Origin of the sequence: Crystallibacter permensis, from assembly GCF_025960875.1 — a bacterium.
Taxonomy (GTDB): domain Bacteria; phylum Actinomycetota; class Actinomycetes; order Actinomycetales; family Micrococcaceae; genus Crystallibacter; species Crystallibacter permensis.
Map to the genome: position 1 here is coordinate 227830 of NZ_JAODLR010000003.1, position 57671 is coordinate 285500.

A 57671-nucleotide genomic window follows, 5' to 3' on the forward strand; every position below is an offset into this window, starting at 1 on the left:
TGCGGCTATGGGAAGCATCCGGATCAAACGCATCTACGAAGAACCCGATCCAGCGGACGGATACCGGGTGCTGGTGGACCGGCTGTGGCCGCGGGGCATCAAGAAAGAAGACGCACACATCGACCTATGGCTCAAAGACGTCGGTCCCTCCGACGGGCTCCGCAAAGAGTTCGGCCACGATCCGGAGAAATTCGATGACTTTGCCCAGGCCTACCGCAAGGAGTTGCGGCAGTCCGACGCTGTCCAGGACCTGATCGATGCCGCCGGCGAACATGACCCGATGACATTGCTCTTCGGCGCCAAGGACGAAGAGCACAACCAGGCGGTCGTGTTACAAGAGTACTTAAACGCGCGATTGAGCACCTGACTGCTTACGCTGGTCCTGTGAGCAAACGTGCAGTGGTAACCGGGGCAAGTTCAGGCATCGGCGAGGCATCAGTGAGGGCGCTGCGCGCCAGTGGCTGGGACGTGATCGCGGTTGCGCGGAGAGCAGAGCGGCTCGAAGACCTGGCCGCCGAAACCGGGGCCACCGCTTATGCCGCCGACATTACCGATGCTGCCTCCGTGGGCCGTCTGGTCGAGGATGTGCTGGCAACCGGCGGCATCGATGCGCTGGTCAATATCGCCGGCGGCGCCTTCGGCACGGAATCGATGCTTGAGGGCAAGCTGGCCGACTGGGAACGCATGTACAACGTCAACGTCCTCGGCACGCTACGCATGATCCAGGGATTCCTCCCGGCACTGCGTGAAAACGGCGAAGGTTCCGTGCTGCTACTGACGTCGACGGCGGGACTGGCGGCTTACGAAGGCGGCGGCGGATACGTGGCGGCCAAGTTCGCGGAGCACTCGATGGCGAACACCCTGCGGCTCGAAGAGGCAGAACACAACGTCCGAGTGATCGAGATCGCCCCGGGTCTGGTCCGCACCGAGGAGTTCTCGCTCAACCGGCTCGGCGGTGACCGGACCGCGGCCGACAAGATCTACCAGGGCGTGGACAAGCCCCTGGTTGCTGCAGATGTGGCCGACGTCGTCGCCTATTCGCTGAACCTGCCGCATCACATCAACTTGGACCAGGTGGTCATCCGGCCGGTCGCTCAAGCAGCGGCACACAAGCTGATCCGGCGCTGAAACCGGCACCCGGCCGCCGATGTTTCGACATTGGAGCCCGCAGCCATCTAAACTGGAAGGCAACAGCTTGGACCCGGCCATCACCGGTGAGCTTCCGGAAGAAAAGTGCCTGCCAACCGGCGCGGCACCCAGTAGAACCGGACGGGTAAGCCCGTCACAGCAGTGAATGAGGGGCTGCCCCTTCAGGTTCCCGTGAGGAGCCCGGGGAGGTCAGCAAGTGAGGTGGTACCGCGGGTTCCGCTCCCGGCCGCCGGGCTAGTTGAGACAACTGGCACGGCTGCTTGGTTCAGAGCACGTCCTCGCAGGAAGTGTCCACGCTTGCTAGCTGTCCAGGATGACGAATATGCCCCAGATTTATCCCAAGGCCACCACCGCCGGCGCAGCCGCCGCCCAGAGCTCCCCGAAGTTCCCGGAGATCGAGGAACTGGTGCTCAAGTACTGGAAAGAAGACGGCACCTTCCAGGCCTCCATCGACCAGCGCGACGCCGGCGAGAACGGCGCCAACGAGTTCGTCTTCTACGACGGCCCGCCCTTTGCCAACGGCCTGCCGCACTACGGCCACCTGCTGACCGGCTACGTCAAGGACATTGTCGGCCGGTACCAGACCCAGCGCGGCAAGCGGGTTGAACGCCGGTTCGGCTGGGACACCCACGGCCTGCCCGCCGAACTGGAAGCGATGAAGCAGCTCGGCATGACCGACAAGCAGCAGATCGAAACCATGGGCATCGACAAGTTCAACGATGCCTGCCGCACCTCGGTGATGAAGTATGCCAGCGAATGGCAGGCCTACGTGACCCGCCAGGCCCGCTGGGTGGACTTCGAGAACGACTACAAGACGCTCAACGTCGAGTACATGGAGTCGGTGATCTGGGCGTTCAAGCAGCTGCACGAGAAGGGCCTGACCTATAGCGGCTATCGCGTGCTGCCTTACTGCTGGAAGGACGAGACGCCGCTGTCCAACCATGAGCTGCGTATGGACGACGACGTCTACAAGAACCGCCAGGACCAGACGGTCACCGTGACCTTCCCAATCGTCGCGGGTGAAAGCGCGCTCAGCCGCGAGCTGGCCGGCGTCAACGCCCTGGCCTGGACCACCACGCCCTGGACCCTGCCCACCAACCAGGCCCTCGCCGTCGGGCCTGAGATCATCTACGCTGTGGTCCCCGTTGGTCCCAACGGCAGCACCGCCGAGGGGGAGAAGTTCCTCATCGCGCAGGACCTGCTGGCCAGCTACGCGAAGGACCTGGGGTACGACGACGGCGCTGCCGCGGCCGACGCCGTCTCCGCCACCTACACCGGCGCCCAGTTGGATGGCTTGCAGTACGAGCCGCTCTGGGACTACTACACGGACGCCGAGAAATGGGGCACCGGGACGTCCTGGCGCTTCGTCGTGGCGGACTATGTGACCACCACCGACGGTACCGGTCTGGTGCACCAGGCTCCGGCCTACGGTGAAGACGACCAGAGGGTCTGCGAAGCTCACGGCATCCCCGTCATTGTTTCCGTGGACGAGGGCGCCAAATTCCTGCCCTACTTCAGCGAGGGGCCGCTCTCGGAGATCGCCGGACTGCAGGTCTTCGAGGCCAACAAGCCGATCACCCGTGTCCTCAAGGCCCAAGGCCGGCTGGTCCGCCAGGCCAGCTTCGAACACAGCTACCCGCACTGCTGGCGCTGCCGGAACCCGCTGATCTACCGCGCCATCTCCTCCTGGTACGTCGAGGTCACCAAGATCAAGGACCGGATGGTCGAGCTGAACCAGCAGATCAACTGGATCCCGGACAACGTCAAGGACGGACAGTTCGGCAAGTGGCTGGAAAACGCCCGCGACTGGTCCATCAGCCGCAACCGGTACTGGGGCAGCCCCATTCCGGTCTGGGAATCGGACAACCCGGACTACCCGCGCCAGGACGTCTACGGTTCACTGGCCGAGATCGAAGCCGACTTCGGCCGGCTGCCGCTGAACGAGGCGGGCGAGCCGGACCTGCACCGGCCCTTCATCGACGAACTCACCCGGCCCAACCCGGACGACCCCACCGGCCAGTCCACCATGCGGCGCGTGGAAGATGTGCTGGACGTCTGGTTCGATTCGGGCTCGATGCCGTACGCGCAGGTCCACTACCCGCACGAAAACCAGGACTGGTTTGAGCACCACAACCCGGGCGACTTCATTGTCGAGTACATCGGCCAGACCCGCGGCTGGTTCTACACCCTGCACATCCTGGCTACCGCGCTCTTCGACCGGCCGGCGTTCCGCAACGTGATCAGCCATGGCATTGTGCTTGGTTCGGACGGGCAGAAGATGTCCAAGAGCCTGCACAACTACCCGGACGTCTCCGAGGTGCTGGACCGCGACGGTTCCGACGCCATGCGCTGGTTCCTGATGTCCTCGCCGATCCTGCGCGGCGGCAACCTCATCGTCACCGAACAGGGTATCCGCGACGGCGTCCGCCAGGTCATCCTGCCGTTGTGGAACGTGTGGCACTTCTTCAAGCTCTACACCAACACCGCGGAAAACGGTGCCGGCTACGAGGCGAAGTCCGTTGCCGGCGACACTGCCCGGATCGAGTCCCTGGACTCGCTGGACCAGTACATCCTGGCCCACACCGGGGACCTGGTGCGCTCCATCACGGAGAGCCTGGACAGCTACGACGTCTCCGGAGCCTGCGACGCACTGCGCGAGTATCTGGACACGCTGACCAACTGGTACGTGCGCCGCAGCCGCCAGCGGTTCTTCGACGAGGACCAGGACGCGTTCGACGTGCTCTTCACCTGCCTCGAAGCGGTGTGCCGTTCCGCGGCGTCGCTGCTTCCCCTGGTGACCGAGGAAATCTGGCGCGGCCTCACCGGAGGCCGTTCGGTGCACCTGGCGGAATGGCCCGACGCCGGCATGTTCCCCGCCAAGGAGGATCTGGTCACCCGGATGGAGAGCACCCGGATCATCTGCTCCGCGGGTTCCAGCCTACGCAAGGCAGCGAACCTGCGGGTGCGGCTGCCGCTGTCCGAACTGACCGTCGTCGCTGCCGGTGCCGAAGAGCTGGCCGGCGGATACGAGGACATCATCAAGGACGAGCTGAACATCAAGTCCGTCCGCCTGATCGACGCCGGTACCGCTTCCCCCGAGGAGTTCGGCATCGAGCAGAAGCTTGTGGTCAATGCCCGGGCCGCAGGCCCGCGGCTGGGCAAAGATGTCCAGACCGCCATCAAGGCGTCCAAATCCGGAGATTGGTCCGTGGACGACGCCGGTACGGTCACCGCGGGTGGGCTGGAACTCCAGCCGCAGGAATACACGCTGGAAACGGTCGTGACGGACAGCGCCGGCGGAGGTTCTGCCTCCGTCGCGGTGCTGCCCGGCGGCGGTTTCGTGGTGCTGAACACGGAAGTGACCCCGGATCTGGAAGCCGAGGGTGTGGCGCGCGACTTTGTCCGTACCATCCAGCAAGCCCGCAAGGACGCCGATCTGGTGGTCAGCGACAGGATCCGCACCACAGTCAGCGCGGAGCAGCCGGTGCTGGATGCCTTGGGCACGCATGAGTCGTTGGTTTCCGAAGAAACACTGACCGTCGAGCTGGTGCTGGTGCCCTCGGACAACGGCCAGGAAGTCACTGTCGAGAAGGTCGAGGGAAAATCATGAGCGACGAATTCGGCGTAGAGAGTGTCTACGCAGAACTGCTCAGCCGTGCTCCGGAAAACAAGATGGAGCCACGGATGGAGCCCCTTTACCGGGCCATGGAGATCCTGGGGGAGCCGAACAAGGCGTTCGCCAGCATCCATCTGACCGGTACGAACGGCAAGACGTCCACGGCCCGCATTATTGAAGCTGGACTGCGCGCCCATGGTCTGCGGACCGGGCGCTACACCAGCCCGCATCTGACCAAGGTGACCGAGCGGATCAGCATCGACGGTGAGCCTGTCAGGGACGAGACCTTCGTGCGCATTTGGGATGAAATCCGTCCCTACCTCGAAATCGTCGATACCGAACTGGCCGCTGCCAGCGAGCCGCGGCTGACGTATTTCGAGTGCGTCACCATTCTGGCCATCGCCGTTTTTGCGGACGAACCGGTCGAGGTGGCGGTCATCGAAGTGGGACTTGGCGGCATCACGGATGCTACCAATGTGATCGACGGCCAGGTTTCCGTCATCACGCCGATTTCGCTGGACCACACGGACCTGCTGGGGGAGACCACCGAAGAGATCGCGTTGGAGAAAGCCGGGATCATCAAGCCAGGCAGTTTCCTGATCAGCGCGGCCCAGCCGGCCGATGCGGCCCAGGTGCTGCTGGAGAAAGCCCAGGACGTGGGCGTGCCGTTCCGGTTCGAAGGAGTCGAATTCGGCGTCGAGTCCCGGCTCATGGCCGTCGGCGGACAGCAGCTGACCATCGCCGGTCTGGCGGGACGCTACGAAGACCTGCTGCTGCCGCTGCACGGGGCGCACCAGGCGCAGAATGCCGCGGTTGCCGTGGCCGCCCTTGAGGCGTTCCTGGGCGGCGGCGTGAAGGAACTGAACATCGAACTGCTGCGCGAGGGGTTCAGCCAGGTCACCTCGCCGGGCCGCCTCGAAGTGGTCCGGACCGCGCCCACCGTGATAGTCGACGCGGCCCACAACCCGGACGGCATGCGCGCCACAGCGGCCGCAGTAAAGGAGGCCTTCAACCTCTCGCGGCTGGTGCCGATCGTCGGTGTGCTGCGGGAAAAGGATGCCATCGGGCTGCTCGAGCAGTTGAAGGAACACTTGGGCGATCTGGTGGACGAGATCTGCGTGACCGTGTCCAACTCGCCGCGCGCCATCCCGGCGGAGCAGTTGGCGGAAGATGCGATGGCCGCAGGCTTTGCCGAGGGTTCCATCCACGTGGCCCAGAAGCTGGATGACGCGATTGAGTGGGCGGTGGAACGGGCCGAATCACAGAACGACCTCGCCGGCGGAGTCCTGATCACAGGGTCCATCACCTTGGTCGCCGACGCACGCATACTGCTGGGGAAATAACACATGGCAAAACTGACAAAAGCACAACGTGAATGGCGTCCGGACATGCCGAAGAAGCGACGTTCCATCAAGGTCATGTTCGCCTCGACCGTGCTCCTGCTGGAGGCCTTCGTCGTGTTCTTCGGAACACTCGTGGCTTTCGGACTGCACAAGGACCGCTTCCCGCAGCCGGTGATTCTCAGCGTCGGTATTGCGCTGGCGCTGGTGCTGGTTCTTTGCTGCGCGCTGCTCCGCAAGCCGGCAGGAATCGCCCTGGGCTGGATCCTGCAGCTGCTGATCATCGCTACCGGGTTCGTCGAGCCGATGATGTTTGTCGTCGGCGTGCTGTTCGCGCTGACGTGGTGGTACGGGATCAGGACGGGCATCCGGCTGGACCGGGAGAATGCCCAGCGCGACGCCGAACAGGCCGAATGGGAACGGACCCACCCGCAGGACGGGCCAACGCCGGGCCCGGAGGCAGCAGGAAACTAGCCCCGGCCCGTTCGCATAGGATTGAACGGGCTCTCGAGCCAGAATTGAAGCGATTTGAGGAGAAGAAAACGTGAGCGTTGAACGCACTCTTGTACTGGTCAAGCCGGACGGTGTGACCCGCGGGCTGACCGGGACCATCCTGGCCCGGGTGGAAGCCAAGGGATACAAGCTCGTCGAGCTGAAACTGGTCAACGCAACCCGTGAACTGCTGGAACAGCACTACGCCGAGCACGTCGGCAAGCCGTTCTACGAGCCGCTGGTGGAGTTCATGCTCAGCGGGCCGGTTGCGGCAGCCGTCTTCGAAGGACAGCGCGTGATCGAGGGTTTCCGCTCGTTGGCCGGGTCCACGGAACCGACGGCGGCGGCGCCGGGGACCATCCGCGGCGACCTCGGCCGCGACTGGGGCCTGAAGGTCCAGCAGAACCTCGTCCACGGTTCGGATTCGACGGAGTCCGCGGAGCGCGAGATCGGCATCTGGTTCAGCTGAACCTCCCGCAGCCGGTCGGCTGCAAACGGCAAAGGCCGCGTACATCCTTCCGGATGTGCGCGGCCTTTGCCATAGGGGATCACCGGCAGTTCACTGCCGCCGGCCTCAGCCGCCGAGGAAGACGTTCATAAAGCGGATGAAAACGCTCGCCGCCGTGGCTACCCAGAGGATGATCGTCAAGGTCCATGCCCAGTCGCTGGCGAAGGCGACCACACCAGCCGGTGCCTTGATCACCCCGTGGCCCAGGTTGCGAACGGTGACCATGACGAACATCGGGATCATCATGGCCCAGACCACGATGCAGTAGATGCACAGGATGAAGATATCGAACAGCGCCTGGCTCCACAGCCAGACCACGAAGATGAAACCCAGCGTCACTCCGGCCTGCAGGCCGATCCAGTACCAGCGGCGGAGCCGGGCACCGGCGAGCATCGCTATCGCCGTCGTAATCGGAACGGCAAAGGCCACGATCCCGATCAGCGGATTCGGGAAGCCGAAAATCGCCGCCTGCCAGGTTTTGAAGACTTCGCCGCAGGAGACCCACGGATTGACGTCGCAGCTCGTGATGTGGCTCGGGTCTTCGTAGACGGCCAGCCGCTCCAGAACCAGGATGGCCGAGGCGATCCAACCGACGACGCCGGTGGCGAGCAGGAGCCAAGCGAAGGGTTTGTGCCGCGAATGTACTGCCACGGCGCTGTCAGGACGATGTCCGGCCGGGACGGTTTCTGCGCCGGTTTCGGCATGGGCCGCGTGGTGGTTCACCGGACTCCTCTTCCATTGGGGTATGTCTGGGACGATTCTAACCGCTGCAGAAGTGGCAAATGATAACGAAAACCGGGCCCATATGAGAGAATGGCTCTTGGCTGGTAATGGAACCACATGCCACTACCGGTCCAGCGACAGGCTTCCAGGTTTGTCGGCGATGCTTCCGGTGTCGGAGCCCATCATCCGGATGGGCCCTGCGGAATCCGCCAGATGACCCTACCGATGAAGAGAATATATGCGGTAGTAGGAAAAGCGCCGCTGGTCCCTGAGTGTACCGCGCCCCACAGTTGGCGCGAGCTCGGGAGATACGATAAGGACTTCCGGTGACGGGTGGCCACGTGGCCCGAAGGATAACCGGCTACTTTCCTTGGCGGTGCCGGAATGTGGCCGGTGCCTCCAGGGGCTGGAGTGCAGTAATAAATGGATAATGAACAGGTAAACCCGGCAACATCCGATCAGTCGGATACTTCCGGAGCAGCGGGCACAGACAGCGCCGCCTCAATCGCAACACCAGAAACCGAAACTGCGGCCAAGGCGCCGGTCAAGCGGGCCACCCGCGCCCGACGCAAGCCCGCGGTGGAAACAGCGGAGGTCCCGCCGACAGCCGGGACGGAGAACACCGCGGAAACCGCCGGTGCGGCTACGGACGCCACAGCGGAGCCGTCGGAAGCAGCCGCTGGCCAGGGCGCCGGGGAAGAAGCCGCACCGGCGAAGACCCGTGTGCGCCGGACCCGCAAGACGGCATCGGCCCCGGTCGACGAAGATTCAGCAGCGGGCGTCACGGTGCCGCCCATGCCGACAGAGCCTCCCGCCATGGCCGCCGCCGATGCAGAGCCGGCAGCAGAGCCGGCTGAGGGCGCGGCTGAGGCCAAGACACCGCGCAAGCGCAGGAAGGCTCAGCCCCGGACCGAAACGCCGGAGGTTGCCGCGGACAGTGCAGCAAGCACGCCCTCGCAGGAAACTGCTGGGGACACGGCACCGGATACCACTGCCGGCGAGGCAGATTCCTCCGAAACTGCCGAGCCCGCCACGCGTACCCGCACCCGTGCCCGCCGGACGGCGGCTCCGAAGGCCGCGCAGGAGAGCCCCGCCGCAGCCGACCTGGATGCGTCCGCCCCAGATACGTCCGCCCCAGCTCCGTCCACGGAGCCGGTTGCCGCGCAGGCGCCGGAGAACGCACCGGCGGCAGAGGAACAGCCCGAAGAGGACAACGAGCCGGCAGTGCTGAGTCCCTTCGCCGTCCCCGAATCGCCCGTACAGGTCCTCTTCCACGCACCGGATCTGACCGCTGTCCGCCCGGTCCGTCCGGCCGCCGCAGAGGAAGAGGCGGACGAGGATGAAGAAAGCGGCCCCCGCCGCAGCCGCCGGAACCGCCGCAGCAAGGGCCGGAACCGCACGGACGCAGTCGAAACCGGCACCGAGACCGAGGCAGAGGCCCAGGGCGAAGATACCGAAGAAGGGCCGGCGGAGTCCGGCGACGGCGTAACTGCCCGCCGCCGTCGTCGTCGGCGCCGCGGCGACCAGGATCTCGAACTCACCGGCGGGCAGGACGACGATCCGCCCAACACGGTGACCCGCGTACGCGCTCCCCGTCCGGTCAGCGAGACCCCGCCGAGCGACAAAGTCTCCTCGGTGAAGGGCTCCACCCGCCTCGAGGCCAAGAAGCAGCGCCGGCGTGAATCGCGCGAAACCGGCCGGCGGCGCCAGGTGATTACCGAGGCAGAGTTCCTGGCCCGGCGTGAATCCGTGGACCGCCAGATGATTGTCCGCCAGCGCGATGACAGGATCCAGATCGGTGTCCTCGAAGACGGCGTGCTGGCCGAGCATTTCGTGTCCAAGACACAGCAGGACTCCCTGATCGGCAACGTTTATGTCGGCAAGGTTCAGAACGTGCTGCCCAGCATGGAAGCGGCGTTCGTTGACATCGGGCGCGGCCGCAATGCCGTGCTGTACGCCGGTGAAGTCAACTGGGAAGCCGCCCATCTGGAGGGCCAGCCCCGCCGGATCGAGAACGCGCTGAAGTCCGGCGACTCGGTGCTCGTCCAGGTCACCAAGGATCCGGTGGGCCACAAGGGCGCACGCCTGACCAGCCAGATCTCGCTGCCCGGACGCTTCCTGGTCTACGTGCCCGGCGGTTCCATGACCGGCATCTCCCGGAAGCTGCCCGACGTGGAGCGCAACCGGCTCAAGAAGATCCTGAAGGAACACGTTCCGGACGGCGCCGGCGTTATTGTCCGCACCGCGGCCGAAGGCGCCAGCGAAGAAGAGTTGATGAACGATATCAACCGGCTTCGTGCGCAGTGGGAAGGGATCGAACGCAAGTCGACCTCCAACAAGACGCTACCGCCGGAACTGCTCTACGCAGAGCCTGACCTGACCATCAAGGTGGTCCGCGACGTCTTCAACGAGGACTTCTCCAAGCTCATAGTGTCCGGTGAAGAGGCCTGGGACACCATCGAAGCCTATGTGACCTACGTGGCACCTGACCTCGTGGACCGGCTGGAGAAGTGGACCGGCGCAGAAGACATCTTCGCGGCGAACCGGATCGACGAACAGATCCACAAGGCCCTGGAACGCAAGGTCTTCCTGCCCTCCGGCGGCTCACTGGTGATTGATCGCACCGAAGCCATGACCGTAGTAGACGTCAATACCGGCAAGTTCACCGGTTCCGGCGGCAACCTCGAAGAGACCGTCACCAAGAACAACCTGGAAGCGGCCGAAGAAGTTGTCCGGCAGCTGCGCCTGCGCGACATCGGCGGCATCATCGTCATCGACTTCATCGACATGGTGCTCGAGGCCAACCGCGATCTGGTGCTGCGCCGCCTGGTGGAGTGCCTGGGCCGGGACCGTACCAAGCACCAGGTAGCCGAAGTTACGTCCCTGGGCCTGGTCCAGATGACCCGCAAGCGGATGGGGACCGGGCTGCTGGAGGTCTTCGGCGAGAACTGCGAGCATTGCGGCGGCCGCGGCGTGGTCACCCATGACGAACCGCTGGAGCACCGCCGTGCCGCGGTGGCCGCCGAGCACCATCAGCACCTTGTCCGCGCCGAAAAGCCGGGGCGGCCGGAGAAGCCGTCCCGCAGCGAAAAGCGCCGGAGCAAGAGCCAGAACAATCAGGGCACTGCGCCCTTGGCGCCGGAAGCTGTTGCGGAACCGGAGCATGAGGACGACGCCGAGCGGCAGGCCAAGGCGCAGGCGACCCGTGCCGCACTGGCGTCTATCGCTGCGGCAACCCACGCAGCCCATGAGGCGGAGGAACACGAGGCTGCGCTCAAGGCAGAACCGGCTGCGCGGAAGGCAGAACCGGCCGCCGCCCCCGAGGCGCCGGTCTTGACCATCAACGGCGAAAAGGTTGTGCTGCCCCGTGCCGAGCACAGCCCGGTGGCCGCCAGCGAGGAGCCGGCCCTGACTCTGGCGAGCCTGACGGATGCCTTCAACAAGGTAAGTCCGGAGATCGTCACAAAACCGGAGCCGGAACCGGAGGCAAAGCCCGAGGCGAAACCTGAGGCGACGGCGCCGCCGGCGCGCCGCGGCCGCCGTCGTCGTGCCGCAAGCAGTCCCCAGGGAGCCGCGAATCAGGCACCCATTGAGCAGCGGGACGGCATGGAGCAGTCCGCGAAGGCTGCCCCGGCGGTTCAGCCGTCCGGAGCGGGCGGCGCCAGTGCGTCGGTGGGCCGTGATGAAGCGGCGGCCAAGCCTGAGGCCGAGAAGAAGACTCCGGTGCAGCCGGTCATTCTGGGAGTCGGCGTTCCTGCGTCGGAACTCTAATCCAGCACTGAGTATTGCTGCCAAGTATCAGGGGCGGTCCTTTCATGTCGAAAGGACCGCCCCTGATGCATTAGGCTGGCAGCAGTGACACGGGGTGCCGGCGACTAGCCGGCTGAGATTTTAGACCCGTTGAACCTGAACCAGTTAGGACTGGCGGAGGGATGTCGCTGCAGTCTTCGGGCCACTGGCTGGCCAGCTGTGGAATTCTGCCGTGCACGTTCCGCCCTGAGCAGCAACGGAGCAGCCATGACCATTCGAACTACCCCCAGGGTTTTAAGCATTGCGGGGACCGATCCGACCGGGGGCGCCGGGATCCAGGCAGACCTGAAGAGCATCGCGGCGAACGGCGGCTACGGTATGGCCGCGGTGACTGCACTGGTGGCCCAGAACACTCAGGGTGTCCGTTCGGTCCACACACCGCCGCCGTCCTTCCTCGCCGAGCAGCTTGCGGCGGTCAGCGACGACGTCTGCATCGACGCGGTGAAGATCGGCATGCTCGGTGACAGCGAGGTGATTGGAACGGTAGGCCGCTGGCTCGCTGAGGTGAGCCCCGCCGTCGTTGTTCTGGACCCGGTGATGGTGGCCACCAGCGGCGACCGCCTGCTGGCCACAGACGCAGAGGAAGCGCTGCGCCGGTTGCTCGACCAGGCTCACCTCGTGACGCCGAACCTGCCGGAACTGGCGGTGCTGCTCGGTGCCGAGCCCGCGGCTGACTGGCAGGAGGCGCTGGCGCAGGGGAGGGAGCTCTCCCGCCGGCATGGCGTCATGGTCCTGGTCAAGGGCGGACACCTGACCGCGGAGGACTGCCCCGATGCGCTGGTAGATGTGAACGGCCGGCTGGCGGGCGAGGTGGTTGAATTCCGCTCCGGGCGGGTGCGGACGAAAAACACGCACGGGACCGGCTGCTCGCTCTCGGCAGCGATGGCGACGGTGCAGGCCCGGACGGGGGACTGGACTGAGTCGCTCAAAGAGGTCAAGGAGTGGCTGTTCGGCGCGCTGGTGCGCGCGGACGAGCTGGAGGTCGGGAAGGGCAGCGGGCCGATCCACCATTTCCACCAGTACACGCCGCGTCCGGCGGACCGGTTCAGCACGGAAGCCTGGGAACGCACCGCCGGCATCCGGGCGGAAATCATGGAGCTGGAATTTGTGCGGTCGCTCGCGGCCGGGACTCTCGCTGAATCGCAATTCGGTTATTACCTGGCCCAGGACGCGCTTTACCTCAATGGCTACTCGCGCGCCCTGGCACGGGCCAGCGCGCTGGCGCCCACCGAGCAGGAACAGCTGTTCTGGGCCAAGGGCGCACACGACTGCCTTGAAGTCGAGGCGCAGCTGCACCGCGAATGGCTCGCCGGGCGCGACATCGCGCCGGACCAAGGACCGGTCACCAAGGCCTACGTGGACCATCTGCTGGCCGTCAGCGCTGCGGGGAGCTATGCCGAGCTGGTGGCCGCCGTGGTGCCGTGCTACTGGCTCTATGCGCATGTCGGCAGCGAACTGTACGGCCGGTACAAGTCCTCCGGAGCCTCCGACCACCCGTACGGCGCGTGGATCGAGACCTATGCGGACGACGATTTCGCAGAGGCCACCCGGCAGGCCGTGGCAATCATGGACTCGGCTGCCCGGCAGATCCCGGAGCGGGAACGCGCACGCATGATGGCCGCCTTCGAGCATTCGGCCCACTGCGAGCTCCGCTTTTTCGATGCGCCGAGGCTTCATGCGTGAGCCGCGGCCGGTGTGGCCGAGCTAACAGTGCGGTTCCGCGGCACGCCGCCGGGGCGTCATTTGCAGGAAATAGCGGAAATAGCGTAATCTTGATCTTCGGTGCGAACGCCTTCGAAGGGTAAATCCCGTAGGCGTCACTGCACAGTGCTGGCAGGCATCCTTTTTACCGCCTGTATTCAAAGCGCATAACTGTATTAAACGTCGAGAGAAGTGAGTTCCCAAGTGGTGTACGCGATTGTCCGCGCAGGCGGCCGCCAAGAAAAGGTTTCCGTCGGAGACCTCGTAACCCTTGACCGCGTCCCCGGTGGAGCCGGTAGCACCTTCGAGCTGCCCGCGCTGCTCCTGGTCGATGGCGACAAGGTTACCTCCGCAGTTGATGAGCTGGCCAAGGTCAAGGTCACTGCAGAGATCATTGAGAATCTTCGCGGGCCGAAGATTGTCATCCAGAAGTTCAAGAACAAGACCGGCTACAAGAAGCGCCAGGGTCACCGTTCAGAACTGACCAAGGTCAAGGTCACCTCCATCGCGTAATTGCGGTCGGCAGGCTTCCAGCAGTTTCCATAGACAAAAAAGGTAGGCATAGCAAATGGCACATAAGAAAGGTGCGAGCTCTACTCGCAACGGTCGCGATTCCAACGCTCAGTTCTTGGGCGTAAAGCGCTTCGGCGGCCAGGTTGTTTCCGCTGGCGAGATCATCGTCCGCCAGCGCGGCACCCACTTCCACCCGGGCGCCAACGTCGGCCGTGGCGGCGACGACACCCTGTTCGCCCTCGAGGCCGGTGCGGTTGAGTTTGGTACTCGCCGCGGACGCCGCGTTGTGAACATCGTTGCTGCAGCAGCTGCCGAGTAATTTTCGGCAGCAATTCAGCTTTCCAGTGAGGCGGGCCGCGGGTCCGCCTCACTGGTGTTTAACCAGACTAGAATCACTGATGGGCACATCCGGTGTGAACCGGGATCACCTGAAGTAAAAGGAGATAAACGTGGCAACTTTCGTTGACCGGGTTGTATTGCATGTATCCGGTGGAACCGGGGGCCACGGCTGTGTTTCCGTCAAGCGTGAAAAGTTCAAGCCGCTGGGCGGCCCGGACGGCGGTAACGGTGGCAACGGCGGCGACGTCATCCTGCGGGTCGACTCGCAGACCACCACCCTGCTGTCCTACCACCACGCACCGCACCGGCACGCCAGCAACGGCGACTTTGGCAAGGGCGATCTGCGCCATGGCAGCAACGGCGAAACGCTGATCCTGCCTGTCCCGGACGGCACCGTGGTCAAGACCAAGGACGGCGAAGTGCTGGCCGACCTTATTGGCGAAGGTGCCGAGTATGTGGCGGCGGCCGGTGGCCAGGGCGGGCTGGGCAACGCCTCGCTGTCCTCGCAGAAGCGCAAGGCGCCCGGCTTCGCACTGCTCGGTGTACCGGGCGACGAGCGCGACATCGTGCTGGAGCTGAAGACCGTGGCGGATATCGCGCTGGTGGGTTTCCCCTCGGCCGGTAAGTCGAGCCTGATTGCGGCCTTGAGTGCTGCCCGGCCGAAGATCGCCGACTATCCGTTCACCACACTGGTGCCGAACCTGGGTGTAGTCCAGGCCGGCGACGTGCGGTTCACCGTCGCCGATGTGCCCGGGCTGATCCCCGGTGCCAGCGAAGGCAAGGGGCTGGGCCACGAATTCCTGCGCCACGTGGAGCGGTGCGCCGCCCTGGTGCATGTGCTCGACTGCGCCAGCCTGGAAGCCGACCGCGACCCGATCTCCGATCTGGAGACCATCGAGGCGGAACTGGCTGCCTACGCCGTCGACCTCAGCTACGCCGGTGCCGACGGCGCCGTCGTGCCCTTGAACGAGCGGCCCCGGTTGGTGGCGCTGAACAAGGTGGATGTACCCGACGGCAAGGATATGGCGGAGTTCGTCCGGCCCGAACTCGAGAAGCGCGGCTACAAAGTCTTCGAGATCTCTGCGGTCAGCCACGAGGGACTGCGCCAACTGAGCTTTGCCATGGCGGACATCGTCGTGGCGGCACGGCAGGAGGCGGCAGCCGCACCGGCACCGGTCAAGGTTGTCCTGCGGCCCAGGGCCGTCAACGAAGCCGGATTCGTCATCCGCAAGGAAGAGAAAAACCTCGAGCCGCTGTACCGGGTGCTCGGCGAGAAGCCGGAGCGCTGGGTTAAGCAGACCGACTTCAACAACGACGAGGCCGTGGGCTACCTCTCGGACCGGCTGGCCAAACTGGGTGTCGAGGACAAACTCTTCAAGGCCGGAGCCGTGCCGGGATCCACCGTGGTCATCGGCGAAGACGACGCCGTTGTCTTCGACTGGGAGCCGACCATGATGGGCGGTGCCGAGCTGCTGGCCGGCGCACCGCGCGGAACCGATATCCGGCTCGACGACTTCAGCGGCCGTCCCACGCGCAGCCAGAAGCGCCAGGAACAGCAGGACCGCAAGGACGCCAGGGCCGCGGCACGCGCGGAGCTGGAAGCCGAGCGCAAGGCAGGCATCTGGACCGAATCCGTCAATTACAAGCACCACGCCGGAAGCGGGGCATCGGAAGAAGACGATGAAAGCTAGCGCTCAACCGGCGGACCGTACACTGCTGCGGACCGCCGGCAGGGTAGTAGTCAAGGTCGGCTCATCGTCGCTGACCTCCGTGGCCGGGGGCATCGCCGAAGATGCGTTGCTGTCCCTGGTGGACGTGCTGGCCGCGCGCCGCAACACCGGCACGGAGCTGATCCTGGTTTCCTCAGGTGCCATCGCGGCCGGACTGGCCCCGCTGGGGCTGGGACGCCGTCCCCGCGACCTGGCCACCCAGCAGGCGGCTGCGAGCGTAGGCCAAGGGCTCTTGATGGCCCGCTATACCCAAGCCTTCGGCGCCCACGGTGTTGCCGTCAGCCAGGTGCTGCTGACCGCCGAAGACCTGATGCGCCGCCAGCACTATGCGAACGCCTACCGCGCGTTGAACCGGTTGCTGCACCTCGGCGTCGTTCCTGTGGTTAATGAGAACGACACCGTGGCCACGCATGAAATCCGGTTCGGCGACAATGACCGGTTGGCCGCACTGGTGGCCCACCTGGTCAAGGCCGATGCGCTGGTCCTGCTTTCCGACGTCGATGCCCTCTATGACGGGCCGCCGAAGGCCGGGGCCAAGCGCATCGCCCACGTTGCCGGGCCCGCCGATCTGGACGGGATCAGCATCGGCCGCACGGGCAAGGCCGGTGTGGGCACCGGGGGAATGGTGACCAAAGTCGAGGCCGCCGCCATGGCTGCGGAGTCCGGCATTCCCGCGCTTGTCACCGCAACGGCCAATGCGGCCGCGGCCTTAGCCGGCGAGGATGTGGGCACCTGGTTCAGCACCAACGGCACGCGCCGCCCGGTGCGGCTGCTCTGGCTGGCGCACCTGGCTACCATCCAGGGCCGCCTGACAATCGACGACGGCGCCGTGCAGGCTGTGCGCGAACGTCACCGCTCGCTGCTGCCGGCCGGGATCACGTCGGTCAAGGGCACCTTCGAGCCGGGAGACCCGGTGGAAATCGCCGACTCTGCCGGCCGCATCGTTGCCCGCGGGCTCGTCAACTTCTCCTCCTACGAGCTGCCCCGGATGCTGGGGCGCTCCACCAGAGAGCTGGGGGCGAGCCTGGGGCGCCAGTACGAGCGCGAGGTCATCCACGTGGACGACCTCGTGGTGCTGTAGGGACGGCAGACTACGTAACGCGAAAACGGTCAGGAACTATAACGGCTAAAATCGGACTATGACCCAGACAGCTGCCTCCCAGACCCCGGCCGTTACCGAGCAGTCCGCTGCAGAGCAGCCGGATGTCACTGCTGCCGTCCATAGTATTGCCGAACGCTCCCGCACCGCTTCACGGCGGATGGCCCGCGCCAACCGCGCCTGGAAGGACCGGGCGCTGGTGGAGATCGCCGAGCAGCTGGTCGCCAAGCGCGACGTTGTGCTGCATGCGAACCGGCTGGATGTGGAGAAAGGCCGGGAGAACGGGACCAGCAAGGCGATGCTGGACCGCCTGAAGCTGGATCCTGCCCGCATAGACTCCCTTGCGGCGGCACTGCACAGCCTGGCCGGCCTGCCCGATCCCGTCGGTACCGTGATGCGTGGGCAGACGCTGCCGAATGGACTGCGGCTGCGGCAGGTCCATGTACCCATGGGCGTGATTGCCGCCATTTACGAGGCGCGTCCCAATGTCACCGTGGACATCGCCGGTCTGGCACTCAAGAGCGGCAACGCCGCAATCCTGCGCGGCGGTAGTGCGGCCGCCGAGACGAACGTGGCCTTGCTGGGGATCATCCGGGATTCGCTGGACAGGGTGGGCCTGCCCTCGGACGCGGTGCTGAGCGTCGATGAATACGGCCGCGAGGGTGCGAACGCGCTGATGCAGGCCCGCGGCAAGGTGGATGTACTCATTCCGCGCGGCGGCCGCGACCTGATCCAGACCGTGCTGAACACGGCCAAGGTGCCCGTGATCGAAACCGGCGAAGGCAACGTGCACATCTACGTGGATGAATCCGCAGACACCCAAATGGCCGTGGAGATCCTGCTTAATGCCAAGACCCAGCGGCCATCCGTATGCAATACCGTAGAGACCTTGCTCCTGCACTCGGGTGCTGGCGCGGGGGCGGACGTGCTCCGCTCGCTCGCCGGGGCCGGCGTCCGGCTCCATGTCGATGACCGCGTAGCCGCGATCGTGCCGGCCGGAATCCAAGTCGAGCGGGCAACGGATGAAGACTGGGGCCGTGAATACATGGATCTGGACCTCGCCGTCGCCATGGTTGACTCGATGGACGACGCGCTCGATCACATCCGCAGGTGGACCACCGGACACACCGAGGCCATCATCACCAATGATCTTGGTAACGCCGACCGTTTCGTTGCAGAGATTGATTCCGCTGCGGTTATCGTCAACGCCTCCACCCGGTTTACCGACGGCGGCGAGCTGGGCTTGGGCGCCGAGGTCGGCATCTCCACCCAGAAGATGCATGCCCGTGGTCCCATGGGCCTGCGGGAATTGACCACCACAAAGTGGATTGTGCAGGGCGAAGGCCAGGTCCGGGACTAAACACCGGGCGGCTACCCGCCCCGCCCCGCCCCGCCGCTCCGACGCGTGCCGGTGGGTGTTCCGCCGCGCGAACGCGTACCATTAGACAGAACTGAACTTCCGCCTGCCCAGGCGGTCCACCATTCCCAAGGGAGAAAATATGCTGACTCAGGTATTCGGCGCCGCGCTGGTGGCCAGCGAGGCCCACGTTGAACTTCCGGTGTCGCCGGTCGTCATCGGCGGCGGAATCTTCGTGGTCTTCCTGATCATGATGTTCTCCACCATCGCCTTTACCAGTGTCGGCCACCGCCACTCCGCCGTCGAGGAACATGCGGATCCGCACCGCCAGCACCCGAACAAGCACGATCACGGCCAAGCCCAGCACTAAAGTGCCTATGGCTTTCCCCTCAACCGGAACAGCGGCTACGCTGCCTGGCAGCACAGCCTCCGGCCGCAAATTCCGGCTGGGGGTCATGGGCGGCACGTTCGATCCGATCCACCACGGACACTTGGTCGCGGCCAGTGAGGTGGCCGCGGTTTTCGATCTGGACGAAGTAGTCTTTGTCCCCACGGGCCATCCTTGGCAAAAATCGTCCCGGACTGTTTCACCCGCGGAGCATCGTTACCTGATGACAGTGATTGCCACCGCTTCGAACCCGCGGTTCACGGTGAGCAGGGTGGACATCGACCGTCCAGGATTGACGTACACGATCGATACGCTGCGTGATCTGCGGGCCGCCCGGCCGGAAGCTGAGCTGTACTTCATCACCGGTGCGGACGCGCTGGCCCAGATCATGTCGTGGAAGGACATCGACGAACTGTGGTCACTGGCGCACTTCGTCGGAGTCACGCGTCCGGGCCACGTGCTGCACGATCTGGGGCGTAAGGACGTCAGCCTCCTCGAGGTCCCGGCCATGGCCATCTCCTCGACCGACTGCCGGGACCGGGTGGCCGAAGACCAACCCGTCTGGTACCTCGTTCCGGACGGCGTAGTACAGTACATTGCCAAATACGGTCTCTACCGGGCACTGGAACCGGCGGATCGGTTCCCCGCAACAAACTAGCCGTACATACCTCCACATTCTGGGTGAAAAATTATCAATGAGTAAGGAATCGCAGACGCCGCGCAGCCGGAGAGAAGCCCGGCTGCAGCGCGGACCCGGCGGGAACCCGGACGCCGGTGGTACGCCACCAGGAGCTGCGGGCGCTATGACGACGCCGTCGGGCACGTCCGAAGGTACCGAGCGGTCTTCCCAAGCGCGCGCCCGGGATCGTGAAGCGCACCGGGCCTACCGTGCCCTGACGGAGGCGATACCCGTTGTTCCTGCCGCGCAGGCACAACCCACCCGGCGCCAACTGAGGCGGCAGCAACTGGCGCGGGAACAAGGCCCGCAGACCGAGGGGTCGCCCCGTCCGCCGGTAGCCGCCCCCATGAACCGGCCCGTCAAGCCGGTATCCGCAGTAGCGGGGGAGGCGCCGGCAAAGGATCGTCCCCTTCAAGCACCGCAGACCGATGCGCAGTACCGTCCCAACCGGCCTCCCATCGAGGGCGGCCGCCGGGAGCGCCGCCGCCGTAGCACCGCCCCAGCGACTGGGGTAGCCGAATCCCCAACAACTGATGAGGCTGCTCTGCCGGACGCCGCCGCTGAAGCCGTCGACGCTGGAAAGATGACCGTCGAGCAGGCTCTGGTGGCCAAGGAACTGCTGATGGGCCAGGCCAAGAACCTGGCCGCGATGATGGAGGCGCGCAAGGACCAGGACCCCCGGACGGTTGATCTGGAAATCCTCGCCCAGCAGAAGGCCTTGGCCGAGCGTGCGGCGGTGCTGAACCGCCGGGCCGCGGACAAGCAACGGTTGAGCCAGGAGAACCAGCAGCGGCGGCAGACTGCGGGACCGGGAGACATCGCATCGGCCCCGATGGAATTCGTGCGTCTGCCGGGCAGTGATAAACACGTACTGCGTCCGTCCCCGACGTCCAATGTGCCGCTGGTGAGCAATGCGCCGGAACGGGCCGTGGAAGCAGGGGCAACCGTCCCCGTACGGCCTGCTGCAGCCGCCCAGCCGCTGGCCCCAAAGGGGTCGCAGGTGCCGCAACGGAAGGCTGCGCCGGCGGAAAAGCCGACGCCGGTTGACAACTCTGCGCCGACAGACAGGCTTGCCTCGGTAGAAAAGGCCGTGCGCAACACGAGCCCTGCATCGGAGGTCTCCGCCAAGTCGAGGCCCGCGCCGGCAGCGCCGGGACCAAAGCCGGCAACGCGCGTTCCCAGGCCCGTGACTCCGGGGACGAGGCCGTCCATCTCATCAGCGCCGGCCAGGTCCAGGCTCCTGGCCCAGGCCGAAGCCGTCGCCGATGGTCGCGGCAGGAAAGTGGAACCCCTCAGCGCCAGGAGCGCTCATGGACTGGACCCGCTGGACGCACGGACCGCTGGCCAGGCCAACAGTGCCAGAGTTGCTGTCATCGCCGCTCTGGTGCTCGGCGGAGCAGCCTTTATTACCGGACTGATTATGATGATCGTCGGTCTCAGCAATTAGTTCCACAACTACCTCACCAAAAAGGAGCCCTATGGCAGCCTCAGAAGATTCGATTTCCATTGCGCGGATGGCTGCCAAGGCTGCCTCCGACAAGATCGGCCAGGACATCATCGCCCTCGACGTCAGCGAGCGTCTGGCGATCACGGACGTTTTTGTGATTGCTTCGGCTACTAACGAACGTCAGGTCAACGCGATCGTCGACGGCATCGAAGAAGAGCTGCACAAGCGTGATCTGAAACCGGTCCGTCGCGAAGGCCGGTCCGAAGGACGCTGGGTGCTGCTCGACTACGCCTCGGTTGTCATCCACGTCCAGCACGAGGAAGACAGGGTCTTCTACGCCTTGGAGCGCCTGTGGAAGGACTGCCCGCCGATTGACCTGCAGCTCGACGAGGCGCCGGCAACAGCGTCCGACGGCGAGTGATTGAGTAACGCTCGAAGCTTCAGGTTTTGAGCTGAATCCCCGGATACCTTTATTGGTGTGCCGGGGATTTTGCATTTGCACGCCCGTGCGGTGGGACATGCCGCCCCGACTGCGGCCCGGCGAATAACAGTGATGTGATTTAGATCAAACTCTCACGTTGTCGCTGCGGTTCCGTGCTCGATGAGAGCCGTAAGCCGCGGAACGACGCGGTTTTTGCGGGAAATGGGTCTGAAGCGGACTCGATTTGGAATCTGATGGATCCTCTGCATAGAATATTCAAGTTGCTGCGGCACGGGGAGGGAACGAACCGGGCAGGGTAACACGGTAGAAACCGGAAACGGGGCTGTGGCGCAGCTGGTAGCGCACCTGCATGGCATGCAGGGGGTCAGGGGTTCGAGTCCCCTCAGCTCCACCGATGAAAAGAGCCGCTCAGACTGAGCGGCTCTTTTCTTTTCCCCGCATTTTTTCTTCGCGCGTATCGGGCCCTGCCTACGCGCTTCATAATCCGTCCGGGATGACGCTTCGCCCGTCACATACGCCCCGGGCGCCGTCAAGAACGGAAACGTGCCGTCACCATAGGCCGTTTGCTTGTCCGCACTCCTGCCCGTGCGTAGAGTTCTGGGCAAGTTACTTCCGTAACAGGTCAGCGACCCTCTCGATGAGGGTGTGGGTGCCCCGGGTGTGGGTCTGACATTTGGCACAGGAGTCTCCGTTGCGTGCGGCCGCATGCAACGCAGGCAGGCTCCTGAGCTCCTTTCCGAACTATCACGTGTGCTGCCTTGCCAGCGGCGGTTCTTCCGCCCTGGATTCTCCGCAGCCGCGTGTGACCTCACCGTAAGGATACAAATGTCACCGCCAACCCCGACGGTTCCGCATTTTGATGCGGAAATCACCAACCATCCAGCCCTGTCCTATGAGCTCTTTCCGCCCAGGAATGCGCAGGCAAACGAAGCGCTCTGGCGGACCATCCGCGAACTGGAAGGCACTGCCCCGGACTATGTTTCGGTCACCTACGGTGCCGGAGGCTCCAATCAGGGGACGGCCCTGGAGCTGCTCGAACGCCTTCAGAACGAAACCCGGCTGCGGCCGCTGGCCCACCTGACCTGTGTCGGGAGCAGCGGGCTGGAGCTGGCCCGGACCATCGAGGCAATTCTCGGCAGGGGAGTCAGAGGGATCCTGGCGCTGCGCGGCGATGCCCCTGCCGGCAGCTCGGGCCGCCCCTCGGGAGAACTGCGGTACGCGCAGCAGCTGGTCGAACTGATCCGGCGGATTGAACGCCGACGGACCGCCCACCTGGCGGCCGGGAAAGTGGCCATCGGTGTAGCTGCCTACTCCAGCCGCCATCCCGAATCGCCCAGCTTCGAGCACGACGTCGAAGTGCTGCTGGCCAAGCAGGCCTCGGGCGCGGACTTCGCGATCACGCAGATCTTCTTTGACGCCAACGATTATTCGTCGCTGCTGCGCCGTGCACGGCAGGCTGGAGTCCGCATCCCGATCATTCCCGGGATCATGCCGCTGACCAGCGTGCGCCGGCTCGACAGGCTTGCCCAGCTGGCCGGCATCGACGTGGATTTTGCCGTCCGCGACCGGCTGGCCAGCGCCGGTGATGACTCTACGCGTCAGCGCATCGGGATCCAGGCCACCGTCGACCTTGCCAACGCCGCTTTGGACGCCGGGGCTCCCGGACTGCACGTCTATACCTTCAACGAGCATGTGTCCGCCCTGCAGCTGCTGGAGAAACTGCAGCTGCCCCGACCGGCTGCCCCGGTTCGCCACAAGGTGCTGGCCCGGGCGTAAAAACTCACCCACGACGTCGCCCTAAGGGCCACCGCCGGAACTCATCTTCTGCGCTACACCAGAATTAAGGACTTATCCCATGACTGACAATACTTTCCCCGCTGCCACCATCCTTGGCTACCCTCGAATCGGCCCCCGCCGGGAGCTGAAGAAAGCCCTGGAGAACTTCTGGTCCGGCGCCAGCACTGCCGCCGAGCTGGAGCAAACCTGCCAAGACCTGCGCCACCGCAGCTACGCGCACTTGGCCGAACTCGGTCTGGACGCCCACGCGTCGGCGGTCCCGGCGTCGTTCTCCTACTACGACCAGGTCCTGGACACCGCCGTGACGCTGGGCGCGGTGCCGGTCCGCTTCGCCGACCTGTTCGACGGCGAGGGCAAGCTGGGACTCGACGCCTACTTCACGCTCGCCCGCGGCGACGCCGACCGCGCTCCGTTGGAGATGACCAAATGGTTCGACACCAACTACCACTACCTGGTCCCCGAACTGGGCCCGGAGACGGTATTCCGGATCGCCAATGAATGGATCGTGGAGAACTTCACGGCGGCACGTCAGGCAGGTTTCACCACCAGGCCGGTGCTCGTGGGTCCGGTCAGCTTCCTGCTCCTGAGCAAAGCGGCAGACGACGCCGGCGCGGGCTTCGAGCCGCTGTCGCGTCTGGCCGACGTGCTGCCGGTCTACGCCGAGGTCCTTCGCGCCCTGGCGGCGGCCGGGGTCGAGTGGGTCCAGCTCGAGGAGCCGGCGCTAGTGGCCGACCAGGACTTGTCCGAAGGGGAACTGGCGGAGGCGGTTCGGTTGGCCTACACCGCGCTGGCCACGGAACTTCAGGTGCCGCAGCGGCCGCGCCTGCTGGTGACATCGTCCTACGGCTCGCTGGACGGGCTGCTGCCCGCGCTGGCAGCCTCCGGCGTCGATGCCCTCCACCTGGACCTCGTCAACGGCGCCGTCCCCGCCGCGGCGGAGCTGGAGGCCCTGGGGAGCACTGTGCTGGTCGCAGGCCTGGTGGACGGAGAGAACATCTGGAAGGCAGATTTGGCCGCCGCAGCAGACAAGCTGGGACGTTTGGAGCAGTCCGTCTCCCGGCTTGCCGTTGCGACGTCGACCTCGCTCTTTCATGTTCCGCATGATGCAGAGCAGGAGCAGCAACTGGACCCGGTCCTGCGCAGCTGGCTCGCCTTCGCCGACCAGAAGGTGGGCGAGGTCCGCACCCTGGCCCGTGCGATAGGCAAGCCGGAAGCGATTGCCGCAGAAGTGGCCGCCGCTGCTGCCGTCCTGGAAACCCGCCGACAGTCTCCGGGCGTACAGCAAAGCGCAGTGCGCGCCCGGACCGGGGGACTAGCCCCGGCCGACTTCACCCGCGGTGACTTCGAGAGCCGGCAGATCGCGCAGCAGGACGTACTCCGGCTGCCCGCGCTGCCCACGACCACCATCGGCTCCTTCCCGCAGACCCGCGACATCCGGCTGGCCCGTGCCCGCGCGCTCAAAGGCGAACTGGGGGCCGGTGCCTACGAGCAGCTCATGAAGGACGAGATCAAGCGCGTCATCGAACTCCAGGAGGAACTGGGTCTCGATGTGCTGGTGCACGGAGAACCCGAGCGCAACGACATGGTGCAGTATTTTGCCGAGAACCTGGACGGCTTCGACGTCACGGTGCACGGCTGGGTCCAGTCCTACGGTAGCCGCTGCACCCGCCCCTCCATTCTCTGGGGCGACGTCAGCCGGCCGGCACCGATCACGGTTCCGTGGACACGCTATGCGCAGTCGCTGACGCAGAAGCCGGTGAAGGGAATGCTGACCGGACCGGTGACCATCCTGGCCTGGTCCTTTGTCCGGGACGACCAGCCGCTGCAGGAGACCGCCAACCAGGTGGCACTGGCATTGCGGGACGAAATTTCGGACCTGCAGGAAGCCGGCACCAAGATCATCCAGGTCGATGAGCCTGCGTTGCGGGAACTGCTGCCGTTGCGCCGGCGCGACCACGTGGACTACCTGCGCTGGTCCGTTGACTCCTTCAGGCTCGCCACTTCCGGCGTCGCCGCCGCCACGCAGATCCATACGCATCTGTGCTATTCCGAATTCGGTGAGATCATCGACGCCATCGATGCCTTGGACGCGGACGTGACAAGCATCGAGGCGGCCAGATCCCGGATGGAGGTAGTCAAGGACCTGGAGCAGTACGGCTTTGCCAGAGGCGTGGGACCGGGGATCTACGACATCCACTCGCCGCGCATCCCCTCGGCGGGCGAGCTTGAGGAGCTGCTGGCTGCCGCCGTCGCACATGTGCCGGTACGGCAGCTGTGGGTCAACCCGGACTGCGGTCTGAAGACCCGCGCCTACCCGGAAACCAAAGCTTCCCTGGAGAACCTCGTCCAGGCCGCCCGGAGAGTGCGGGCGTCACTGGTGGATAGCCTGGCCGGATAGCACTTTCAACACATTCAAAACGCGATGTCCCGGCCGGCTGCTGCCTGCCGGGACATCGCGTTTTTCCCTGGCGGCCCAGGATTTGATCAGCGGCGCCGCGGGCTGATGCTCAGGCCGCGGAGGATGTCGGAGAGCTGTTCCATGAACAGGCCGACCTGGGCATTCTGCTTTTCATTGATGAGCAGGGCAAAAATGTTCCGGGCGAGGCGGATTTCCGGCACATCCAGGACCACCACACCGTTGTCCATGTGCTGCATGGCCAGCTCCGGCACCAAGGCCGCGCCGAAACCGGCGGCTGCCATTTCGAGGCTGGCGTTGAAGTCGTCGCAATAGGCGACTACCCGCGGGTGGAGGTTGCAGCTGGCGAAGAGCCGCTCGATTACAGTGGCATCGGCGGTGCCTGGGTGATGCATGATCCACGGCATTTCCGCCAGCTGCGACGCTGAGACCTGGGAGCCGGTCTGCAGCCCCCACGATTCCGGCAGGACCACGCGGAAATTATCGTCGCCCAGCCATTGCCTGTTGACCGAATGCGGCCAGGCCAGCCCGCCTTGGCCTACCTGGTACACCAACGCCAGATCCAGTTCGCCGCCGGTGCGCAGGCCCTGGATGGTCTGGGCCGGTTCCGCCACGAAAACTTTCAGATTGATGCCCAGATTTGGCCACTGCGGCAGGCGGAGCAGTCTTGGCAACGCATACGTGGCCAGACTTGGAAAGATCCCCAGTCGGACTTCCTGGGCTGTGGTGTCATGGGTGCGCGAGGTTGCCGCCAGGAGGGCGTCGATGTCGGTCAGGACCTTTGCCGCATGGCGGGCCATGACGAATGCGGTCTCGGTAGGGCGGACACTTCGTGCTGAACGCTCAAAAAGGGTCACCCCGGCCTCCCGCTCCAAAGCGGACATCTGCTGCGAGACGGCGGAGGCCGTGTAGCCGAGCTGCACGGCGGCGGCAGCGAAAGAGCCACGCCGGGTCACCTCCAGCAGTGTGCGCAAATGGACGGGGTTGACCATCGGAATTCCTCACGCTCGGCGAATGTTGTATTAATGGCATCTTATGCACCGGTGGGGGCAGGACACGGGAGCAGGACAGTTGAACCTGCAGAGCCGGTGTCGGCGGAGGCAACAAATTGCAGTGGGAGCAGCTTCCACCGGGCAAATCTGTGTAACCGACCACTGGCCAAGGTGACGGCCGACGCTATTCGACACGCCCGGAGAATCGGCGACACGAAGTATTTGTGCCTGTGGGGATCGTTGTCCACAGCTTGTGGACGGGGGAGTGAAAACTGCGCGAAATCAAGGGCGGGGAGCAGGAATTATCCCCAATGCCTGTGGACTGACGGACGCACAAATGACATACTTGTAATACATCATCTAGGGGTCCGCCCCAGAAGCGTGCACTAGATGTAGTGGATGTAGTAGATTGAAACCGCTGGCAGGGACAGACTCAGGATCATCTGAAAGACCAACTTGAACCCCGAGAGACAGCGACTAATAGTCACCAAAGTTTTAGGGAGAGGGACCATGACTGTAACCGTTTACACGAAGCCAGCATGCGTGCAGTGCAACGCAACCTACCGTGCTCTGGATAAGAAGGGCATCACCTACCAGAGCGTTGATCTCTCCCAGGATCCGGCTGCGCTTGAGCGCGTTCGCTCGCTCGGTTACATGCAGGCGCCCGTTGTCGTCACCGAGCAGGACCACTGGTCCGGGTTCCGTCCGGACAAGATCGCCGAACTCGCCCAGTCAGCGGCTACCTCCTCGGTGGCCTGATTTCCAACAAAGTCGGGAGGCGCTCTCCATGGCAGCTACGCTGATGGCCGAAGGAGCCACAACGTACGGCTCCGGAGCAGGCCCCGGTTCATCGACCAGCGCGTCGCTGGTCTACTTCTCCTCGGCATCGGAAAATACGCACCGGTTTGTCAGGAAGTTGGGTATGGAAGCGGCACGAATCCCGCTGCGCACCCAGGACGAAACAATTTATGCCCGGAAACCCTACGTTCTGATCCTGCCCACCTATGGTGGGGAATCAGGCCGCAATTCGATTCCGAAGCAAGTGCTTAAGTTCCTCAAGAACGAGGAAAACAGATCACTGCTCAGGGGCGTTATCGGCGCCGGGAACACAAACTTCGGCACTACCTATTGCCTGGCCGCTGACAAGATTGCGGCCAAGTGCGAAGTGCCACACCTATATAGGTTCGAGCTCATGGGCACGGCGGACGACGTCGCCCGTGTCAAACAAGGATTGGAAGAGTTTTGGAAACGACAGTTGAAGCAGTAGCGGATTCGAAGCCGGAGCTGCCCGAGGCCTACAAGGGCCTGGGATACCACGAGCTCAACGCCATGCTGAATCTGTACGGTCCGGACGGCAAGATCCAGTTCGACGCGGACCGGGAGGCGGCACACCAGTACTTCCTCCAGCATGTCAACAACAACACCGTCTTCTTCCACGACCTTGAGGAGAAGCTGGACTATCTGGTCAAGAATGACTACTACGAGCGTGAAACGCTTGACCAGTACACCATGAACTTCATGCGCGGCCTGTGGGACCGCGCGTACAAGAAGAAGTTCCGCTTTGAAACCTTCCTGGGCGCCTTCAAGTTCTACACTTCCTACACACTGAAGACGTTTGACGGCAAGCGTTTCCTGGAGCGCTACGAAGACCGCGTCTGCATGGTGGCCCTCCACCTCGCCCGGGGCGACGAGCAGCTGGCCATGCAGATGATGGACGAAATCATCGAGGGCCGTTTCCAGCCGGCCACGCCAACCTTCCTCAACGCCGGCAAGAAGCAGCGCGGCGAGCTGGTCTCCTGCTTCCTGCTGCGCATCGAAGACAACATGGAGTCCATCGGCCGCTCCATCAACTCCGCCCTGCAGCTGTCCAAGCGCGGCGGCGGCGTCGCCTTTGCCCTGACCAACATCCGCGAGGTCGGCGCACCGATCAAGCAGATCGAGAACCAGTCCTCCGGCGTCATCCCCGTGATGAAGCTGCTCGAAGACAGCTTCTCCTACGCCAACCAGCTCGGTGCGCGCCAGGGCGCCGGTGCCGTCTACCTGCACGCGCACCACCCGGACATCTACCGGTTCCTCGATACCAAGCGCGAAAACGCGGATGAGAAGGTCCGGATCAAGACCCTCTCGCTCGGCGTCGTAATCCCGGATATCACCTTCGAACTCGCCAAGAAGGGCGAGGACATGTACCTCTTCTCCCCGTATGACGTGGAGAAGGTCTACGGCATGCCCTTCTCGGACATCTCGGTGACCGAGAAGTACTACGAGATGGTGGATGACAGCCGGATCAAGAAGACCAAGATCAAGGCACGCGATTTCTTCCAGACCCTGGCGGAGATCCAGTTCGAATCCGGGTACCCGTACATCATGTTCGAGGACACGGTGAACCGGGCCAACCCGATCGACGGCAAGATCATCATGTCCAACCTCTGCTCGGAGATCCTGCAGGTTTCGCAGCCGACCACGTACCATGACGACCTGTCCTACGACGAGACCGGCAAGGATATTTCCTGCAACCTGGGCTCGCTGAACATCGCCAAGACCATGGACTCGCCGGACTTTGGCCGGACGATCGAGACGGCCATCCGGACCCTGACCGCGGTATCGGACATGTCCAACATCGGCTCCGTGCCGTCGATCGCCAAGGGCAATGACCAGTCGCACGCCATCGGCCTGGGCCAGATGAACCTGCACGGTTACCTGGCGCGGGAGCGGGTCCACTACGGTTCCGAGGAAGGCCTGGACTTCACCAACATCTACTTCTACTCGGTGGTCTACCACGCCATCCGTGCGTCCAACCGGATCGCCATGGAAACCGGCCGGACCTTCGGCGGGTTCGAGAAGTCGAAGTACGCCAGCGGCGAGTTCTTCGACAAGTACACGGACCAGATCTGGGAGCCGGAGACCGAGAAGGTCAGGGCGCTCTTCGACGGCATCCACATTCCCACCCAGGAGGACTGGCGGGAGCTGAAGGCCTCGGTCATGGAGCACGGGATCTACAACCAGAACCTGCAGGCTGTCCCGCCGACGGGCTCGATCTCCTACATCAACAACTCCACCTCCTCGATCCACCCGGTGGCGTCCAAGATCGAGATCCGCAAGGAAGGCAAGATCGGCCGCGTCTACTACCCGGCTCCTTACCTGACCAACGACAACCTGGACTACTACCAGGACGCCTACGAAATCGGCTACGAGAAGATCATCGACACCTACGCCGTTGCAACGCAGCACGTGGACCAGGGCCTGTCCCTGACGCTGTTCTTCAAGGACACCGCCACCACCCGGGACATCAACAAGTCCCAGATCTACGCGTGGCGCAAGGGCATCAAGACCATCTACTACATCCGCCTTCGCCAGCTCGCGCTGGAAGGCACGGAGGTGGAGGGCTGCGTCAGCTGCATGCTGTAGTAGCCCAAAGCAACTGAAAAGTACGACGGCGGGTGCGCGCCCGCCGTCGTACGCCCACCGAGCGGCACCCTTTCCCTAAAGGGCGCGGCTTCGGCGCTTAAGCGCCACACCGCGCGAACTAGACTTGAAGTAAACACCAAAGGAATCCGAGGGTTAGAAATGACGGAGAAGGTCAAGCTGCTCCACCACGTTGAGGCCATCAACTGGAACCGCATCCAGGACGAGAAGGACGTGGAGGTCTGGAACCGCCTGGTCAACAACTTCTGGCTGCCGGAGAAGGTGCCGCTGTCCAACGACGTGCAGTCGTGGGCCACGCTGACCCCGGCCGAGCAGGAAATGACCATGCGGGTCTTCACCGGCCTGACTCTGCTGGACACGGTGCAGGGCACTGTCGGCGCCGTCAGCCTGATTCCGGATGCCATCACCCAGCATGAAGAGGCGGTGTACACCAACATCGCGTTCATGGAGTCGGTGCATGCCAAGAGCTACTCCTCGATCTTCTCCACGCTGTGCTCCACCAAGGAGATCGACGAGGCCTTCCGCTGGTCCAACGAGAACGAGAATCTGCAGAAGAAGGCGCAGATCATCGTGGACTACTACACCGGCGATGACCCGCTCAAGCGCAAGGTCGCCAGCACCCTGCTCGAGTCCTTCCTGTTCTACTCCGGCTTCTACCTGCCGATGTACTGGTCTTCCCGGGCCAAGCTGACCAACACCGCCGACCTGATCCGCCTGATCATCCGCGACGAGGCCGTGCACGGCTACTACATCGGCTACAAGTTCCAAAAGGGGCTGGAGAAGGTGGACGAGGCCAGGCGGCAGGAACTGAAGGACTACACCTTCGACCTGCTCTATGAGTTGTACGAAAACGAAGTGCAGTACACCCACGATCTTTACGACGGCGTGGGCCTGGCGGAGGACGTGAAGAAGTTCCTGCACTACAACGCCAACAAGGCGCTGATGAACCTGGGCTATGAGGCCATGTTCCCCTCGTCCCTGACGGACGTGAACCCGGCCATCCTGTCGGCACTGTCCCCGAACGCGGACGAGAACCACGACTTCTTCTCCGGCTCCGGTTCGTCCTACGTGATCGGCAAGGCCGTCAATACTGAAGACGAGGACTGGGACTTCTAAGGCCTGTTTTACCTCAGGACGACCCGTTCACAATGAAGGCACCGCCGTAGAGCTGCGGTGCCTTCATCGTCAGATGTCGCCTGCCCAGCGTCAAGCGCCGTCCGCGTCAGGGGTCTTTCGTTTTACTCTTTCGATGGCACGGTAGACAGTGGATCGGCCAACGGAGAACAGCTCGGCCAGTTCATACATGGTATGTTCGCCGGCGATGTGCAGCTTGTAAAGATGAGCTTCCTGCTTGGGCGTCAGTTTCGGTTGCTCGCCGCGCAGGCGGCCTTTGGCCTTGGCGATTTTCATGCCCTCGCGGGTTCGAGAACGAATGAGGTCGGTTTCGAACTCCGCGATCATTGCCAGGACGTTGAATAGAAGCTTGCCCATTGGGTCGGTCGGATCGTGGACTGAGCCCCCGATGTTCAGTTTGATTTCCCGACTTGCCAGATCGTCTGCAATGTCATGGGTGTCTCGAACGGACCGGGCCAAACGGTCCAGCTTGGTCACGATCAAAGTGTCGCCAGCACGGCAGGCCGCCATTGCCTCGCGCAGCCCTGGCCGATTTCTATTGGTTCCGGTGAGTCCGTGATCGACATAGATCCGTTCCGTGAAGTAATTCAGTCATGCCAATGAGTGTGTCACATATGTCCCCCTGACCGGCCGGTTCACCGGTCCATCTATATGGGACGGCGTACAAGCAGCTACTTCGAGACTGCTGGTCAGCGATGGGTTTGCCCGGTGGAGCACCCTCTTGCGGGACCTTTTGGATCGCCTATGTGGAACACCCCTTACGGGTCCATCTTTGAGTCAGCGAGCCCGGGCTACTTACAGCTGACACCCTCCTGGGCAAACCTGCAGCTTGCCGGTATCGTTCCCTTTACACGGATAAGGGGACGTGATGAATCCGAGCCTGAAAGTGCGAGCCGCCATTCTCCTGCCCGCCATCTTCATCATGCTGGTGATGACTGTTCTCGCATTCGCGCAACCGGATCTAATCGGACCTCTAACCAGAACTATGCCGTTTGTCTGCATGGTAGCCCTGGGACCGGCAATGGTCCTGGCGCGGTTAGTTGGACACCGGAGTGCCCAGGCAGAAGCGAACTTCGATAGAAGGGCCGCCCAACTGCGGAAGGTGCTGCTCGGACTGCTCGTGGTCAATGCGGTTTTCATCGTTGGTATGGCGGTTCTGGCATTCACCCAGCCGCCGAAAGTTGCGATTCTGACTATGGTTACACCGCCGTGGTCACGGCTATCGTGCTCGTGACCACACTTGTTTTCGATCGCCGGACGCATTCCGAGGAAGGCTCTAGGACCCGAACAAATACACCCTGAATTGGCAGGACTAGCGTCTTTGACTGACTGTTAATTCCGGTTGGGTGCTCCCATAAGCGGAGTTTGGCCGTCGCCTCGTCCCGTCAACCGATATACATCGAAATTTTCGTTTGGGCGCCCTTCGACAAATTGTGGGACCTGAGCCAGAACCCGGAGCAGCATCCGCCATCGGAGATTTGCGGGACAGGCCCACTGTGGCGCGGCACGCATCCGGATATTTTTCGCAGGAGTCGGTGTGAGTGAGTGCGCGACGGACGAACTAGAAACCGTCATTGCGCTGCTTTCCTCTTGCAGGTCACTCTCGAATCAGCGTGTAGAAACGGTTTGCACGTAGAAGGTTTCCTCGCGACGGCATTGTTCTGGCGCCTCCTCTAAGAGTTTTCCGAGCTGCCCTTGCGAAATCACACCTCCGCCCAGCGTGGCGGACATGGGTATCCCGACCTCGATTGATCGTCCTTCCACTTCCACAGTCAGCGGGTTGCCCCCTTGGAAACTTGTACCAGCAGGAAACACGAGTGCCATGTCACGCCCCTCGACCGTCCTGCCAATGACGCAGTTCTCGTCGCTCAGGAGCAAGGTCCCATCGAACCCTGCTTCCATCTCAAAGTTCTCGACGCCGCTGTCCGGATTAACCAGAAGCATTTCTTCCTCTGGACCAGTGATGACAGCTGTGTTCTGTACAGCCTGGCCTGAGGGATCACCACAACCGGTCAAGACCACGGTAAGTGCTAGAAGTACCTCACGCGGGGGAAATCTTTTCATAGTGAGCTCCTGTAGTCCGGGAACTTATTTATGGCATCGGGGCTTCTGGCGCGATTGCTCCTGTCCCTCCACCCATTGGATCGAATTGTTCTGGGAAAGGGCTCGAACCAAAGATCTCGGGCCATAGCGCTTATTAGAAGTCTTTTGGGGATCGGCTAACGTAGCGCCATGGCCTGAAGCAAACCACCATTCGGGCTGCGCCCGTTGCAGCAGGTCCGGAGCCAGTGAAGACCTCGTCAGAGATATCTGGGTTCTGGTGCCGTCTGGTGTCCCGTAGGCTGGGCGCATGAACCGCAAAAGCGCCAGTCAGCCGCGTCGAAGACGGCGGTGGATTGCCGCGATTTCTATCCTCGTTGGAGTTCTGATTGCGGTGCCTGCCGTCATAATCGGGCAGTTCATGATCGGCCAATCCGTTGGCCGGGTCACAGTGGTTGAGGACGCCGGCGGAAGAGAGCGCACGGTGTACTGGCGGGACTATCCGGGAATCGCCGGCCTGGATCCCGAGGAGGTCATGCAGGGCCCCACTCCCGAAGTGGGGTATGAGAAAGGCCAGGCGATGGTCGCGGAGATCCGGACAGCGCTGACCAAGGAACTGAAACTGGAGTGGGCACCTCCGCCGGATGCGCACGACGACGCCGAGCCGTTTATCGATCGGGTCCAGAACTACTTCGGCGGAGAGTCGCTTCTCACCGTCGTCAATGCGCCAACTTCCCAAAGCACCAGTGTGCCGCGGTCCTGGGCCGATAAAGAGCGGGCGATCAAGATCATCGGCGAGGTCACCGGCCAATATGGCTACAGTGCGCCTGAGCTTGAACGCCTTGACGAATGGACAGAGGAAGACCGCATCCGTGATCTGGGCGGGACAGTCCCGGAAACTCAAGTGATCGTCTCCGGGTCAGTCCACGGTCCCGCCGGCCAGTGGCTCATGTTCACATTCCAAGACCTCTCCAAGGACACAAACGGCAGCTTCAGGGAACGGCTCGAACCACTCGAGGAATCGGGCTGGCAATTCGACACTCTCAGCCTCAGCTACGGTGCGAACGGCCTCCTGCGCGAGGAAAACCGGGAAGAGTTCAAGAAGCGGCTGGCACCCTTCGCCGGCCTGACGCCCCCAGCTCCACTCGAAACCTAGTCCTGCGGCCGTGCGATTCTAACGCTGAAATGGTGTCGTTCTAGGGGATCGACTCATGGGGTGGCCATCAGTCGACGGGTCTATGCGACGCTCAGGAAAATTACTGGTAAAGGTCGCCTTTACCTGATGGCGACCGCGAGCCTCTACGAAGCAATAGAATCCCCGTGCTGACTAGGGCTATGAAAATTAGGATCCCGACAAGCGTCGCTTGAAAAGATCCTCCCCACCAAACCAAGGCCAGTCCGACTAGGGCAAGAAACGCGAGGACAATGCAAATGATGTCGAGCGTCCTGTTAACAGATGCATTCACTAGAACCTGTCTTTCTTTCGGTCCCTCATCATGGCCTGTGCGTCTTCTCCTGGACAAGACGGACTGACCAGAAACTCTTCCATCTCCCGCTAGCTAATCCCATGCGGGACAACCCCACGCCGCGGCGGCGGATCTGTCCCGGTGGAAGTACCCCCTCCGCACGCTGTAACGGTGGACGGCCGGCTTCCACGCCGGCGGGTCGGTCGCGGCTCTGGGCCGACGGCGCCGCTCAGACCGCGGGAGCCGTTCGCTCCCGCCTGAAATCGTTGGCGCGATCGAAGGCCTCGCGCTGCCCCGGCCGGCGCCAACCATTGCGTTCATCCACCGGCGGATCGGCTCCGTCACGTCGCCAAATTGATATCCGACCTCATCCGCGCCCGCACCCGCGAAGGCATGCAGGTTGCCAACGCCAAAGGCCGGCTGCGCGGCAAACAGCCCAAACTCTCCAAAAGCCAGGAAGCCCACCTTGTCTCCCTATATAAGGGAGGACAACACACCACCACTGAACCCGGACACTTGAGGCGGCCTTTGCACCGGGCAGGGGCAAAGCCAAGACTTGGCTGCGGACGAGGATTGCAGACCACCGTCCCTATGGTGCATGATGTGGCGGGCGCCGACGGCGTACGACGGGTGCGCTACGGCGCCGACCGCCTTGGGGATCACGGCGCGTCGGTAATCGCCCTCTTTAGTCAGCCTGAGTGAAAGACGTGTCGGCCATGCTCGTAGACATCGACCGGGCCGTCGTCAGAAACCTTGATTGCCAGGCCGCAAATGCTCGCGTTCCACGCCGCGGTGCTCCTTGCGCCGGGAAACCACTCGAGATCCTGACGCCCCGCCGCAGCAAGAGCTGCAGGGCTGGGTACCGTAATCATGCTTGCGACGTCGATGATCCTACCGTGATCATCCAAAAGAACGGCACCATCAATACCGGAGGCCGCTTGCAGAACCCTGATGGATGTCGGATCGCCGAGGGTCCCGCCCGACACGGACGACCGGAGGGTGTGCGCAGCTCGATCCGGGTTCGCATGGTCAGGAACGATCTCGGACGGATCTACGTCGGCGTCCAGGAACACATAGAGCGACCCGTGACGCTCGTATCTGCATCCCGCCACAAGCCGTAGCGCGTGTTCGGCAACATCAGGGCTGAGACGGGCTTCCAGTAAGCGCCTCAGCACGTCCCAGTCCTGATACAGCCAGCTGCCCTGAGAGTTGATGAAGGTCACTCCTGCCGAGAGTGCGAAGTGGATGTCCCCGGACGGCGACGCAGAGAGGATCGACGTGCCCGTCCGGAGAAATCCGTACAAACCTTTCAAACCCTCCGCCGGAGCCAGGACCTCGGAATCTGCCCATTCCACGGAAGTGTCAACGAAGCCCTGGGCAGCACCGCTTTGACCACCGGCGACAAGTGCAAATTTGCCATTTTGTAAGAATGGTTTCAACCATCTCTCTCTGAGAAGCGCTTGCTCGAACGGAAGAGGCTGATGAAACGGATGGAATCGGGCATTCGCGCGTTTCGTGAACGTGGGCAAATGCTTGACCAGCACGACGTTGCCCGTGAACCGGGAACCTTCGTAGGTTTGGCGCGCAGCCGCCTCGAAGATCCTGATCCATCGGAGAAGTGGTGTGGTCGGGAACGGCGACAAGCGAGCCGCCGCCCGCAAGAACTGAGTCGCTGCCAATGCACTCCATAGATCCTGTGCCACCGACACATCGCCTACAACCTGTAGGTCCGATCGGAAAACCGACAAAACTCTCTTGATCAGACGGATTTCATTCGGCGAAGCCAGCCGACCGGCCGGGAAACCAATGGTTACTCTCTCACGATGATCGGTCGAAGCAACCCATGCCTCGTAACGACCATTTATCACCTCGGCGAAGCCCACGCGCTCTGCGTTCGGCGGCGCGTTTTCGGTGCGTTCAATGGACCAACCTTGGACAACCTCGTCAAGCAAGTGGGCCAATTCGGCAGCAAGGTCGTGGGTCGTCAGAATTGGCATGGGGCAACCGTAGGTGGTCGACGCGCCTGGCCGTAATAATCTCTAGAGTCGACTCTGCGACGATCCAATTGGACCTCCGTCGTTGCCTTGCGCTCGCTAAGGCGCGTCGTGAGCTTCCACCGGAAGAAGTAGTCGAACGCCCCCGGCCAACCTTGGCGATGCCGTGCTTGCCACAATACTCCCCTCACAACCTGACTTTCATCCGTTGGAAGGGCTTTTCTGCTTCGCGGCGCTGTCACCCGAGTGATGTTAACTTTGTGGCGGGCTCTGTTCACTACACAACGCATTGCTTCAAGCCAAAGTAGCCCGCGACCATCGCAGGATCCTGGACGGGCTGGCAGATAATGACGCTGAAACCATGGTGGAACTGCTACACGACTGCTTCCATGTCCCCACGGACAGGACGCAACTAGCAACGCCGGCACCAACATGCACTGAACGGGCAGCAACAAGCTGAGATCTCGTTGGCACGAAACCAGAGATGCTAGCAGCCCATGCCTCTGCTCGCTGTCCGGGGGTACCTCCATTACCTGTAGCAGTAAAGGCAGGGCCCACCTCTTCTTGCGACAAAGGCAAATGAGACGCATTGATGCGACAGGAAGAAAAGGCCGCGCCCGGCGATCGATCGACCCGAACAGCCGGGGACCCGCGGGTGAGTCGGTTCAACAAAGGATCGTTTACTGGGACGATAAGTGTGGGGCCGCCGGCTGTTGCTCGAATGCGAATTGCAGCGATAAATGGCGGTTTTTTAGTAGCGCTAAATGTCACCCTCGCTGACCCTCAGCTGATCCTTCTAAGGGGTGAGACCGCTTACCGTCCCGTTAGCCGGTCCGGCGCAGTCTAGGATTCGACGAGCGTCTGGATTGTTTCCGGGCGGACGCCGTCGAATTTCATCGCATCGGCTGCCGCTTCGGACTCCATCATTCGCTGAAATGTATCCATGTCGGGGACTTCGACGATCAGGCCAACACAATTGGTCTTCGCCGGATCAATGAATGTTCGAACCGTGATGCCCACAGGCCCGAAGATTTCTTCCCGTTTTGGTGAGCTGAGCCAATGCTCAACGTCGTCGACCTCGTGGGAGATTATTACTGTTGGCATCGTTGCCTGCTTTCTGAAGTTGCGCCAGGAGCCGGATGGGAGAGGGGCCGCGTTAGGACATCCTGATCAAGCTGAACCTAGCATGGCCTCGATCGCAGGGCTAGGGAAGAAAAACGACAGTGCGGCCCCTAACAAGCCGAGCCAGCCCAGAAGATAGTTAGGGTACGGGGCGACCTCGAAATGTACATCGTTGCTGTCGGCCCTCCTGCCCTCTGCCTACCGCCAAAGGGGGATTCACCGTTTACCGGTCCGGGGCACAGAAGCGTCATGCGGTGTAGCGGGCTCCGAGATGACGCCAAACGAACATGCCTCGAATGGATCGAATTCGTACGTTTCGAGACGACCCTAGTCCTGAACTTACTGGATGGGAACCCTTTTCGAGGGCAGATAGGCCGGACCTGTACCCGCCAATCTTCGATGTCAACGACGTTCCCCACGCGGCCAGGAACTCATCAGCGCATCGAGCTGGTCTGGGCTGCTCCCTCAGTCTCGTATCCCTAGCGATTCGGGTCACCTGGGTTATGAGACACATTAATTCGGATAGGAGAAGGGTTAGCTGCCCCGCACTGGGATCTTCACTGGAACAGTTCGCGAGGTCTCTGGATGCCGCTACGCGCGGCACACCCCGGAAAAGTTCCTGCCGTGGGTGAGGATTGAACCATGACAAAGCGCATCCACGGCCTGACCTCCGCCGTGATCTACAAGCAGACTGGGTCCGGTCCCTTGATCCAAAGTGCATCCTCATGAAGCAGATGAGGCTCCGGTACGCCGGAGCATGTCGGCTGTGCGGTGCCTCTCTTCCGGCCGGGACAGACGCGATCTATGAGAGCGAGACGAAGACCATCCGCTGCTTGGAGTGTGCCACCGAGGCTACGGAAACCATGTCCCCCGACGTGGAACCACCTTGTGATGAGTCGTTGTCCACCGAGCCGGGAGTAGCCGGGTCGTCCGCCCGGCGCGAATATGAGCGCCGCAAAGCGAAGGACGAGGAAAAGCTCCGCGAGAAGTGGGGTCGCTTCGGTGGCCTCGCAGTCGCCCTCTCTGACGAGCGGCCGCACACCAGGTCCTGGGATCGAGGCGCGATCGGTGAGGAACGCCTCGGCTCCCGGTTAAATGCCCTGGCCGCCGATGGCCTGGCTGTCCTCCACGACCGGCGCATCCCCGGCTCGAAGGCCAACATCGATCACATCGCCATCACTCCCGGTGGAATCTGGGTGATCGATGCCAAGCGGTATAAGGGACGTCCTGAACTGAAGATCGAGGGCGGCATCCTTCGCCCACGCGTCGAGAAGCTCCTCGTTGGCCGACGTGACTGCACGAAACTGGTCGATGGGGTGCTCAAACAGGTGGACGTCGTGCGCCACCTCGTCGGGGATGTCCCGGTCACCGGGGCGCTGTGCTTCATCGAAGCAGACTGGCCCCTGATCGGGGGCGCGTTCTCGACTCGTGGCGTTCACGTGCTCTGGCCGAAGCGGCTAGCCAAGGTGCTTATGGAGCAGACAGCTGGCGACGTTGATGTGGCGAGGATGCGTGAGTCAATAGCCTCGCGGTTCAAGTCTGCGTGACGTCAGGAGCGGACGTTTGAAGCTGTTCGGAAGCACCCTAAGGGATCAGCTATTGGGACAGTCATCCCGGGGCGGCTCAAAGGTTTCCAATCGAGGGCTATGGATCAGGCGCCATGCGTCCCGCTGGCTGAGACGGTCGTGGTGTTGCAGCAGCGCTGGGCCGGGGTTGGGGCGCGATTCCATATCCAGGATCTGTGGCTGTACGTGGCCGCGACGGTCGTGATCGTCCTGCTGTTCGCTGGCGTCCCCTTTGCGGCGTGGGTCGGGCTGATCTTCTCGATCCTGCTGATCCTCGTATCGGTGTTCTACTACAACCCGAAGATCATGGTCGAGCGCAAGCCCGGCATCATCGCAGGGCCTTTTCAAAGTCCGGTGAGTTTGCGGGCGATTTTCGGGTCGCGCATTGCGGTACGGAGAGCGGCGGTGATGTTGGTGGCTCCGGCGAGGCGATGAATGCTGATGGCCAGGTTCCGCAGGCTTGCCATTACGTGGGCGCCGTTGCCGGTCCTGATCTGTGAGGCGTCTTCGCCGTAGGCGGTGTCCCGGACCCAGTGCAGGCGGTTCTCGATGCCCCATCGGCCCCGGACATAGCCGGCGATGTCGGCCGCCGTTGCCTGCCCGGGAAGCAGCGAGGTGATGACGAAAACGTGCTCGCGGGTTTTCTCACCGGTGGCGTGATCGTGCCGGTCCCGGGTCAGGCGGACGGTCTGGCCGCGTGCGGGAAATCGATCCAGGCCTGGGCTTTCTGGGCGGTAGCGGACCAGACGGTAGTGCGTCCGTGCGCTTTCTCCCGGCGGACGTGGCCGGGTTTTCGGGTGGACCAGGTTTGGGAGCTGATTCTTTTGCGCAGCTTCGGCTGGTTGGTCTTGACGGTGAAAACGTAGTGCGCTCCGCGGGCGTGGAGGTCTTCGGCGTGCCCGGCCTGGGTATGCAGCGCATCGGCGGTGACCACCACCCCGGACAGGTCGCCGAGACGGTCCATCAGCGCGCCGAACTGGGGGATTTCGTTGGTCTTCTCGCCGATGGATTCCTGCCCGATCACGGTGCCGGTGGTGTGGTCGAGGGCGGCCATGAGGAACACCCGGGTCCCGCCGCCGTTCTTCGCGCCGCGGGCTTCCTTACCGTCCACGGCGATCGCCGGCCGTCTGCCGCGGGCGAGAGCCCGGGCACGGGCCCTGGTCCACGCATTCACGGCCGTGTCCAATGCCTTTGGATCGATGCCGGCGGCGATCCGATGGATGGTGGCCAGGGACGGGACCTTCCCGGCGGGGAACAGCTGCCCGGAACCGGCCGCGTGGCGGGCCCATTCGGCGATCATCGTCAGCGTTTTCGCGCCGGAGAACACGGCGCAGACCAGGACCAGCAGCAGATCGGCGAACGGGTACCGCACTCCGCGCCGGGCCCGCGGGTCCGGGACCTGTTCCAACGCTGCACGCAGCGAGCCGACATCGATCTGCCCGAAGTCCTGTCCCGTGTCCGGGTGGCGTTCGAGGACGTTCGTGAGGGAAGATGTCATCGGAGAACTCCTGTCATCGGCGTTGTGGTAAACACCGGATTAACAGGAGTTCTCCGTGATTAAAAGCAGCCACGCCGGGCAAATCAGGAGGGCCTCACCCCGCCCGACTTTGAAAAGGCCCTGGCATCATCGACTGGTTCGAAGACCTCGTGTACACTCTGCTGTTCGTCGCCGCGGCCTTCCTGCTCCTCGAGGTGTTGGGATTGACCCTCTCGTAGGTTCGCGCGGTCTTCAGTCGGCACCTGCCCGCGCCTCGACCACCACTTTGCCGAGCGCGTGGCCGTCGCCGACGTAGGTGAGCGCTTCGGGCACCTGTTCGAGTGGGAACACGCGGTCGATGTGGATACGGACATCTCCCGCGATGCATCGGTCGGCAAGAGGCGAGAAATGCGCCGGACCCGGCTTGACGGCGAGAACCCCCAAACGCCGACCCGTCATCGTGCCGATCAGTGCGCCTACCGTCACCACTCGCAGCAGGGCGCGCGTCGTCCCGCCGACGATCAGGTAGGTGCCACCGGGGGCGAGCGCACGACGATACGCGAACACCGACCGCCGGGCGACGAGGTCGATGATGAGGTCGTACGGACCGGTGCGCGTGAAGTCGTCGGCGCGATAATCGATGACCTCGGCGGCCCCCAGGGATCGCATGAAGTCGAGCTTGCCGGCGTTGTCCACGCCGGTGACATGGATGCCGGAAGCAGCGGCGGGCTGGAGCGCGAACGCCCCAGTTCCTCCGCCGGCGCCGTTGATCAGCATCCGCTCACCGGGCTTCGCGCGCGCAACTGCTTGCACCGCGATCGCCCCCGACTGCGGCAGTGTCGACGCCTCGGCGAATGACAGTCCGGCCGGCTTGAGCGCGAGAGCGTGCTCGGGCGCCACGGCGTACTCCGCGAAGCCGCCTTTCAGAGTGAGATTGTCGCCGTAGACATCGTCACCGAGCCGGAACAGCGTGGCCCCTGCGCCCACTGCCTGGACCACTCCCGCGATGTCCGAACCGAGCGTGCGGCGGGCGGGCCTGAATAGGCCGCCGAATCGGGCATAGGCGGGCGACCCGTGCAGCCCCTCCCAATCGCTCAGATTGACCGAGGTCGCTATCACCCGCACGAGCACCTGGCCTCTCCCCGGCGTCGGCGTGGCGATATCGTCGAGCCGCAGCACATCGGGCGACCCGTAGCGGTCATAGACGATCGCTCTCATGCCCCGACGCTAGTCGCGCCCGCCGGGGCGCGCAATCACTCGCCGTTCGGTGAAGATGTCCGCCCTCCTGCTGGCGGACAGCGTACTCGCGCGTCCTTCCGCGCGGCGCTCCGCGCCTGTGGAGTTTGGCGCTTCGTGGCGGCGTTCTGTGATCGCTCGGTGTCGCAGACGGGGCCCGCCCCGTCTTGCATCTCATGCGTTTCGAGACACAGAGGTTTCGAGACACGAGTCGGATGAGAAGCAGGAGCCGGCCGCCCGCAGGCGGATCCTCTGCTGAGACGAGTAATCGCATCGTTCTCGGGAATCGGCATGCTCGCTGGTCTAGCGTGTGGCCGCTGGTGCTGGTCTAGGGCCCTGTACTGGCCTTGGAAGTAGAGGAGTGGGTTGAGTCGTTGGTCATGGGTTGTTCCTAGTTGGACGACGTGTCCGATCACGATGATGTGGTCGGCGGCGTCATGTTCGGCCTGGATCCTGCAATCGAGCCATGCCAAGCTTCCGTCGAGGACCGGGTTGCCGTCGTTGGTCGGGTTCCATGAGATCCCGGCCCACTTGTCTGCGCCGCGGCGGGCAAACTGCCTGGATGTCACTTCCTGCGCTTGGGAGAGGACGTTCACCGCGAACGTCCCGGTCTCGCGGATCCGCGGGTAGGTGGTGCTGGTCTTCATGACGCTGAAGGACACCAGGGGCGGTTCGACCGAAACGCTGTAGAACGACTGGCAGGTGAATCCGATCGGGCCTTGGCTGTCGTGGCTGGTGATGATCGTGATACCCGAGGCATAACGGCCGACAGTCTCACGGAAGAGCTCCTGGTCAATGCCGACCTTGCCGCTCTTGCCGGTCTCTGGGTCAGTCCCCTGGTTGGTGTGGTTGCTGGTGGGTGTCGTCGTCACGCCGTTGCGGCCTTGTTGGTCGACAGCGGCAGGGTTGAGGCGGGCTTGAACGGATATCATTCGGTGAGGTTCGCGAGTCGGGGGTCGAGCCCGTACTGGGCGGGGGCGCCGAGGTGGTCGCGCAGTGTGGTGCCTTCGTAGTCCTGGTGGTAGATGCCGCGTTCCTGCAGGATCGGGACGACCTCGTCGACGAAGGTGTCGATGCCGTCTTCGTTGACGTCGATGGAGACCCAGAATCCGTCGCAGGCGTCGGCTTCGAACCATTCCTGCATGTGGTCCGCAGTGACCGACGCGTCGCCGACGGGGGTGGGGTGGTAGTCGATGACGCCGTGGGCGAGGATGTCGCGGATGGCCCATCCTTCGCGGGCGACTTCCAGGGCGCGCGCGGAGCGGGGATCGAAAGGGCTGGGTTGCGCTGCGCTGATCTGCGCGGGTGTGAGGGGCTCATCGAGCTGACTGGCGTCCAGCTGTAGATTCAGCATCGAGCCGAGGTAGGGGACGCGGGATGCTGCTGTGAGCTCGCCAAGGCCGACGCGCCGGTCCAGGGCGTCGCGTTTGGTCTTGCCGATGGCTGGCATGACTCCGGCGAAGTACTTGATTTCGTCCGGGTTGCGCCCTGCACGACGGGCTGATTCACGGTATGCCTGGCGCTGCTTGCGGGCGTCCTCGATGGTGAACACGGCGGCGATGACGCCGTTGGCGTACCGTCCGGCGAGTTCTAGTCCGTTTTCGCCCCCGCCGGCGGAGAAGATGACGGGCTGGCCCTGCTCGGACGGTGGGATGGGTAGCGGCCCGCGGGAGGCGACATGCTCCCCTTGCAGGTTGATGGGTTGGATCTTGTCGGCGTCTGAGAAGCGCGCGGTCTTCTGGTCCTTGATCCATGCGTCCTGCTGCCAGCTGCCCCAGAGGGCTTGGGTGATTTGGATGGTCTCGTGCGCGCGTTGGTAACGCTGCGGCGGGGGTGCGACAGTTTGTCCGAAGTTCGCGGCAGCGACAGGATCGCTGGTTGTCACGGCGTTCCACCCGGCGCGGCCGTGGCTCATCACGTCGAGGGCTTTGAACTGGCGGGCGAGGTTGAAGGGTTCATTGAAGGTTGTGGAGCCGGTGGCGACGAGGCCGATGCGCTTCGTGGCGCGGGCGATTGCCGCGAGGGTCATCATGGGTTCGAGGGTGATCTGGGGGGCCTCGTGATCCCCACCGGACTGCAGTCCGGGGAAGTCCGGAAGGAACAGGAAAGCGAATTTCCCGCGTTCAGCAGCCTGGGCGTAGCGTACCTGCGCGTCGAAGCTGGTGTAGTTGGCGGGGTCGACGCCAGGGGCGCGCCAGGCGGATCCCTGTGATCCGTATCCGTTGCCCAGATGCATACCCAGAATCATGTGCGGCTTGATCATCGGTTTTCCTCGTACAGCTTTCTCTCGTGGTGTTTGTGGTGGTGGTGTTGCTCGACGTGGTGGTCAGGGTGCGGTGGGAACAAGACCACGTCGCCGGGGATGTGTCGTGAGGGCGTGTTCCGGCTTGTCCAGTCTCAACATTGCCATTAGTGTGAAGGTCAAATCGCGCTGGACAATGAAGGGCCTGGAGGGCTTATGCGTATCGGAGAGCTTGCGAAGAAGACCGGGGTTCCTGCCCGAATGCTGCGGTATTACGAGGAACAGGGCCTCATCTCACCCCGTCGTCTCGCAAACGGGTACCGCACCTATGATGACTATCTTGTCGATCGGGTGCGGAAGATCCGGGGATTGGTGGACTCCGGGATTCCCACGCGAATCATTTCCGACATCCTGCCCTGCCTGGATCAGCCGCAGACCATCGTCGTGAGGAACGCGGAACCCGGGTTGCGGGAGCTCCTGTCTCAGGAGCGGGACCGTATGACGGAAAAGATTGAGTTCCTCACCCACAACCGAGACTCGATCACCCGCTACATCGAGGCGATTGACCGTGCTGCTGTCTCTCCACGCCAGGCGGCGCAGGCTGGCTAACCTCATCAAGGTCTCCGGGCAGCCCGGAACCAAGGGGGCCGGAAGCTTCACCCTGAAGCTTCCGGCTTCCGTTCACCCTGTGACCCTATGCCCGTGATGTCGTCTCAGTGGCCATGTTGTGGCGGCTCCGTTCAGGACTCGTCGGTGGCGGTGGGGGCTTTGCTGACAAAGAGCGCGCCGAGGACTGCTCCGAGGGCGAGGACCGCGGCGACGGTGAATGCGGCCCGTCCGGCGTCGATGCTCTGAGCGAGGTCGAGCGCTCCGGCATGGGATGCGTTCGCCCCGATGGTGAAGGCGGAGATAAGAATCGCACCGCCGGCGGCACCGGCGAGTTGCTGAACAGTTGAGAAGGCAGCAGTGCCGTGGGAGTACAGCTCGGTCGGCAGTGAGCCGAGGGCTGATGTGGTCAGGGGAGCCCACATCAGCGCCTGGGTTCCGGTCATCACCAGATATGTGACCAGAACCAGCCATACGCTGGTGTTCTCGTCGATGGTGGTCAGGGACCAGATGGAAGCGGCCCAAATGATCGACCCGGGAATCGCCAGCGGCTTCGGCCCCACCTTGTCGTAGACGCGTCCGCCCAGCGCGGACACGAGGGCGATCATCGCTCCACCGGGGAAGAGGAACAAGCCCATCTGCAGGGTGCTCAGTCCGAGGACGGCAGCCAGGATGAGCGGCAGGACGAGGATCACGCCGAAACCGTTCATCGCGACGAAGGTCATCACGATCGTCGGCAGGACGTAGGACCGCGTCTTGAAGATTCGCATGTCGAGGAACGCGTCCCGGTACCTCTGCAACCGGACCTGACGGTATACAAACGTGCTGACACCGATCAGTCCGATGAGGATCGGAATGTACGGGGCGACAGGTGCGTGACCAGAGACTGATTCGCCGATCGATGCCAATCCGAAGACCAGGCCACCGAAACCGACAACGGACAGCAGTAAGGAAAGCACGTCCAGGGTTACTGGCTCGGGCGCGGTGACATTCCGCAGCTTCACGGCACCAAGGGTCAGTGTCGCGACAATGATCGGGAGCATGAGGATGAACAACCACCGCCAGCTCAGCTGGGACAGTACCAGCCCGGAGACCGCGGGCCCGACGGCCGGCGCGATGGCGGGAACCGCCGTGACCAGGGCCATCATCCGCCCGCGACGCGAGGCCGGGACCAGGCGCATGGTCGTCGTGATGAGCAGAGGTACGAACACCGCGGTGCCTACCGCCTGGATGATCCGACCGGCAAAGAGCACACCGAACCCCGGAGCGACGACAGCGATGACCGTGCCGATCAGGAACAGTGACATGGAACCCAGGAAAATTGTTCGGGTATGGAGCCTGCGCATCACGAACCCGGTGGCCGGAATCAGGACCGCCAGCGTCAGCAGGTATCCCGTCGTCAGCCACTGACCGGTCGTGGGAGTGATGCCCAGGTCGGCGATCAACGTCGGCAGGGCCACGCCCAACATCATCTCGTTCAGCAGGACAACGAAGGTCGAGACCATCAGCAGCCCGATAACCATCGCACTGCCCGGTGCCATCCGGTCATCGGACCGGACTGCCTGGGTGTCACTAACTGCCCCTGGCGGAGCAGTTTCTAGGGTGGACGCGTTTGGGCTAGGTGCCGACATGGGGCTCTCCTGATCGTGGAATGGTCTCGAAGGCGGGAATCACCTGTACGACTGCGCAAGCGCCGTGGGCCGCGCGGTCCGGCGTGAACGGGGGGCCGATCCGGAGACGAGCAACTGCTGTGCTCAACCGGATGGAATCGATTCCCGTGAGTCGCGTGCGATCTGAATACGGGCCTACATCCGCCCACGCGTCAGCATGCTCGAGCAGGGCGGGCAGGAATGAGGAACTCACCGGACCATCGTGCAACCTTCTCATTAGTGAGAAGGTCAAATTCACGGATCCGATGTGACCAACTGCACTGTCCCGAGAGGGTGCGGCATCTCTTCTGTTGCCCCCGCTTGACCTTGACACTGTTGGAATGTTTGACACTTGAGGTGTTCAGTCAATCCACGGAAGGACTTTCATGAAGATCGGCATTCTCGGCGCAGGGTCAATCGGTTCGACGCTGGCATGCAAGCTCGCCGCGGCAGGGCATGAGGTGAAGGTCGCCAACTCACGCGGACCGGAAACGATCGAGGCCGACATCCTCGCGACAGGGGCGACTGCGGTCAACGCCTCCGATGTTGTGCAGGACGTTGAGGTCCTCATCACCTCAATTCCTCTGAGCGGGATGCCGGCGGTCAAGCCCCTCGTCGCGAATCTTCCTACGGACGCGCTCGTCGTCGACACGTCGAACTACTACCCGGCGAGAGACGGGCACGTGCAGGCCATCGACGAGGGACAGGTCGAAAGCCTGTGGATCGCCGAGCAGCTCGGCCGTCCCGTGGCGAAAGCGTGGAACGCCATCCTGTCGGGAACCTTCAAAGCCAAAGGCGCGCCGGCGGGGGACCCAACCCGCTTGGCCGTCCCTGTCGCGGCCGACCGTGACGCGGACAGGGAAACCGCGATGACACTAGTGGAGGACATCGGGTTCGATGCCGTCGACGCGGGCACACTCGCCGATTCCTGGCGTCAACAGCCCGGCGCCCCCGCATACTGCACCGAACTTCCACTCCAGGAAATGCCCGCCGCCTTGGCCGTAGCCGAAATGGGCGTACTCCCAGAACGCCGGGACAAAGCCATGGCAGCCATCGGCGAAAGAGTGCAGGCCGGGCGTGCGTTGACCGTAGCCGACCTCGTGGCACTTAACAGGGTTATGTACAGGTAGGAGGAGCCCCGGGAGCTGTCGCGGCGTATTCAGAAAACGATCCCGCAGTGGACGGACGCGGGGACAAAAGCGCCACTCACACTAAATTCGGAAGTTATCCCTTCGCAACGTTCCTCCCCTCCCGTACATATCGGTTCGCGGTTAGCGTGGGACAAACGTTGTTGCATCGAAGATAGGGGCAAAATGCGCACGGTAGCCAAGATGACCGCTGGTGTTGTCGTACTGCTGGCATTGGCCGGCTGTAGTAGCGACGACCAGACGCCTGGTGGACCTCCAGGCGTGTCCACGGAGGCAGAGGACGCCAAAACAGGAGACGCTGAAACTCAACGCGACCCTGATCAGTGGGCGAACCAGCAGTTCAACGAAGAGCGCTGGGGAGCGCCCGGCGTCCACCGCGCGTCCGGGGGTATTGGCCCCGGCGCCGGCCTAGAATTCACGCCTAAGACGGCAGGCTGGTACGACATAGGGATGGCATGTGAGGGGGCTACCTCCCTGACCGTTACCATCACAGCGGCCGGAGATGTCCTCGGCACCGGAAGCACTGACTGCGGTTCTCAGGTGACAACGAAAATGGAGCTCCCAGCCAGTAAGGTCAGCGTTGCGGTCGAGGCCACCGAGGTCAACGGCATGTGGGCAATGGCCCTTGCCCCGACCGACGCCCCGTAAGTTCCTCGCCCCTGCCTAGCCAGGGACTAAATCAGCAGAGTCTCCTGGAAATCTATTTACGTCTTTCGAGACGGGCATGTCCATTAAGCCGATCTTTGAATGGACCTACGAACTGCCTTAACTCGATCGTCTTCTTCGCCGCCCGCTCCGCCCTGGGATGCCGGGGGACAGTGGTTTCGTCACGGCCTTCGTTCGCCCATCGAGAGCTCCATGACTCCCGGTGCGGGGCCGGCTAACGCCGCCCCAACGCGGATGATTGACAGTCGATATAGGTGAGGCGATGATGACGGCATGATCAGGCAACAAGTTGCACGACTCCGTATCATATTCGGAGCGTTTGCTCTTGGCGCCCTGCTGGCCCAACTTGTGGTTGTTCCGCTGGTTGCGGCTGACTACGCCGAGGCCTACCCCGAGGTTGCGTATCTGGCGCCCCCGTACGTCACTGCAATCGTGGTTGCAATCGGCGGGTTCGAAGTGGCTTTGCTGGCAGCGTGGCAACTGCTCTCGGCCGCGGTGGTCGGCGAGGCTTCGGCCGGTCGGTCAAAGCGATGGGCCAACGTCATGGCAGTTTCCCTAGGTCTAATGGCAGTGCTCTTCGCAGGCGTTTGTGTACACGCCGGGTCCTTTGCAGCTGTGGGTGGCCCTCCGATGTTATTCGGACTTCTTACCTCTCTCGCCCTCGTGCCGGTCGCGTTCGGCATTAGAAACAAGGCATTGGATTTCTTGCTGGACGATGATGCCCATCGGGTACCCCGGTAGGTCACTCCGTCTGACCGTCTCCACGATTTGATGAGTCCTGTGTTTCTGAAAGCGCGCAGGCCCACGAGCCAGCAGCATAGTTCAGTTCACTCACGCACCGAGAGAGCATCGGCTATGGGGGGGGCGTAAAGTCAGAGCTTCCGAGGGACGATGACGCGAACGTCCGCTGCCTGGACTTCATCGAGCACCCACCGCTGGTACTTCTGATGGTCCGGGTATTTTTTACGATGATAATCCCGGACGACCTTCGTCTTGCAAGACCGGGGCCTGCTGGGATAACAGCATGGCGGAAAATTTCTTCTCAGCCCTGAAAAACGAGCGCGTCCACCGCACGAGGAACCGAGTGACGCCACTATGTTGCGTCATTCGGCTGCCTGGAGACGGTTTTTCTAGTTCCCCGGTATCACTTCGGTCGCCGCCGCAAGGGGTGTAGGCGGCACCTGAGATGTGGCACTGCCCTGAAGGAATTCTGTGATTTTCTTGGCCATGGCCTTCGATTGGGTCCATTGCAGGTTGTGCGGGCCCTCGACTTCGACGATTTCGTGGTGGCTGACGTTCTTGAGTTGGTTCTCGTGCGCCTCGAGCCAGTTGGGAATGGTGGCGATGCTGTCGCTGGCGAGCAAGTTCAGAACAGGCAGGTCGTTCGGGTAGGTGACACCGTGAAGCGCTGCGGCATTGCTGCCCACCCGGGCGGATTCGTCGGCGACCGCCGCATTGCCGTAGTTCCAGACTGTCATTTGGCACGCGCGTTCTAATTCAGCCCGGGTGTAGTCGTCGCTTGGCGGGTCCACCAAGTTGGGCGCAATGGAGACTACGGTTCGGACCAGGCCAATAGTGGAGAGTATTCGCACGACATTGATGCCCCCGCCAGGGGAGGAGTCCGTATCTGCCATGGCGGCGGGCACTGAGGGGTCGATGCCCACTACCGCGGATACTTCGCTCGGGTACCGGTTCGCGTAGTCGAGTGTGTAGAAGCCGGCGATCGAGTGTCCTGCCAGAACGTATGGCTTCTCGAGGTCGAGTGAGGACAGGGCCTCGTGGATCTCGGTGCTGATGTTCTTTACGGTCCGTTCGGGTGCGCTCATGTCGCTGTAGCCGTATCCGAAGCCCTCGACGACGACGACGTCGTAAGCATCGAGTTCCCTGATCAAAGGGGCGAAGTCCAGCGCCGGAGCGACCGTGCCCAGGCCGCTGAGCAGGACCAGGGGCTGTGCACCTTCGGTGCCAGCCCGAACGACGTTAACCTCGCCGCCGGTGACTTCCACGAGGCCGCCGTACTGAGCAGTACTCGACTTCTCCTGCTGTTCCAGAAGCGCGTTGGCCGTTGTGGATGCAAGTGTTATTCCCAGTGCGGTGAGAGCGATGACGCCGGTGGTTTTGAGTGTGCGCCGGAATGGCCGGCGGCGTTTTTTGGGTGCTCCTTGGGTTGCGTGGCTCGTGGTGTTCGGGAGCTGACGACTGACGCGTGACATGGGGACGTTTCCAGACTTGGGGGTGTTCGGATGAGGTGAGAGCCCGTTCAAAGGCGGGCCATTCGTCCGAATAACATCGCCCCCGAGGAGTGAAGGGAAGTCCTACAGACGTGTTGTGTTTTCGCTTAGTTGCACGTTCGTGTTTGCGTGGAGGACCTGTCGCGCTTGTGTGAACCGAGAGTGAGCGGGCCTGCCAACACCTTCAAGATATACCCCCATGGGGTATGCGTCAATGATGCTGGTGGAATTGACGGAATCGGTTATTTGACCCTCGTAGCAGCCGCCACAGCTATTGGCTTCTCGAAAGCAAAAGCATCAGCGGTCGGGGATGCAGATGCCGCACTGTTCCGGTGCTTGATAAGTAGATCCAGATGCGGATCCGCTTTCGCGACGCTCACGTCAGCGTGCGGGTCCGGGGGAATCGGAAACGCGCGCTGGTTGGCGGAATGCCGCAAGTTCAGTTTGTCGGCCGAGGAGTTCAACGACAGCTAATCTGGGCAACTTTGAAAGGCCAGCCCTTTCCGCGAGTGGCCGTCAACGTCGCGTGGGTTCAATGTCCGGACCGGATAATACCGGCGGTGAGACGCAGCACCCGTTCGGGATCGCGGATACCGTAAAGAGCCACGATCCGGCCAGCAACTACGGTGAAGGCCATGAGCGATATCGGCCGCTCGTCCCGGAATGCAACAACACCGGGCAGACCGTTGACCATCACCGGTTGGAGGTCGGCGCCTCGCGCTGCGTGCGACTGCCGGGCAATGGTTTCTGCACCGCGGTAGGCCTTGGACGGGCGGTCCGGGCCGTTATCGGCGTGGAAGACGGCGTCCGGGGCGAGCATCTCAAGCAGTGCAGCGAAGTTTCCCGCGTTGACGGCCGCGTAGAACGCCTCGACCACCTCTCGCTGTCGGCCCGGATCGCGGTCAGGCATGGGAGGCCTGTGGTCTCGGACGCGGCGCCGGGCGCGGCTGGCTAGTTGCCGTGTGGCCGCGGGCGTATGCTCCACGAGCGGGGCAATCTCGTCGAAGGGCACGTCGAAGATGTCGTGCAGCACAAACGCTAACCGCTCGGCGGGGTTGAGCGAATCCAGCACCACCAGCAGGGCCAGGCTGACCGAGTCGGCCCGCACAGCCTGCTGTTCGGGGTCGTCCTCTACGGTCGTGACGATCGGATCAGGCAGCTGGGTAACCGGGTCGAGGAGGTCTTCCCGGCGCCGCCGGCCGGCGCGCAGCAGGTGCAGGCACTCGCGGCCGATGACCGTGGTTAGCCAGCCGCTGAGGTTGTCGATGGTGTCGGTGTCGGTTTGGTTGAACCGGAGCCACGCGTTCTGGATCGCGTCTTCGGCGTCGGTAAGTGATCCAAGCATTCGGTAGGCCACTGCGCGCAGCAGCGGGCGATGTTCCTCGAACTGCTGCGCGAGCCTTTCATCGTCCTGCATCTGTCACATCATCCTCTCGGCCGGGCTCATATCTATGATCCCGGCAGTCGGGTACCTGTGACAGGCGAAGGGTGAGTGGGCGCATGATGCAAACAGCTGAAGAGCAGCATAACCAGTGGTGGCTGGTTATCGCTGCCGGACTGGCGGTTTTCATGGCATCGGTGGACATGAGTATCGTGACCGCCGCACTGCCGGTGATCGAACGTGACCTTAACATCTCCACGACTACTGCCGAATGGATCATGTTGGCTTACTTCCTCCCACTGGCCAGCTTGGCGCTGCCCGGCGCCCGCTGGCTGGACACGGTCGGCCATCGGCCAGCCCTGGTGTTCTCGCTCGCCGGGTTCGCAATCGCGAGCCTGGCTGCGGGTCTGGCACCCGATCTCGGCTGGTTGATCGGTGCGCGGCTCGCGCAGGGGGCGTTTGGGGCGTTGCTGTTCGCATTGATGCCGGCACTGGCGACGGCGGCGGTGCGACCAGAGGCGCGGGGCCGGGCGATGGGCCTGATCACGACGCTCGGTCCGCTTGGCCTGATTAGTGGGCCGGTGCTCGGCGGCCTGCTCGTCGATGCCCCTGGATGGCCCTGGATCTTCTTCGTCAACCTTCCCGTGAGTCTTGTGGTGCTGTTGGTGGGGCTCCGGCTGCTGGCGGCAGACCTGCCGCTTCGCAGGCCCGACCGCACCTGGTTCGCGGAGGCGGCCCTGCTGAGTGTCGCCGGCGCGGCGCTGCTGCTGGCGCTGACCCTGACGACCGGGCAACGGCCGGCGTGGCTCCTGCTCGCGGGGTTGGCGGTGCCTCTCCTCATTGGCTGGCTCCGTTTGCCCGTCAGCCGCCCTGTCCGCCGATTGCTGCGCACGCCCGGAGTCGGAGCGCCCCACCTAGCGCTGGCTGGTGCAGCCGCCGCCATCGGCGTGGTCTTTTTCATCGCACCGTTCTTCCTGCAACGAGCGCTCGGGGAGTCGGCGGCCGCGGCCGGAGCGATCCTTCTGGCGTTTCCTGCCGGCATGGCGTTGGCTGGTCCCGTCGGAGGGTTCCTCGGGGACCTGTGGGGCTGGTGGCGTACGGCTTTGCTCGGTGCCAGCCTATTCACTGTCTCTCTGCTCCTCATAGCACCGATGGATACGTCCTGGGCACTCGATGATGTGGTGTGGCGGCTCTTCCTGGCCGGCTGCGGCAACGGGCTGTTCAACGCACCCAACATGGCGATCGCGATGTCCCAAGCGCCCCCGGGCCTGCTAGCGACGGCGGGTGCCACCACCAGTCTCGCCCGTCAGGTCGGATTCGCCTTCGGCCCGGCACTGGCCATGGTTGCCTGGGGGCTGTCATCGTACCGGCTGGACGGCATGAACGCGGCCCTGCTGCTGGCGACGGCATGCAGCGCTATTTCTGTGGTTGCGCTCCTACGCCTCGGCTCAACACCCAGGTCACGTCCCGGCTCGTCGCGTTTGAAAACCCCAAGGAGCAGCCATGCCTGAGAACCCGACCGGCTTGGTCAGCATCCGCCATGTCGCCGACGACGTCACAGAGGCCGTCTGCTTCCACACGCGCTAGCTCGGCTTCACGGTCCACTACTACTTCGCCCCGGGCTTCGCCGATGTGGTCCGCGGCAGGCTACGACTTGAGGGGATGCAACAGTGGGCCGGCGGGTAACGGGGAAGGGTTCCTTCGAGGCAGCTCTCTAACGATTTGATTTCTCTATACAGCGGTGCAGAGCCGACGTACCGTGAATAAGCATGAGCCAATTGTCACGGCCGGAACAGCGGGCCCGGGCCGTGGGCGGTCCTGTAGCTGGAGGATCCCTGGCACGCCGCGGCGCGACACTGCTGGTCGGAGCCGGGCTGGCAGCGTCCGGACCGACCGCTGTCGCGGGCGCGGGTGACTGGGCGGAACTGACGGGAACCGAGCGTCGCATCGGCGCGGTGCACGCACTGGGCACCGACGTCGCTGTCTTCCTTCTTCTCGGCTCCCTGATCGCGCGGCTGCGCGGCCGCCATGCCCTCGCCACGGGGCTTGGCCTCGCGGGAAACACGATCGTGGCGGGGGCAGGATTCCTGGACGGGCACCTGGCGCTCAACCGCGGAACCGCACGCCGGTGCGAAACAGGGGGTCTTTTGGATCCTGGCCGCGGATGTGAACGAAAGGACGCCATGAGAAGAGTGAGGAGATCGCGATATGGGTGAGCTGCACGTCAATATGAACATCACGATGGATGGCGTGATCCAGGCTAACGGTGGTCCCACCGTCCAGGACGGGGATTTCGAGTACGCCGGATGGGAGCGCCCGTATTGGGATTCGGAGTCCGGGGAACAGGTGGACGCAGATGTTCAGGAAGCCGATGCACTGCTGCTGGGCCGCACGACGTACGATATCTTCCGCAGCTACTGGCCGGGCAAGACAGACGAGATCGGCCAAGCCTTCGACCGGGTGCCCAAGTACGTTGCCTCCCGCGGCAGGCCGGAGCTGTCTTGGGACACCAGCACCCAGATTTCTGACGCCGCAACCCAAGTGCCCGGACTGCGCGAGCGCCATCGGCAGATCCATATCTGGGGCAGTGGCAATCTGCTGCAGACCCTGTTCCGCGAAGGCCTGGTCGACCGGGTGAACCTGTGGGTGTGTCCGGTCGTGCTCGGGAAGGGAAAGAAGCTGTTCCCGGAAGGCGCGGCAGCCACCCGCTTCGAGTTGATCGAGCCGCCGAAACCGTTCCCGGCAGGTGTGATGCTGATGCGCTACCGGCGCCTCGAGGGTCCTCCGGAGACGGGAAACATGGCCGAATGAGCTGCTCCGCCACCGCATTGCAGATCGTCCATGTCGCCGCACCTGCCGCGCCGGTGGTATTTACTCGGAAAACGAAGGATTCTAATGTTCGCCACGCTGAGCCCCGAGCACGAGGACTACCTGCGAGCCCAGATAGCACACCGATGAGTTTCCCGCGCCACGCCCGGTTTATACACTGGAGACCGACTGACGGAAGGCTGGCACCGTGCGGAAACTGATCTACGGCATGAACCTGACTCTGGACGGCTACATCGCTGCGGCCGGCGACGACATCGGCTGGAGCGAGCCAAGTGACGATCTGTTCCAGTGGTGGCTCGACCAGGAGCGGGCGATCGGCCTGTTGCTGTATGGACGCAAGCTGTGGGAGACGATGAGCTCTTACTGGCCGACCGGCGACCGGCAGCCCAACGCCACCCCGGCGCAGATCGAGTTCGCGAGGAACTGGCGGGACACGCCGAAGGTGGTGTTCTCCTCGACGATGGAGAAAGTCGACTGGAACACCCGCCTGGTCACCGGCGACGCGGTCGCGGAGATCACCCGGCTCAAGGCCGACGACGGCGAGCCGATGAGGGTTGGTGGCGCAACGCTCGCCGGGGCGGCCATGCGGGCCGGGCTGATCGACGAGTACACGATCATGACCCATCCGGTCCTGGTGGGCGGCGGCACGCCGTTCTTCACCGCGCTGGATAGCTGGGTGAACCTGAACTTGGTGGAGACGCGGACGTTTCCCGGCGGGGTGGTCCTGACCAGGTACGAGACGAGGCGCTGAGCGCGCCGACTTCATCCGGGACTCGTAGATCACCAGATCCCGCAATTACACTTAGGGTTGTTCGCGTCACGTCTTAGCAGGTTCCGCGACCGCCAGGAGGACTCATGTCTCGTGTCACCAGCGACGTGCAAGCATTTGAAGCCCACGCAACTGACGCAGATCTTGATGATCTGCGCAGACGATTGGCAGCGGCGCGGCTGCCGGAGGCCGAGACGGTCTATCGCGCCGCGCCCGACCCTCGCCGATGGGAGCAGGGCGTTCCTCTCGCCGATCTGGTCGATGTCGTGAACTACTGGCGCACCGGGTACAATTGGCGGTCATTCGAAGAGCGACTTAACCGCATCGGCCAGTTCCGCACGACCATTGATGGTCTGGGAATCCATTTCCTGCACCGCCGATCCGCGCGCGCAGATGCTACTCCTTTGATCCTGAGCCACGGCTGGCCAGGCAGCGTTGCGGAGTTCATCGATGTCGTAGCCGAGCTGGCAGATCCGAAAGATCCAGAGGCGCCGGCGTTCCACGTCGTCGTTCCGTCGTTGCCGGGCTTTGGGTACAGCGACAAGCCGGCCACCACCGGGTGGGGGACCGGAAAGATCGCCGCCGCGTGGGTGGAACTGATGGGACGGCTCGGCTACGGCAAGTTCGCCGCCCACGGTGGCGACTGGGGAGGTGTGATCACCGCGGTTCTCGGCGGCAGGTTCCAGGAGCATGTCCTCGGCATCCATACAACGTTGGCTCAGGCGCCGCCCGGGTTGACCACGGACGGGCTGACGGCGGCCGAGCGCAGGTGGACCGAGGAAACCCGCGATTTCTGGGATCACCGCGCGGCTTATGCGAAGCAGCAGGCGACCCGTCCCCAGACCATCGGCTACTCGCTCGTTGATTCGCCGGTCGGGCTCCTTGCCTGGATTCTTGACAAGTTCGCTGAGTGGACGGATACCGAAGACAGCCCGTTCGAATCGATTTCCATTGACAGGATTCTTGACGACGTCACCCTGTATTGGTTGACGCGGACCGGCGCGTCGGCGGCCCGCATCTACTACGAAAGTCACGGCGGTATCAACGCGCTGGATCCCGAGCTTCGGGTCGACGTCCCCTCAGCAATCAGCGTGTATCCGCGCGACATCGAGAAGTGTCCGCGCGCCTGGGCACAGGAGCGGTACCGACAGATCGTCCGATGGAACTCGCCCGAAATCGGGGGACACTTCCCGTCGCTGGAGGTTCCCGAGTATTTCGTCAAGGATCTGCAAGAGGGCCTGGCAGAGGTGCTGGCCGCTACACGGTGAACGCTGCTCAGCACCTGGTGCGGTGCTCCGAGGCGACTCAAACCCTGTCTGAAGGCAGCTGCTGTAGCCGCCACGCGATTATCTCGCGGATGAGCTCGGTGGGGAGCGGGGCATCATGGCGCAGCTGGATAGCGTGCTCGGTGGTTCCATATGCGGCCAGCTCTGTCGAGAAATGCGCGATCGCGTCTGGAGTCGGATAGAACCCGATGTGGCGCTTTGTGCCCGTGAAGAAGAACAACGGCTCGGTGCCGAGTTTGAAGGTCGGCATACGCCAACTGATCGATTCCACCGCTTCATCCGGCACGGCCGACCGGATCAGCTCGTATATGGTCAGCAGCCGATCCCGTACATCACCGTCGTACCCGTCGATGTACTCGATGATCGAACTCGCTGTCATGGTGGTCTCCCTCTTCGCCGGCGTCATGTGTCAGCCTTCCTTCAGTTCCTCGGCGAGCATCACGAGGATTCCACTGGGGCCGCGGAGGTACGTGAGTTTGTAGACGTCCTTATAGGTCGCCACACCGCGTAGCGGATGGCATCCGTGCTTTGCCGCTATTTCGAGGGCCTCATCGATGTCGTCAACCGAGAACGCTACACGGTGCATACCGATGTCGTTGGGACGAGTCGGGTTCGACTCGATTGCTTCAGGATGGATGTATTCGAAGAGCTCGAGTCGACCATGACCGTCCGGCGTCTGTAACATCGCGACCTTGGCGTGGTTTCCATCAAGTCCAACGGCAGTATCGGTCCACTCGCCGCTGACCGTGTCACGGCCGATGAGTGTAAGACCGAGATCGGTGAAAAAGGCGATTGCTGCTTCGATGTCGCGAACAGCGATACCCACATTCTCAAATTTGATGGCCATGCGTGAAAGCTACCAAGTCAGA

The 57671-nt window shown here is 63.3% G+C and carries 51 protein-coding genes, 1 tRNA gene, 2 pseudogenes and 1 riboswitch; of the genes and pseudogenes, 38 read left to right on the forward strand and 16 right to left on the reverse strand.

Annotated features, from left to right (window positions below; translation table 11 throughout):
* The first annotated feature begins 7 nt into the window (after positions 1–7).
* The 6 genes from B0G38_RS05180 to ndk all read left to right on the forward strand — a co-directional run bounded on the left by B0G38_RS05180 (position 8) and on the right by ndk (position 7066).
* Positions 8–367: a DUF488 domain-containing protein gene (locus B0G38_RS05180; RefSeq protein ID WP_264668447.1), complete on the forward strand. Its 360-nt coding sequence runs from the start codon at positions 8–10 to the stop codon at positions 365–367.
* Positions 368–384: 17 nt separating this feature from the next.
* Positions 385–1128, forward strand: a complete 744-nt coding sequence (locus B0G38_RS05185; protein WP_264668448.1) for an SDR family oxidoreductase — start codon at positions 385–387, stop codon at positions 1126–1128.
* Between the two features lie 343 nt (positions 1129–1471).
* On the forward strand, positions 1472–4759 hold the full coding sequence (gene ileS, locus B0G38_RS05190; protein ID WP_413542028.1) for an isoleucine--tRNA ligase: 3288 nt from the start codon (positions 1472–1474) through the stop codon (positions 4757–4759).
* Positions 4756–6108 carry a bifunctional folylpolyglutamate synthase/dihydrofolate synthase gene (locus B0G38_RS05195; protein WP_264668450.1) on the forward strand — a complete coding sequence of 451 codons (1353 nt, stop codon included), beginning with the start codon at positions 4756–4758 and terminating at the stop codon, positions 6106–6108. The genes ileS and B0G38_RS05195 overlap by 4 nt, the downstream gene beginning before the upstream one ends.
* Positions 6109–6111: 3 nt before the next feature.
* Positions 6112–6579, forward strand: coding sequence for a DUF4233 domain-containing protein (locus B0G38_RS05200; RefSeq protein WP_264668451.1), 468 nt, complete (start codon positions 6112–6114; stop codon positions 6577–6579).
* A gap of 70 nt (positions 6580–6649) precedes the next feature.
* Positions 6650–7066 carry a nucleoside-diphosphate kinase gene (ndk, locus tag B0G38_RS05205; RefSeq protein ID WP_264668452.1) on the forward strand — a complete coding sequence of 139 codons (417 nt, stop codon included), beginning with the start codon at positions 6650–6652 and terminating at the stop codon, positions 7064–7066.
* A gap of 105 nt (positions 7067–7171) precedes the next feature.
* Here ndk and B0G38_RS05210 read toward each other — a convergent pair whose 3' ends face one another.
* Complete coding sequence (locus tag B0G38_RS05210) at positions 7172–7756, reverse strand: vitamin K epoxide reductase family protein (RefSeq protein ID WP_264668560.1); 585 nt, start codon at positions 7754–7756, stop codon at positions 7172–7174.
* A gap of 495 nt (positions 7757–8251) precedes the next feature.
* Here B0G38_RS05210 and B0G38_RS05215 point away from each other — a divergent pair, with 495 nt between their 5' ends.
* From B0G38_RS05215 to metE, 14 genes are all read left to right on the forward strand, one after another.
* Positions 8252–11599 (forward strand): Rne/Rng family ribonuclease, encoded by a 3348-nt coding sequence (locus tag B0G38_RS05215; protein ID WP_264668453.1) that lies wholly within the window; start codon positions 8252–8254, stop codon positions 11597–11599.
* Between the two features lie 80 nt (positions 11600–11679).
* Positions 11680–11778, forward strand: a riboswitch (TPP riboswitch).
* 67 nt (positions 11779–11845) lie between these two features.
* Positions 11846–13321, forward strand: coding sequence for a bifunctional hydroxymethylpyrimidine kinase/phosphomethylpyrimidine kinase (gene thiD / locus B0G38_RS05220; protein WP_264668454.1), 1476 nt, complete (start codon positions 11846–11848; stop codon positions 13319–13321).
* A 222-nt stretch (positions 13322–13543) separates the two neighbouring features.
* The gene (gene rplU / locus B0G38_RS05225) at positions 13544–13852 is read left to right on the forward strand and encodes a 50S ribosomal protein L21 (RefSeq protein WP_169996755.1); all 309 of its coding nucleotides are present in this window, start codon (positions 13544–13546) and stop codon (positions 13850–13852) included.
* Between the two features lie 55 nt (positions 13853–13907).
* Complete coding sequence (gene rpmA, locus B0G38_RS05230) at positions 13908–14171, forward strand: 50S ribosomal protein L27 (protein WP_169996650.1); 264 nt, start codon at positions 13908–13910, stop codon at positions 14169–14171.
* Positions 14172–14301: 130 nt separating this feature from the next.
* On the forward strand, positions 14302–15882 hold the full coding sequence (gene obgE, locus B0G38_RS05235; RefSeq protein WP_264668455.1) for a GTPase ObgE: 1581 nt from the start codon (positions 14302–14304) through the stop codon (positions 15880–15882).
* The gene (gene proB, locus B0G38_RS05240) at positions 15872–17002 is read left to right on the forward strand and encodes a glutamate 5-kinase (RefSeq protein ID WP_264668456.1); all 1131 of its coding nucleotides are present in this window, start codon (positions 15872–15874) and stop codon (positions 17000–17002) included. Before obgE ends, proB begins: the two co-directional genes overlap by 11 nt.
* A gap of 58 nt (positions 17003–17060) precedes the next feature.
* Entirely contained in the window at positions 17061–18380 is a 1320-nt protein-coding gene (locus B0G38_RS05245) for a glutamate-5-semialdehyde dehydrogenase (protein ID WP_264668457.1), read from the forward strand.
* Positions 18381–18519: 139 nt separating this feature from the next.
* Positions 18520–18747: a hypothetical protein gene (locus tag B0G38_RS05250; RefSeq protein WP_264668458.1), complete on the forward strand. Its 228-nt coding sequence runs from the start codon at positions 18520–18522 to the stop codon at positions 18745–18747.
* A gap of 7 nt (positions 18748–18754) precedes the next feature.
* Positions 18755–19423: a nicotinate-nucleotide adenylyltransferase gene (gene nadD, locus B0G38_RS05255; protein WP_264668459.1), complete on the forward strand. Its 669-nt coding sequence runs from the start codon at positions 18755–18757 to the stop codon at positions 19421–19423.
* 37 nt (positions 19424–19460) lie between these two features.
* Complete coding sequence (locus tag B0G38_RS05260; protein WP_264668460.1) at positions 19461–20891, forward strand: hypothetical protein; 1431 nt, start codon at positions 19461–19463, stop codon at positions 20889–20891.
* 31 nt (positions 20892–20922) lie between these two features.
* Positions 20923–21312 carry a ribosome silencing factor gene (rsfS, locus tag B0G38_RS05265; RefSeq protein WP_264668461.1) on the forward strand — a complete coding sequence of 130 codons (390 nt, stop codon included), beginning with the start codon at positions 20923–20925 and terminating at the stop codon, positions 21310–21312.
* A gap of 339 nt (positions 21313–21651) precedes the next feature.
* Positions 21652–21724 (forward strand) — tRNA-Ala (locus B0G38_RS05270).
* A gap of 434 nt (positions 21725–22158) precedes the next feature.
* A complete protein-coding gene (locus B0G38_RS05275; RefSeq protein WP_264668462.1) occupies positions 22159–23109 on the forward strand; it encodes a methylenetetrahydrofolate reductase in 951 nt (316 codons plus the stop codon).
* 79 nt (positions 23110–23188) lie between these two features.
* Positions 23189–25528: a 5-methyltetrahydropteroyltriglutamate--homocysteine S-methyltransferase gene (gene metE / locus B0G38_RS05280; protein WP_264668463.1), complete on the forward strand. Its 2340-nt coding sequence runs from the start codon at positions 23189–23191 to the stop codon at positions 25526–25528.
* 86 nt (positions 25529–25614) lie between these two features.
* On the opposite strand, the gene B0G38_RS05285 is transcribed toward metE, so the two are convergent.
* Positions 25615–26538: a LysR family transcriptional regulator gene (locus B0G38_RS05285; protein WP_264668464.1), complete on the reverse strand. Its 924-nt coding sequence runs from the start codon at positions 26536–26538 to the stop codon at positions 25615–25617.
* A gap of 510 nt (positions 26539–27048) precedes the next feature.
* On the opposite strand from B0G38_RS05285, the gene nrdH reads away from it, so the two are divergent.
* The 4 genes from nrdH (at position 27049) to nrdF (ending at position 31077) form a co-directional block, all read left to right on the forward strand.
* Positions 27049–27297, forward strand: a complete 249-nt coding sequence (nrdH, locus tag B0G38_RS05290; protein ID WP_264668465.1) for a glutaredoxin-like protein NrdH — start codon at positions 27049–27051, stop codon at positions 27295–27297.
* A 28-nt stretch (positions 27298–27325) separates the two neighbouring features.
* Complete coding sequence (gene nrdI / locus B0G38_RS05295; RefSeq protein ID WP_413542029.1) at positions 27326–27805, forward strand: class Ib ribonucleoside-diphosphate reductase assembly flavoprotein NrdI; 480 nt, start codon at positions 27326–27328, stop codon at positions 27803–27805.
* Positions 27806–27822: 17 nt separating this feature from the next.
* Positions 27823–29943, forward strand: a complete 2121-nt coding sequence (gene nrdE, locus B0G38_RS05300) for a class 1b ribonucleoside-diphosphate reductase subunit alpha (RefSeq protein ID WP_264668562.1) — start codon at positions 27823–27825, stop codon at positions 29941–29943.
* 159 nt (positions 29944–30102) lie between these two features.
* A complete protein-coding gene (nrdF, locus tag B0G38_RS05305) occupies positions 30103–31077 on the forward strand; it encodes a class 1b ribonucleoside-diphosphate reductase subunit beta (protein WP_264668466.1) in 975 nt (324 codons plus the stop codon).
* A gap of 90 nt (positions 31078–31167) precedes the next feature.
* On the opposite strand, the pseudogene B0G38_RS05310 reads toward nrdF, so the two are convergent.
* Positions 31168–31671 (reverse strand): annotated as a pseudogene (locus B0G38_RS05310) (recombinase family protein); the annotation flags it as partial.
* A gap of 289 nt (positions 31672–31960) precedes the next feature.
* Between B0G38_RS05310 and B0G38_RS05315 the strand changes: the two are divergent.
* A complete protein-coding gene (locus B0G38_RS05315; RefSeq protein ID WP_264668467.1) occupies positions 31961–32329 on the forward strand; it encodes a hypothetical protein in 369 nt (122 codons plus the stop codon).
* Positions 32330–32703: 374 nt separating this feature from the next.
* On the opposite strand, the gene B0G38_RS05320 is transcribed toward B0G38_RS05315, so the two are convergent.
* Positions 32704–33159, reverse strand: coding sequence for a hypothetical protein (locus B0G38_RS05320; RefSeq protein WP_264668468.1), 456 nt, complete (start codon positions 33157–33159; stop codon positions 32704–32706).
* Positions 33160–33529: 370 nt separating this feature from the next.
* On the opposite strand from B0G38_RS05320, the gene B0G38_RS05325 reads away from it, so the two are divergent.
* Positions 33530–34291, forward strand: a complete 762-nt coding sequence (locus B0G38_RS05325; RefSeq protein ID WP_264668469.1) for a hypothetical protein — start codon at positions 33530–33532, stop codon at positions 34289–34291.
* Positions 34292–34946: 655 nt separating this feature from the next.
* Positions 34947–35108 (forward strand): annotated as a pseudogene (locus B0G38_RS23305) (recombinase family protein); the annotation flags it as partial.
* Positions 35109–35290: 182 nt separating this feature from the next.
* On the opposite strand, the gene B0G38_RS05335 reads toward B0G38_RS23305, so the two are convergent.
* Together B0G38_RS05335 and B0G38_RS05340 are read right to left on the reverse strand one after the other, a co-directional pair.
* Entirely contained in the window at positions 35291–36598 is a 1308-nt protein-coding gene (locus B0G38_RS05335; RefSeq protein WP_264668470.1) for a hypothetical protein, read from the reverse strand.
* 840 nt (positions 36599–37438) lie between these two features.
* Complete coding sequence (locus tag B0G38_RS05340; protein WP_264668471.1) at positions 37439–37699, reverse strand: hypothetical protein; 261 nt, start codon at positions 37697–37699, stop codon at positions 37439–37441.
* Positions 37700–38451: 752 nt separating this feature from the next.
* On the opposite strand from B0G38_RS05340, the gene B0G38_RS05345 reads away from it, so the two are divergent.
* Together B0G38_RS05345 and B0G38_RS05350 are read left to right on the forward strand one after the other, a co-directional pair.
* Entirely contained in the window at positions 38452–39264 is an 813-nt protein-coding gene (locus B0G38_RS05345) for a nuclease-related domain-containing protein (RefSeq protein WP_413542035.1), read from the forward strand.
* Between the two features lie 99 nt (positions 39265–39363).
* Entirely contained in the window at positions 39364–39717 is a 354-nt protein-coding gene (locus B0G38_RS05350; RefSeq protein WP_264668473.1) for a hypothetical protein, read from the forward strand.
* Here B0G38_RS05350 and B0G38_RS23310 read toward each other — a convergent pair.
* The 5 genes from B0G38_RS23310 to B0G38_RS05370 form a co-directional block, all read right to left on the reverse strand.
* A complete protein-coding gene (locus B0G38_RS23310; RefSeq protein WP_413542036.1) occupies positions 39627–40028 on the reverse strand; it encodes a transposase in 402 nt (133 codons plus the stop codon). The genes B0G38_RS05350 and B0G38_RS23310 overlap by 91 nt on opposite strands.
* A complete protein-coding gene (locus tag B0G38_RS05355; protein ID WP_264668474.1) occupies positions 39959–40780 on the reverse strand; it encodes an ISAs1 family transposase in 822 nt (273 codons plus the stop codon). The genes B0G38_RS23310 and B0G38_RS05355 overlap by 70 nt, the downstream gene beginning before the upstream one ends.
* A 231-nt stretch (positions 40781–41011) precedes the next feature.
* On the reverse strand, positions 41012–41977 hold the full coding sequence (locus tag B0G38_RS05360; RefSeq protein WP_264668475.1) for an NAD(P)-dependent alcohol dehydrogenase: 966 nt from the start codon (positions 41975–41977) through the stop codon (positions 41012–41014).
* A 35-nt stretch (positions 41978–42012) separates the two neighbouring features.
* Positions 42013–42867 (reverse strand): flavin reductase family protein, encoded by an 855-nt coding sequence (locus B0G38_RS05365; RefSeq protein ID WP_264668476.1) that lies wholly within the window; start codon positions 42865–42867, stop codon positions 42013–42015.
* Between the two features lie 56 nt (positions 42868–42923).
* Positions 42924–44258 (reverse strand): NtaA/DmoA family FMN-dependent monooxygenase, encoded by a 1335-nt coding sequence (locus B0G38_RS05370; RefSeq protein WP_264668477.1) that lies wholly within the window; start codon positions 44256–44258, stop codon positions 42924–42926.
* Positions 44259–44453: 195 nt separating this feature from the next.
* On the opposite strand from B0G38_RS05370, the gene B0G38_RS05375 reads away from it, so the two are divergent.
* Positions 44454–44846, forward strand: a complete 393-nt coding sequence (locus B0G38_RS05375; RefSeq protein WP_264668478.1) for a MerR family transcriptional regulator — start codon at positions 44454–44456, stop codon at positions 44844–44846.
* A gap of 131 nt (positions 44847–44977) precedes the next feature.
* Here the strand turns inward: B0G38_RS05375 and B0G38_RS05380 are convergent, their stop codons facing one another.
* On the reverse strand, positions 44978–46474 hold the full coding sequence (locus B0G38_RS05380; protein WP_264668479.1) for a DHA2 family efflux MFS transporter permease subunit: 1497 nt from the start codon (positions 46472–46474) through the stop codon (positions 44978–44980).
* 404 nt (positions 46475–46878) lie between these two features.
* On the opposite strand from B0G38_RS05380, the gene B0G38_RS05385 reads away from it, so the two are divergent.
* From B0G38_RS05385 to B0G38_RS05395, 3 genes are all read left to right on the forward strand, one after another.
* Positions 46879–47622: an NADPH-dependent F420 reductase gene (locus B0G38_RS05385; protein ID WP_264668480.1), complete on the forward strand. Its 744-nt coding sequence runs from the start codon at positions 46879–46881 to the stop codon at positions 47620–47622.
* A 183-nt stretch (positions 47623–47805) separates the two neighbouring features.
* Entirely contained in the window at positions 47806–48288 is a 483-nt protein-coding gene (locus B0G38_RS05390) for a hypothetical protein (protein ID WP_264668481.1), read from the forward strand.
* A gap of 291 nt (positions 48289–48579) precedes the next feature.
* Entirely contained in the window at positions 48580–49047 is a 468-nt protein-coding gene (locus B0G38_RS05395) for a DUF2975 domain-containing protein (protein WP_264668482.1), read from the forward strand.
* Between the two features lie 389 nt (positions 49048–49436).
* Here B0G38_RS05395 and B0G38_RS05400 read toward each other — a convergent pair whose 3' ends face one another.
* Both B0G38_RS05400 and sigJ read right to left on the reverse strand, forming a co-directional pair.
* Entirely contained in the window at positions 49437–50519 is a 1083-nt protein-coding gene (locus tag B0G38_RS05400) for an alpha/beta fold hydrolase (RefSeq protein ID WP_264668483.1), read from the reverse strand.
* Positions 50520–51069: 550 nt separating this feature from the next.
* On the reverse strand, positions 51070–51954 hold the full coding sequence (gene sigJ, locus B0G38_RS05405; protein ID WP_264668484.1) for an RNA polymerase sigma factor SigJ: 885 nt from the start codon (positions 51952–51954) through the stop codon (positions 51070–51072).
* Positions 51955–52037: 83 nt separating this feature from the next.
* Between sigJ and B0G38_RS05410 the strand changes: the two genes are divergently transcribed.
* The 5 genes from B0G38_RS05410 to B0G38_RS05430 all read left to right on the forward strand — a co-directional run bounded on the left by B0G38_RS05410 (position 52038) and on the right by B0G38_RS05430 (position 56784).
* The gene (locus tag B0G38_RS05410; RefSeq protein WP_264668485.1) at positions 52038–53429 is read left to right on the forward strand and encodes an MFS transporter; all 1392 of its coding nucleotides are present in this window, start codon (positions 52038–52040) and stop codon (positions 53427–53429) included.
* Between the two features lie 258 nt (positions 53430–53687).
* Positions 53688–54134, forward strand: a complete 447-nt coding sequence (locus B0G38_RS05415) for a hypothetical protein (protein ID WP_264668486.1) — start codon at positions 53688–53690, stop codon at positions 54132–54134.
* Positions 54127–54729 (forward strand): dihydrofolate reductase family protein, encoded by a 603-nt coding sequence (locus tag B0G38_RS05420; RefSeq protein WP_264668487.1) that lies wholly within the window; start codon positions 54127–54129, stop codon positions 54727–54729. Before B0G38_RS05415 ends, B0G38_RS05420 begins: the two co-directional genes overlap by 8 nt.
* Positions 54730–54934: 205 nt before the next feature.
* Positions 54935–55498: a dihydrofolate reductase family protein gene (locus B0G38_RS05425; RefSeq protein WP_264668488.1), complete on the forward strand. Its 564-nt coding sequence runs from the start codon at positions 54935–54937 to the stop codon at positions 55496–55498.
* A gap of 104 nt (positions 55499–55602) precedes the next feature.
* The gene (locus B0G38_RS05430) at positions 55603–56784 is read left to right on the forward strand and encodes an epoxide hydrolase family protein (RefSeq protein ID WP_264668489.1); all 1182 of its coding nucleotides are present in this window, start codon (positions 55603–55605) and stop codon (positions 56782–56784) included.
* 37 nt (positions 56785–56821) lie between these two features.
* Here B0G38_RS05430 and B0G38_RS05435 read toward each other — a convergent pair whose 3' ends face one another.
* Positions 56822–57208: an iron chaperone gene (locus tag B0G38_RS05435; protein ID WP_264668490.1), complete on the reverse strand. Its 387-nt coding sequence runs from the start codon at positions 57206–57208 to the stop codon at positions 56822–56824.
* A gap of 3 nt (positions 57209–57211) precedes the next feature.
* Positions 57212–57649 carry a VOC family protein gene (locus B0G38_RS05440; protein ID WP_264668491.1) on the reverse strand — a complete coding sequence of 146 codons (438 nt, stop codon included), beginning with the start codon at positions 57647–57649 and terminating at the stop codon, positions 57212–57214.
* Positions 57650–57671 lie beyond the last annotated feature (22 nt).

What these genes read in the sequence shown, in the direction of transcription:
- B0G38_RS05195 (WP_264668450.1), top strand. Translation starts at nt 4,756, where the DNA reads ATGAGCGACGAATTCGGCGTAGAGAGTGTCTACGCAGAACTGCTCAGC.
- B0G38_RS05440 (WP_264668491.1), bottom strand. Translation starts at nt 57,649, where the DNA reads ATGGCCATCAAATTTGAGAATGTGGGTATCGCTGTTCGCGACATCGAA.
- rsfS (WP_264668461.1), top strand. Translation starts at nt 20,923, where the DNA reads ATGGCAGCCTCAGAAGATTCGATTTCCATTGCGCGGATGGCTGCCAAG.
- metE (WP_264668463.1), top strand. Translation starts at nt 23,189, where the DNA reads ATGACTGACAATACTTTCCCCGCTGCCACCATCCTTGGCTACCCTCGA.
- B0G38_RS05285 (WP_264668464.1), bottom strand. Translation starts at nt 26,538, where the DNA reads ATGGTCAACCCCGTCCATTTGCGCACACTGCTGGAGGTGACCCGGCGT.
- B0G38_RS05385 (WP_264668480.1), top strand. Translation starts at nt 46,879, where the DNA reads ATGAAGATCGGCATTCTCGGCGCAGGGTCAATCGGTTCGACGCTGGCA.
- rpmA (WP_169996650.1), top strand. Translation starts at nt 13,908, where the DNA reads ATGGCACATAAGAAAGGTGCGAGCTCTACTCGCAACGGTCGCGATTCC.
- B0G38_RS05345 (WP_413542035.1), top strand. Translation starts at nt 38,452, where the DNA reads ATGAGGCTCCGGTACGCCGGAGCATGTCGGCTGTGCGGTGCCTCTCTT.
- B0G38_RS05420 (WP_264668487.1), top strand. Translation starts at nt 54,127, where the DNA reads ATGGGTGAGCTGCACGTCAATATGAACATCACGATGGATGGCGTGATC.
- B0G38_RS05350 (WP_264668473.1), top strand. Translation starts at nt 39,364, where the DNA reads ATGGATCAGGCGCCATGCGTCCCGCTGGCTGAGACGGTCGTGGTGTTG.
- B0G38_RS05215 (WP_264668453.1), top strand. Translation starts at nt 8,252, where the DNA reads ATGGATAATGAACAGGTAAACCCGGCAACATCCGATCAGTCGGATACT.
- nrdF (WP_264668466.1), top strand. Translation starts at nt 30,103, where the DNA reads ATGACGGAGAAGGTCAAGCTGCTCCACCACGTTGAGGCCATCAACTGG.
- B0G38_RS05410 (WP_264668485.1), top strand. Translation starts at nt 52,038, where the DNA reads ATGATGCAAACAGCTGAAGAGCAGCATAACCAGTGGTGGCTGGTTATC.
- B0G38_RS05390 (WP_264668481.1), top strand. Translation starts at nt 47,806, where the DNA reads ATGCGCACGGTAGCCAAGATGACCGCTGGTGTTGTCGTACTGCTGGCA.
- nrdH (WP_264668465.1), top strand. Translation starts at nt 27,049, where the DNA reads ATGACTGTAACCGTTTACACGAAGCCAGCATGCGTGCAGTGCAACGCA.
- B0G38_RS05340 (WP_264668471.1), bottom strand. Translation starts at nt 37,699, where the DNA reads ATGCCAACAGTAATAATCTCCCACGAGGTCGACGACGTTGAGCATTGG.
- B0G38_RS05260 (WP_264668460.1), top strand. Translation starts at nt 19,461, where the DNA reads ATGAGTAAGGAATCGCAGACGCCGCGCAGCCGGAGAGAAGCCCGGCTG.
- B0G38_RS05370 (WP_264668477.1), bottom strand. Translation starts at nt 44,258, where the DNA reads ATGATCAAGCCGCACATGATTCTGGGTATGCATCTGGGCAACGGATAC.
- sigJ (WP_264668484.1), bottom strand. Translation starts at nt 51,954, where the DNA reads ATGCAGGACGATGAAAGGCTCGCGCAGCAGTTCGAGGAACATCGCCCG.
- B0G38_RS05180 (WP_264668447.1), top strand. Translation starts at nt 8, where the DNA reads ATGGGAAGCATCCGGATCAAACGCATCTACGAAGAACCCGATCCAGCG.
- proB (WP_264668456.1), top strand. Translation starts at nt 15,872, where the DNA reads ATGAAAGCTAGCGCTCAACCGGCGGACCGTACACTGCTGCGGACCGCC.
- B0G38_RS05400 (WP_264668483.1), bottom strand. Translation starts at nt 50,519, where the DNA reads ATGTCACGCGTCAGTCGTCAGCTCCCGAACACCACGAGCCACGCAACC.
- B0G38_RS05275 (WP_264668462.1), top strand. Translation starts at nt 22,159, where the DNA reads ATGTCACCGCCAACCCCGACGGTTCCGCATTTTGATGCGGAAATCACC.
- B0G38_RS05355 (WP_264668474.1), bottom strand. Translation starts at nt 40,780, where the DNA reads ATGACATCTTCCCTCACGAACGTCCTCGAACGCCACCCGGACACGGGA.
- nadD (WP_264668459.1), top strand. Translation starts at nt 18,755, where the DNA reads ATGGCTTTCCCCTCAACCGGAACAGCGGCTACGCTGCCTGGCAGCACA.
- B0G38_RS05320 (WP_264668468.1), bottom strand. Translation starts at nt 33,159, where the DNA reads ATGAAAAGATTTCCCCCGCGTGAGGTACTTCTAGCACTTACCGTGGTC.
- B0G38_RS05380 (WP_264668479.1), bottom strand. Translation starts at nt 46,474, where the DNA reads ATGTCGGCACCTAGCCCAAACGCGTCCACCCTAGAAACTGCTCCGCCA.
- B0G38_RS05430 (WP_264668489.1), top strand. Translation starts at nt 55,603, where the DNA reads ATGTCTCGTGTCACCAGCGACGTGCAAGCATTTGAAGCCCACGCAACT.
- B0G38_RS05375 (WP_264668478.1), top strand. Translation starts at nt 44,454, where the DNA reads ATGCGTATCGGAGAGCTTGCGAAGAAGACCGGGGTTCCTGCCCGAATG.
- B0G38_RS05250 (WP_264668458.1), top strand. Translation starts at nt 18,520, where the DNA reads ATGCTGACTCAGGTATTCGGCGCCGCGCTGGTGGCCAGCGAGGCCCAC.
- thiD (WP_264668454.1), top strand. Translation starts at nt 11,846, where the DNA reads ATGACCATTCGAACTACCCCCAGGGTTTTAAGCATTGCGGGGACCGAT.
- B0G38_RS05200 (WP_264668451.1), top strand. Translation starts at nt 6,112, where the DNA reads ATGGCAAAACTGACAAAAGCACAACGTGAATGGCGTCCGGACATGCCG.
- B0G38_RS05360 (WP_264668475.1), bottom strand. Translation starts at nt 41,977, where the DNA reads ATGAGAGCGATCGTCTATGACCGCTACGGGTCGCCCGATGTGCTGCGG.
- B0G38_RS05435 (WP_264668490.1), bottom strand. Translation starts at nt 57,208, where the DNA reads ATGACGCCGGCGAAGAGGGAGACCACCATGACAGCGAGTTCGATCATC.
- ileS (WP_413542028.1), top strand. Translation starts at nt 1,472, where the DNA reads ATGCCCCAGATTTATCCCAAGGCCACCACCGCCGGCGCAGCCGCCGCC.
- B0G38_RS05335 (WP_264668470.1), bottom strand. Translation starts at nt 36,598, where the DNA reads ATGCCAATTCTGACGACCCACGACCTTGCTGCCGAATTGGCCCACTTG.
- nrdI (WP_413542029.1), top strand. Translation starts at nt 27,326, where the DNA reads ATGGCAGCTACGCTGATGGCCGAAGGAGCCACAACGTACGGCTCCGGA.
- B0G38_RS05415 (WP_264668486.1), top strand. Translation starts at nt 53,688, where the DNA reads ATGAGCCAATTGTCACGGCCGGAACAGCGGGCCCGGGCCGTGGGCGGT.
- B0G38_RS05245 (WP_264668457.1), top strand. Translation starts at nt 17,061, where the DNA reads ATGACCCAGACAGCTGCCTCCCAGACCCCGGCCGTTACCGAGCAGTCC.
- B0G38_RS05395 (WP_264668482.1), top strand. Translation starts at nt 48,580, where the DNA reads ATGATCAGGCAACAAGTTGCACGACTCCGTATCATATTCGGAGCGTTT.